The 55198-nt window shown below is 70.3% G+C and carries 55 protein-coding genes, 1 rRNA gene and 1 pseudogene (1 of these 57 cut by a window edge); 19 read left to right on the top strand and 38 right to left on the bottom strand.

The annotated features are described in order from the left end of the window. From F8566_RS42815 to F8566_RS42780, 8 genes are all read right to left on the bottom strand, one after another. A protein-coding gene (locus F8566_RS42815) for an ATP-binding SpoIIE family protein phosphatase (RefSeq protein WP_151568941.1) crosses the window boundary here: on the bottom strand, positions 1-1319 show its 5' portion. Its footprint begins 658 nt before the window's first position; only the first 1319 of its 1977 coding nucleotides appear in the window; its start codon is at positions 1317-1319; its stop codon lies off the left edge, out of view. A 261-nt stretch (positions 1320-1580) separates the two neighbouring features. Continuing rightward, on the bottom strand, positions 1581-2441 hold the full coding sequence (locus tag F8566_RS42810; RefSeq protein WP_151568940.1) for a spermidine synthase: 861 nt from the start codon (positions 2439-2441) through the stop codon (positions 1581-1583). 4 nt (positions 2442-2445) lie between these two features. Further along, a complete protein-coding gene (locus F8566_RS42805) occupies positions 2446-3195 on the bottom strand; it encodes a copper homeostasis protein CutC (protein WP_151568938.1) in 750 nt (249 codons plus the stop codon). Further along, positions 3192-4166: an asparaginase gene (locus tag F8566_RS42800; RefSeq protein WP_151568936.1), complete on the bottom strand. Its 975-nt coding sequence runs from the start codon at positions 4164-4166 to the stop codon at positions 3192-3194. The genes F8566_RS42805 and F8566_RS42800 overlap by 4 nt, the downstream gene beginning before the upstream one ends. Beyond that, complete coding sequence (locus F8566_RS42795; protein ID WP_151568934.1) at positions 4075-4953, bottom strand: amino acid ABC transporter permease; 879 nt, start codon at positions 4951-4953, stop codon at positions 4075-4077. Before F8566_RS42795 ends, F8566_RS42800 begins: the two co-directional genes overlap by 92 nt. Further along, positions 4950-5594 (bottom strand): amino acid ABC transporter permease, encoded by a 645-nt coding sequence (locus F8566_RS42790; protein ID WP_151568932.1) that lies wholly within the window; start codon positions 5592-5594, stop codon positions 4950-4952. The genes F8566_RS42795 and F8566_RS42790 overlap by 4 nt, the downstream gene beginning before the upstream one ends. A 50-nt stretch (positions 5595-5644) precedes the next feature. Next, on the bottom strand, positions 5645-6631 hold the full coding sequence (locus tag F8566_RS42785; RefSeq protein WP_151568931.1) for a glutamate ABC transporter substrate-binding protein: 987 nt from the start codon (positions 6629-6631) through the stop codon (positions 5645-5647). A 30-nt stretch (positions 6632-6661) separates the two neighbouring features. Then, on the bottom strand, positions 6662-7405 hold the full coding sequence (locus tag F8566_RS42780; protein ID WP_151568929.1) for an amino acid ABC transporter ATP-binding protein: 744 nt from the start codon (positions 7403-7405) through the stop codon (positions 6662-6664). A gap of 116 nt (positions 7406-7521) precedes the next feature. On the opposite strand from F8566_RS42780, the gene F8566_RS42775 reads away from it, so the two are divergent. Then, on the top strand, positions 7522-8694 hold the full coding sequence (locus F8566_RS42775) for an ROK family protein (protein ID WP_151568927.1): 1173 nt from the start codon (positions 7522-7524) through the stop codon (positions 8692-8694). A 3-nt stretch (positions 8695-8697) separates the two neighbouring features. Here F8566_RS42775 and F8566_RS42770 read toward each other — a convergent pair whose 3' ends face one another. The 5 genes from F8566_RS42770 to F8566_RS42750 are packed head-to-tail and all read right to left on the bottom strand — an operon-like array spanning position 8698 to position 14293. Further along, positions 8698-9723 carry an ABC transporter ATP-binding protein gene (locus F8566_RS42770; RefSeq protein ID WP_151568925.1) on the bottom strand — a complete coding sequence of 342 codons (1026 nt, stop codon included), beginning with the start codon at positions 9721-9723 and terminating at the stop codon, positions 8698-8700. Then, complete coding sequence (locus F8566_RS42765; protein WP_151568923.1) at positions 9704-10774, bottom strand: ABC transporter ATP-binding protein; 1071 nt, start codon at positions 10772-10774, stop codon at positions 9704-9706. The genes F8566_RS42770 and F8566_RS42765 overlap by 20 nt, the downstream gene beginning before the upstream one ends. A 2-nt stretch (positions 10775-10776) precedes the next feature. Next, a complete protein-coding gene (locus F8566_RS42760) occupies positions 10777-11769 on the bottom strand; it encodes an ABC transporter permease (protein WP_225994035.1) in 993 nt (330 codons plus the stop codon). Further along, positions 11762-12688 carry an ABC transporter permease gene (locus tag F8566_RS42755; RefSeq protein WP_151568921.1) on the bottom strand — a complete coding sequence of 309 codons (927 nt, stop codon included), beginning with the start codon at positions 12686-12688 and terminating at the stop codon, positions 11762-11764. The genes F8566_RS42760 and F8566_RS42755 overlap by 8 nt, the downstream gene beginning before the upstream one ends. A 6-nt stretch (positions 12689-12694) precedes the next feature. Next, complete coding sequence (locus F8566_RS42750; protein ID WP_151568919.1) at positions 12695-14293, bottom strand: peptide ABC transporter substrate-binding protein; 1599 nt, start codon at positions 14291-14293, stop codon at positions 12695-12697. Positions 14294-14462: 169 nt separating this feature from the next. On the opposite strand from F8566_RS42750, the gene F8566_RS42745 reads away from it, so the two are divergent. Further along, positions 14463-15803 carry a M20/M25/M40 family metallo-hydrolase gene (locus tag F8566_RS42745; RefSeq protein WP_225994034.1) on the top strand — a complete coding sequence of 447 codons (1341 nt, stop codon included), beginning with the start codon at positions 14463-14465 and terminating at the stop codon, positions 15801-15803. A 29-nt stretch (positions 15804-15832) separates the two neighbouring features. Here F8566_RS42745 and F8566_RS42740 read toward each other — a convergent pair whose 3' ends face one another. The 7 genes from F8566_RS42740 to F8566_RS42710 all read right to left on the bottom strand — a co-directional run bounded on the left by F8566_RS42740 (position 15833) and on the right by F8566_RS42710 (position 23293). Beyond that, positions 15833-16039: a DUF5988 family protein gene (locus F8566_RS42740; protein ID WP_151568915.1), complete on the bottom strand. Its 207-nt coding sequence runs from the start codon at positions 16037-16039 to the stop codon at positions 15833-15835. A gap of 27 nt (positions 16040-16066) precedes the next feature. Continuing rightward, the gene (locus F8566_RS42735) at positions 16067-16588 is read right to left on the bottom strand and encodes a hypothetical protein (RefSeq protein WP_151568913.1); all 522 of its coding nucleotides are present in this window, start codon (positions 16586-16588) and stop codon (positions 16067-16069) included. 68 nt (positions 16589-16656) lie between these two features. Continuing rightward, positions 16657-19197 carry an ABC transporter permease gene (locus F8566_RS42730; protein ID WP_192810150.1) on the bottom strand — a complete coding sequence of 847 codons (2541 nt, stop codon included), beginning with the start codon at positions 19195-19197 and terminating at the stop codon, positions 16657-16659. An 11-nt stretch (positions 19198-19208) separates the two neighbouring features. Continuing rightward, on the bottom strand, positions 19209-19937 hold the full coding sequence (locus F8566_RS42725; protein ID WP_225994049.1) for an ABC transporter ATP-binding protein: 729 nt from the start codon (positions 19935-19937) through the stop codon (positions 19209-19211). A 161-nt stretch (positions 19938-20098) separates the two neighbouring features. Continuing rightward, a complete protein-coding gene (locus F8566_RS42720; RefSeq protein ID WP_151568907.1) occupies positions 20099-20449 on the bottom strand; it encodes a hypothetical protein in 351 nt (116 codons plus the stop codon). Between the two features lie 4 nt (positions 20450-20453). After that, positions 20454-22322 carry a S41 family peptidase gene (locus F8566_RS42715; protein WP_151568906.1) on the bottom strand — a complete coding sequence of 623 codons (1869 nt, stop codon included), beginning with the start codon at positions 22320-22322 and terminating at the stop codon, positions 20454-20456. A 68-nt stretch (positions 22323-22390) separates the two neighbouring features. Then, positions 22391-23293: a TIGR03620 family F420-dependent LLM class oxidoreductase gene (locus F8566_RS42710; protein WP_151568904.1), complete on the bottom strand. Its 903-nt coding sequence runs from the start codon at positions 23291-23293 to the stop codon at positions 22391-22393. Positions 23294-23374: 81 nt separating this feature from the next. Here F8566_RS42710 and F8566_RS42705 point away from each other — a divergent pair, with 81 nt between their 5' ends. The 3 genes from F8566_RS42705 to F8566_RS42695 all read left to right on the top strand — a co-directional run bounded on the left by F8566_RS42705 (position 23375) and on the right by F8566_RS42695 (position 25947). Next, the gene (locus F8566_RS42705; RefSeq protein WP_151568902.1) at positions 23375-23911 is read left to right on the top strand and encodes a TetR/AcrR family transcriptional regulator; all 537 of its coding nucleotides are present in this window, start codon (positions 23375-23377) and stop codon (positions 23909-23911) included. 10 nt (positions 23912-23921) lie between these two features. After that, on the top strand, positions 23922-24794 hold the full coding sequence (locus F8566_RS42700) for a hypothetical protein (RefSeq protein ID WP_151568900.1): 873 nt from the start codon (positions 23922-23924) through the stop codon (positions 24792-24794). A 115-nt stretch (positions 24795-24909) separates the two neighbouring features. Beyond that, positions 24910-25947, top strand: a complete 1038-nt coding sequence (locus tag F8566_RS42695; RefSeq protein WP_225994033.1) for an MBL fold metallo-hydrolase — start codon at positions 24910-24912, stop codon at positions 25945-25947. Here F8566_RS42695 and F8566_RS42690 read toward each other — a convergent pair. Next, positions 25937-26566 (bottom strand): TIGR03086 family metal-binding protein, encoded by a 630-nt coding sequence (locus F8566_RS42690; protein WP_151568898.1) that lies wholly within the window; start codon positions 26564-26566, stop codon positions 25937-25939. The two genes, F8566_RS42695 and F8566_RS42690, sit on opposite strands and share 11 nt — an antisense overlap. Before the next feature lie 230 nt (positions 26567-26796). On the opposite strand from F8566_RS42690, the gene F8566_RS42685 reads away from it, so the two are divergent. Then, positions 26797-27867 (top strand): isoaspartyl peptidase/L-asparaginase family protein, encoded by a 1071-nt coding sequence (locus F8566_RS42685; protein ID WP_151568896.1) that lies wholly within the window; start codon positions 26797-26799, stop codon positions 27865-27867. Between the two features lie 44 nt (positions 27868-27911). Then, a complete protein-coding gene (locus F8566_RS42680) occupies positions 27912-28550 on the top strand; it encodes a pyridoxamine 5'-phosphate oxidase family protein (protein WP_151568894.1) in 639 nt (212 codons plus the stop codon). A 132-nt stretch (positions 28551-28682) separates the two neighbouring features. Here F8566_RS42680 and F8566_RS42675 read toward each other — a convergent pair whose 3' ends face one another. Both F8566_RS42675 and F8566_RS42670 read right to left on the bottom strand, forming a co-directional pair. After that, complete coding sequence (locus F8566_RS42675; protein ID WP_151568892.1) at positions 28683-28889, bottom strand: DUF5302 domain-containing protein; 207 nt, start codon at positions 28887-28889, stop codon at positions 28683-28685. Positions 28890-28960: 71 nt separating this feature from the next. After that, positions 28961-30475 (bottom strand): aminotransferase class I/II-fold pyridoxal phosphate-dependent enzyme, encoded by a 1515-nt coding sequence (locus F8566_RS42670; RefSeq protein ID WP_225994032.1) that lies wholly within the window; start codon positions 30473-30475, stop codon positions 28961-28963. A 212-nt stretch (positions 30476-30687) separates the two neighbouring features. Here F8566_RS42670 and F8566_RS42665 point away from each other — a divergent pair, with 212 nt between their 5' ends. Together F8566_RS42665 and F8566_RS42660 are read left to right on the top strand one after the other, a co-directional pair. Continuing rightward, positions 30688-31095 (top strand): DUF2795 domain-containing protein, encoded by a 408-nt coding sequence (locus F8566_RS42665; RefSeq protein ID WP_151568890.1) that lies wholly within the window; start codon positions 30688-30690, stop codon positions 31093-31095. A 112-nt stretch (positions 31096-31207) separates the two neighbouring features. Beyond that, positions 31208-31783, top strand: coding sequence for a hypothetical protein (locus F8566_RS42660; protein ID WP_151568888.1), 576 nt, complete (start codon positions 31208-31210; stop codon positions 31781-31783). Here the strand turns inward: F8566_RS42660 and F8566_RS42655 are convergent. The 3 genes from F8566_RS42655 to F8566_RS42645 form a co-directional block, all read right to left on the bottom strand. Beyond that, positions 31763-33277 (bottom strand): FAD-dependent monooxygenase, encoded by a 1515-nt coding sequence (locus F8566_RS42655; protein ID WP_151568886.1) that lies wholly within the window; start codon positions 33275-33277, stop codon positions 31763-31765. The genes F8566_RS42660 and F8566_RS42655 overlap by 21 nt on opposite strands. Before the next feature lie 81 nt (positions 33278-33358). After that, positions 33359-34975: a long-chain-fatty-acid--CoA ligase gene (locus F8566_RS42650; RefSeq protein ID WP_151568884.1), complete on the bottom strand. Its 1617-nt coding sequence runs from the start codon at positions 34973-34975 to the stop codon at positions 33359-33361. A 103-nt stretch (positions 34976-35078) separates the two neighbouring features. Beyond that, positions 35079-36014, bottom strand: a complete 936-nt coding sequence (locus tag F8566_RS42645) for an aldo/keto reductase (RefSeq protein ID WP_151568882.1) — start codon at positions 36012-36014, stop codon at positions 35079-35081. An 82-nt stretch (positions 36015-36096) separates the two neighbouring features. On the opposite strand from F8566_RS42645, the gene F8566_RS42640 reads away from it, so the two are divergent. After that, entirely contained in the window at positions 36097-37269 is a 1173-nt protein-coding gene (locus F8566_RS42640; protein ID WP_151568880.1) for a pyridoxal phosphate-dependent aminotransferase, read from the top strand. Between the two features lie 40 nt (positions 37270-37309). Here F8566_RS42640 and F8566_RS42635 read toward each other — a convergent pair whose 3' ends face one another. Next, on the bottom strand, positions 37310-38173 hold the full coding sequence (locus F8566_RS42635; RefSeq protein ID WP_151568878.1) for an SDR family oxidoreductase: 864 nt from the start codon (positions 38171-38173) through the stop codon (positions 37310-37312). A 100-nt stretch (positions 38174-38273) separates the two neighbouring features. Between F8566_RS42635 and F8566_RS42630 the strand changes: the two genes are divergently transcribed. Together F8566_RS42630 and F8566_RS42625 are read left to right on the top strand one after the other, a co-directional pair. After that, positions 38274-38972 (top strand): crotonase/enoyl-CoA hydratase family protein, encoded by a 699-nt coding sequence (locus tag F8566_RS42630; protein ID WP_151568876.1) that lies wholly within the window; start codon positions 38274-38276, stop codon positions 38970-38972. A 10-nt stretch (positions 38973-38982) separates the two neighbouring features. Beyond that, a complete protein-coding gene (locus F8566_RS42625; protein WP_151568874.1) occupies positions 38983-39594 on the top strand; it encodes a TetR/AcrR family transcriptional regulator in 612 nt (203 codons plus the stop codon). Here F8566_RS42625 and F8566_RS42620 read toward each other — a convergent pair. After that, positions 39586-40218, bottom strand: coding sequence for a TetR/AcrR family transcriptional regulator (locus tag F8566_RS42620; RefSeq protein ID WP_225994031.1), 633 nt, complete (start codon positions 40216-40218; stop codon positions 39586-39588). The two genes, F8566_RS42625 and F8566_RS42620, sit on opposite strands and share 9 nt — an antisense overlap. 68 nt (positions 40219-40286) lie before the next feature. Between F8566_RS42620 and F8566_RS42615 the strand changes: the two are divergent. Continuing rightward, a pseudogene (locus F8566_RS42615) lies at positions 40287-41291 on the top strand (FAD-dependent oxidoreductase); the annotation flags it as partial. A 98-nt stretch (positions 41292-41389) separates the two neighbouring features. Here the strand turns inward: F8566_RS42615 and F8566_RS51930 are convergent. Next, positions 41390-41893 (bottom strand): MerR family transcriptional regulator, encoded by a 504-nt coding sequence (locus tag F8566_RS51930; RefSeq protein WP_225994030.1) that lies wholly within the window; start codon positions 41891-41893, stop codon positions 41390-41392. A 48-nt stretch (positions 41894-41941) separates the two neighbouring features. Here F8566_RS51930 and F8566_RS42605 point away from each other — a divergent pair, with 48 nt between their 5' ends. Continuing rightward, entirely contained in the window at positions 41942-42739 is a 798-nt protein-coding gene (locus F8566_RS42605; protein ID WP_151568870.1) for an MBL fold metallo-hydrolase, read from the top strand. 22 nt (positions 42740-42761) lie between these two features. Here the strand turns inward: F8566_RS42605 and murA are convergent, their stop codons facing one another. After that, entirely contained in the window at positions 42762-44069 is a 1308-nt protein-coding gene (murA, locus tag F8566_RS42600) for a UDP-N-acetylglucosamine 1-carboxyvinyltransferase (RefSeq protein ID WP_151568868.1), read from the bottom strand. A gap of 79 nt (positions 44070-44148) precedes the next feature. Between murA and F8566_RS42595 the strand changes: the two genes are divergently transcribed. After that, a complete protein-coding gene (locus F8566_RS42595; protein ID WP_192810149.1) occupies positions 44149-44778 on the top strand; it encodes a GOLPH3/VPS74 family protein in 630 nt (209 codons plus the stop codon). 7 nt (positions 44779-44785) lie between these two features. On the opposite strand, the gene F8566_RS42590 is transcribed toward F8566_RS42595, so the two are convergent. The 3 genes from F8566_RS42590 to F8566_RS42580 form a co-directional block, all read right to left on the bottom strand. Beyond that, positions 44786-45172 (bottom strand): ATP-binding protein, encoded by a 387-nt coding sequence (locus F8566_RS42590; protein ID WP_151568864.1) that lies wholly within the window; start codon positions 45170-45172, stop codon positions 44786-44788. Between the two features lie 87 nt (positions 45173-45259). Next, complete coding sequence (locus F8566_RS42585; RefSeq protein WP_151568862.1) at positions 45260-46096, bottom strand: class I SAM-dependent methyltransferase; 837 nt, start codon at positions 46094-46096, stop codon at positions 45260-45262. A gap of 19 nt (positions 46097-46115) precedes the next feature. Then, a complete protein-coding gene (locus F8566_RS42580; RefSeq protein WP_151568860.1) occupies positions 46116-47222 on the bottom strand; it encodes a winged helix DNA-binding domain-containing protein in 1107 nt (368 codons plus the stop codon). Positions 47223-47454: 232 nt separating this feature from the next. Here F8566_RS42580 and F8566_RS42575 point away from each other — a divergent pair, with 232 nt between their 5' ends. Continuing rightward, on the top strand, positions 47455-48219 hold the full coding sequence (locus F8566_RS42575) for an endonuclease/exonuclease/phosphatase family protein (protein WP_151568858.1): 765 nt from the start codon (positions 47455-47457) through the stop codon (positions 48217-48219). Between the two features lie 39 nt (positions 48220-48258). On the opposite strand, the gene F8566_RS42570 is transcribed toward F8566_RS42575, so the two are convergent. The 3 genes from F8566_RS42570 to F8566_RS42560 form a co-directional block, all read right to left on the bottom strand. After that, complete coding sequence (locus F8566_RS42570; RefSeq protein ID WP_192810148.1) at positions 48259-49368, bottom strand: serine hydrolase domain-containing protein; 1110 nt, start codon at positions 49366-49368, stop codon at positions 48259-48261. 103 nt (positions 49369-49471) lie between these two features. Beyond that, entirely contained in the window at positions 49472-50641 is a 1170-nt protein-coding gene (locus tag F8566_RS42565) for an NADH:flavin oxidoreductase (RefSeq protein WP_151568854.1), read from the bottom strand. Next, positions 50638-51264, bottom strand: coding sequence for a TetR/AcrR family transcriptional regulator (locus F8566_RS42560; protein WP_151568852.1), 627 nt, complete (start codon positions 51262-51264; stop codon positions 50638-50640). The genes F8566_RS42565 and F8566_RS42560 overlap by 4 nt, the downstream gene beginning before the upstream one ends. Positions 51265-51373: 109 nt before the next feature. Between F8566_RS42560 and F8566_RS42555 the strand changes: the two genes are divergently transcribed. After that, the gene (locus tag F8566_RS42555) at positions 51374-52525 is read left to right on the top strand and encodes a serine hydrolase domain-containing protein (RefSeq protein ID WP_151568850.1); all 1152 of its coding nucleotides are present in this window, start codon (positions 51374-51376) and stop codon (positions 52523-52525) included. Positions 52526-52534: 9 nt separating this feature from the next. Beyond that, positions 52535-53047, top strand: a complete 513-nt coding sequence (locus F8566_RS42550; protein ID WP_151568848.1) for a hemerythrin domain-containing protein — start codon at positions 52535-52537, stop codon at positions 53045-53047. 22 nt (positions 53048-53069) lie between these two features. Here the strand turns inward: F8566_RS42550 and F8566_RS42545 are convergent, their stop codons facing one another. Next, a complete protein-coding gene (locus F8566_RS42545; protein ID WP_151568846.1) occupies positions 53070-53921 on the bottom strand; it encodes an AraC family transcriptional regulator in 852 nt (283 codons plus the stop codon). Positions 53922-54023: 102 nt separating this feature from the next. Between F8566_RS42545 and F8566_RS42540 the strand changes: the two genes are divergently transcribed. Then, positions 54024-55034, top strand: coding sequence for a saccharopine dehydrogenase family protein (locus tag F8566_RS42540; RefSeq protein WP_151568844.1), 1011 nt, complete (start codon positions 54024-54026; stop codon positions 55032-55034). A 39-nt stretch (positions 55035-55073) separates the two neighbouring features. Here F8566_RS42540 and rrf read toward each other — a convergent pair. Next, positions 55074-55190 (bottom strand): 5S ribosomal RNA (gene rrf, locus F8566_RS42535). Positions 55191-55198: the final 8 nt, after the last annotated feature.

Raw genomic sequence — 55198 nt, 5'->3', positions numbered from 1 at the left:
AGGTACGTGGCCTCGCCGCCGGGCAGCACCATGAGCGGCGGCAGGTGCCCGGCACTGGCGGCCTCGCAGCGCCCGCTGACGGCGTCGTACACCACGTAGGCGCAGGTGGCGAAGTGCGGCTCGCGCTCGCCGAGCGTCCGCATCAGCAGGTCGAGGCGCTCCAATGCCTCGGCGGGCGGCAGGTCGAGCCCGGCCAGCGTATGGATCGCGGTGCGCAGCCGGCCCATGGTCACCGCCGCGCGCACGCCGTGCCCGGCCACGTCGCCGACGACCAGGACCACCCGCCCGCCCGGCAGCGCGATCGACTCGTACCAGTCGCCGCCGACCTCGATGAGCCGGCCGCCGGGCAGGTAACGGTGGTGCACCTCGACCGTCGCCGGCGCCGACAGGTCGGTCGGCAGCAGGCTGCGCTGCAGCGTGAGCGCGGTCGCGCGCTCCCGTCCGTACCGGCGCGCGCTCTCGATGAAACGTGCGGCGCGCGAGGCGAACTCCATGCCGATGTCGATGTCGTACGCGTCGAACGGGCGGTGCGCGACGCTGCGCGTGCAGACGAAGAAACCGAGCGTCGCGCCGTCGGCGATGATCGGCAGGAGCAGCATCGACGCGCCCTTGAGCAGCTCGGCGACCGGCGGGCGGCGCCACGCCTCGGCGATGCGGGCCGCGCCCTCGTCGGCGAGCCGGGCGAGGACCGGGCGCCCGCCGTCCATGCACTGCACGTACGGGGTGCCGGGCGGGTAGGTCAGCACCTCGCCGGTCGGGAACGCCGCGTCCCACGCCTGGTCGCCGTCGTCGAAGGAGACCGCCATGCGCCGCAGCACGTGCGATCCGTCCTGCGGCTGCTCGGGCGACTCGTCGGCGGCCACCAGGCTCTCCAGCAGGAGCAGCCCGCCCGCGTTGCAGAAGTGCGGGACGAGGATGTCCATGAGCCCGCGGGCCAGCTGGTCGAGGTCGAGCGTCGCGCCGATGCGCGGCAGCGAGTCCTCGAGCAGCGCGCGGCGGATGACCGCCGGGTCGAGGAACCGGTCGGGCAGCGGCACCGGGACGCGGATGACGGCCAGCGCCGACAGGTCGGGGTCGCCGCCGCTCATCGGATGCACGGTGATGACGGCGTCGTGGGTCGTGCCCTCCCCCGTCTCGATCGCGAGCATGGCCGAGGTCTCGCGCCCGGCGGCCACCGCCGCCAGGAGACGCTCCAGTGCGCCGTCAGCCCCTCCGACGATCATGTCGCCGAACGGAGCGCCGCACAGATCATCAGGATTTCTGGCAAGAACTGCCGCGGCGTTGCGGTCGAACTGGAGTATTTTCCCCGACGAATCCATGCCGACAATCAGAATTCGGGTGGAGGACTCCATCGCTCGATTATGGGGCATTTGCCGTCGCGATGCGGCAGATACGGGCATGAACAAGGTCGCCATCGTCAGGCCAGTCCCATGGGGGCATTCCGCAGGGCCGAATCGAAGAGCTGCTCGCCGAGCGCGCCCGAGAACGGTGCGCGGAGGTCCACTGGTCGCACAGAGTTTCGGGAATCCGGGAGAACACCGGCGATATCCAGGTGGAATTCGATTCTGCCGGCCCAGGAGTCAGGGGCGGCCGAAGACCTGGGGTGGCGGGACGGGAGTTTCGATCGCGTCGCCGTCGTGCATGGGGGCGGCGCCCGCGATGAAGGCGGTGAGGTCGCCGCCCTCGATGAGGCGGGCCTGGACGAGGCCGCCGGCGGCCCGGCGGGTGAGCTGCGCGGTGGGCAGGGGCGTCCGGGAGGCGGCGATGATGAGGTTGCCGAAGCGGCGGCCGCGCAGGACGCCGGGCTCGGCCAGCACGAGGGTGTGGGGGAAGACCGAGCGGACGGTGGCGGCCATGCGTCGCGCGAACGGCAGGCGGAAGCCGTCCGCGACGTTGATCAGGTAGACGCCGCCGGGGCGCAGCACGCGGGCCACGTCGTAGGCGAACTCCTGGGTGGCGAGCTCGACCGGCATCGAGGCCTCGGCGAACGCGTCGAGGACCGCGAGGTCGTCGGCGGCGTCGGCCAGGGCGGCGATGCCGGCCCGGCCGTCCACGATGCGGATCTTGAGCCCGGGCACGTTCTTGACGGGCAGCTGCTCGCGGACGAGCTGGACCAGCCGGCCGTCGGGTTCGAGGACGACCTGGCGGGAGCCGGGCCGGGTCGCGGCGATGTAGCGGGGCAGGGTGCAGGCCGCACCGCCGATGTGCACGGCGTCGACGGGCTCGTGGTCGAGGCCCAGGCAGTCGATCACGTCGCCCATGAGGCGCATGTACTCGAAGTCGAGGTAGGTGGGGTCGGCCAGGTCCACGTAGGACTGGGGCACCCCGCCCACGCACAGCACCCAGCCGCCGTCGCGGTCGGCGTCGCGCAGGAGCTCGGCTTCGCCGTTGACGATCGGGTAGCGATCCGCCTGCGGCTCCCGCTGCCCCTTACGCCCCATGGGTTCAGTTTAGTCGGCTGGCCGCGATCACCGAGGTGATCCCCGCGCCGGTGGTGACGAGGCGCTGGTACTCGGGGCGGCGCAGCTCGCCGCCCATGAACGGGTGCGGGTTGCGGTGGACGGCGGGGCTGTCGGCCTCGGTGAGGGCGGCGAAGTGGATCTCTTTGACTCCGGTCTCGTTGACGATGCGCGCCACGTTGCGTTCGGTCACGCCGCCGCCCGGCATGACGACGATGCGGTCGCCCGCGCGGCGGACGAGCTCGGCGATGAGCGGGGCCCCTTCGAGCACGCTCACTTCCTGACCGGAGGTGAGGACCCGGTCGACGCCGAGGTCGATCAGGGTCTCGAGTGCCGTGAAGGGATCGGCCGCCATGTCGAAGGCGCGGTGGAACGTGACGGGGAGGCCCCCGGCGGCCTTGAGGAGACGGGTGGTGACCGCGCGGTCGACCTCACCCTCGGGGGTCAGCGCGCCGATCACCACGCCATGGGCACCCGCCTCGCGGGCGAGGGCCACGTCGTGCTCCATCGCGTCCACCTCGTGGGCGTCGAAGATGAAGTCACCGCCGCGCGGACGGATGATGACGTGCACGCGGATCGACGAGACCGCCGCGACGGCGGCGCGGACCGTGCCGAGGCTCGGGGTGATGCCGCCGTCGAACAGCGCGGCGCACAGCTCCACCCGGTCGGCGCCCGCCTGTTCGGCGGCGATCGCGCCCTCGACGCTGTCGATGCAGATCTCGTAGGTGAGGCTCACTTACTTCCCTTCTGTCGTACGGATTCGGTTGTACGGATCTCGCCCACGACACGGCCGCCACCGAGGATGGGCACGGCGGCCAGCTCGGCGGCGGCCGGGGTGACGGCCGCGCCGAGAGCGGCGAGGGCGTGGACGGCGATGGCGGTGGTGGCGCGGGGACTGCCATCGATGACCTTGACGGCGACGGCGTGGCCTTCGGCGGTGGCGGCGATGAGGACGCCCTCCGCGCCGCCCTTGACGACGGAGCCGGGCAGGGCCTTCATGAGCTCTGTGTTGAGGTGGCCGGTGCCGCCGACGTACTCGGGGTACTCGCGCATCGCGTCGGCCACCGCGCGGTAGGGGCCGTTCTTGGCGAGGACGAGGGACTGCGCGGCGCGCGCCAGCCCCGTCAGGGTGAGACCGAAGAGCGGGGCGCCGCAGCCGTCCACGGCGACGGGCGCGGGCCGTTCTCCCGCGGCGTCGGCCATCGTGGTGCGGACACCCTGCTGGAGCGGATGGTTCGGGTCGAGGTAGGTCTCCACCGGCCAGTCGTTGACGACGCACGCAGCGAGCATCGCGGCGTGCTTGCCTGAGCAGTTCATGCGTTCGCGCGACTCGTCGGGCTCGCCGTCGCGAATGAGCGCCGCGCGCGTACGCTCGTCCTCGGGCGGGGTCGCGGGGCACTGCAGCGCGTCGAAACCGAGCCCCGCGTCGGCGAGGATCGCGGCAACGGTCTTCACATGGAAGTCCTCACCGGTGTGACTGCCCGCCGCGATCGCGAGCCGGTCGCCGGTGAGCGGCGCGTCCGCCGTCAGGCACGCGAGCGCCTGGAACGGCTTGGTCGTGGAACGCGGGAGCACGGTTCCATGCACGTCGCCGCGCGCATGGGCGAGGCTGCCGTCAGGCGCCAGCCCCGACACGCTCCCGTAGTGCACGCTCTCCACGAAGCCGTTGCGCACGACCTCGGCCAGCACCTCGTACTCGACCGGCATTGCGTTCCTCCACAGTGCGGGCGACCTTCGACAGCGTCGCGTTGATCACCAGGTAGACCAGCGCGATGACCAGGTAGGTCTGGATGAGCAAGTGGTTGTAGTTGGCGAGCACCTTGCCGCTGTAGAGCAGCTCGGCATAGCTGACGACGAAGCCGAGCGAGGTGTCCTTGACCAGTCCGACGGACTGGCTGATCAGCGACGGCAGCACCCGCCGCGCCGCCTGCGGCAGCACGATCATCCGCATGGCCCGGCCGCGGGTGAGGCCGACCGCGAGACCCGCCTCCAGCTGCCCGCGCTCGACCGACTGGATGCCCGCCCGGAAGATCTCGGCGAACGCGGCGGCGTTGGACACCGACAGCGGCACGACGAGCTTCCAGAACAGCGGCATGTCGAGCCCGTACTTCGGCAGCGCGAACAGCACCACGTACACCAGCAGCAGCGCCGGGATGGTCCGTACGACCTCGACGTACGCGGCGGACGGCAGACGCACCCACCGGCTGGGCGACAGGCGGCCGAGCGCGAGCACGATGCCCGCCGCCATCGACAGCGCGATCGCCACGACCGCCGCGAACGCGGTCGACTTCAGCCCGTCCAGCAGGTACCGCCACATCGGCCAAGTGCCGTACGGGCGCCAGCGGTCGGCCGCGAGCTGCCCGTTGTCGGCGAACTGCCGCAGGGCCAGCCCGAGCAGCGCGAGCCCGGCCAGGACCGTCAGCACGGTCGCGACCCGGATCCGGCGGCGGGCGCGCGGGCCGGGTTCGTCGAACAACACCCTCGCGGCGCTCATCGCAGGATCGCCAGCTTCCGTTCGAGGGCGCCGGTGGTCAGCCCGGCGCACGCGGACAACGCCATGTACAGCAGGCCCGCCGTCACGAAGATCCAGATGGGCTGCGCCTCGGCCAGGTTGACCCGGTTGGCCGCGGCGGTCAGCTCGACGACGCCGACCGCCGCCGCCAGCGCGGTGTTCATGATCGTCATGATCGCGATGTTGCCGAGCGGCTGGACCACCGTGCGCAGCGCCTGCGGCAGGATCACCATGCGGAGCGACTGGGTGAAGGTCAGGCCGAGCGCGCGGGCCGCCTCACCCTGCCCCACCGGCACGGCGTTGATGCCCGACCGCACCGCCTCCGCCATGTACGCGCCCTGGTAGAGCGAGATCACGATCACGGCGGTGGTGAACAGGCCAGCCATCACCCCGATCTCGGGCAGGCCGAAGACGGCCAGCACGAGCCACACCAAGAGCGGGATGTTCTGCAGGGTCTCCACGTAGGCGGTGCCCGCGGCGCGCAGCGCGGCCACCGGGCTGACGCGCATCGCGGCCACGATGACACCGGCCACGAGCGCGCCCGCCAGCGAGAGCAGGGTGAGCTCCACGGTGATCAGCAGCCCGTCGCCGAACTCGCCGAGATGCCGGGTGATGACGTCCATCCAGTTCCCTACCAGCCTTTACAAGCCTGTACCTGTCGCCTGCCGGGCCCTTACTCGGAGCCGGGCGCCGAGCCGATGGCGGGCGGCTGGGGCGCCTCGCCCTGCACGACCGTGCCGATCGAGTTCTTCCAGACCTTGGCCCACAGGCCGGACGCCTCGATGTTCTTCAGCCACTCGTTGACGAACTGCTTCATCTGCGCGTCGCCGTGCTTGAGGCCGATGCCGTACGGGTCGCTGGTGAACGGCTTGCCCTGGATCTGGATGGTCGGGTCCTGCTTGGCGGTGGCGAGCAGCACCGCCTCGTCCTGCACGTAGGCCTGGCCCCGCCCCTGCTTGAGCGCCTGCACGCACTCGGGGTCACTGCCGAACGTGACGATCTTGGCGTCCGGCGCGGCCTTCTTGATGGCCGGGATCGCCGGGGTGTTGGCACCCGCGATGACGGTCTTGCCCTTCAGGTCCTCGGGCTTGAGGATGCCGGTCTCGCCCTTCTTGGTGGCGATGACCAGGCCGGAACTGTAGTACGGCCCGGCGAAGGCGACCTGCTTCGCACGCTCGGGGGTGATGCTGTAGGTCTGGAAGACGACGTCGACGGTCCCGTTCGACAGCAGCGCCTCGCGCGTCTCGGACGCCGAGTTGACGATCTTCACCTCGGGCTTGCCGATGATGTACTTGGCCAGCAGCCGGCCGAAGTCGGCGTCCAGTCCCTCGACCTTCTTGGTCGCCGGGTTCTGCTGGGACAGCAGCGGCGCGTCGAGCGAGCCGCCGACAATGAGCCGGCCGCGCTTCTTGATCTTGTCCATCGTGGAGCCGGCCGGGATGTTCGTGGCGACCGGCGCCGAGGCCGTGAGGTCCTCCTTGTCACCGCCGGTGGCGGCGCCGGGCACGGCTGAGGAGGTCGAGTCGTCGCTGGAGCAGGCCGCGAGGCCCGCCAGCGACAGCGCGGCGGCCGCGGCCACCCCGGCATGCCGCAGAGCGGCTCCTCGAAGAGCAGGACGCCGCGGAGCGGGACGCCGCAGACCCGGGAGGGTTCGCACCATGATCAACAACCTTTCTGGAACAGCCCTGAATCAGTGGCTGAGAACCTTGGCCAGGAAGTCCCGGGCCCGGTCGGTGGCGGGTGAGTCGAAGAACGCCTCGGGCGTGCCGGTCTCGACGACCTCGCCGTCGGCCATGAACACGACCCGGTCGGCGACCTTGCGGGCGAAGCCCATCTCGTGGGTGACCACGACCATCGTCATGCCGTCGCGGGCCAGTGAGGTCATGACGTCCAGCACCTCGCCGACCATCTCGGGGTCGAGCGCCGAGGTGGGCTCGTCGAAGAGCATCGCCTTCGGGCGCATGGCCAGTGCCCGGGCGATCGCCGCGCGCTGCTGCTGTCCCCCCGACAGCTGGGCGGGGAGCTTGGCGGCCTGCTCGCCGATGCCGACGCGGTCGAGGAGCTCGTGCGCGGTGCGTTCCGCCTCGGCACGGCCCACGCCGCGCACCTTCATCGGCGCGAGCGTCAGGTTGTCCAGCACGGTCTTGTGCTGGAAGAGGTTGAACGACTGGAAGACCATGCCGACGTCGGCCCGCAGCCGGGCGAGCTCGCGCCCTTCGGCCGGAAGTGGCCGCCCGTCGATGCGGATCTCTCCCGACGTCGGGTTCTCCAGCCGGTTGAGGCAGCGGCAGAGCGTCGACTTGCCGGACCCGGACGGGCCGATCACGACCACGACCTCGCCCTTGGCCACGTCGAGGTCGACGTCACGGAGGGCGTGCACGGAGGTAGGGCGCGAATCGCCGAACCGCTTGTTCAGACCGCGAACCTCAATCATTTGGTCTCCAGCGCCCTAACTTTCTTCGATATCGAAGGTAGTGAGGAAGATAGAGCCCAAAATCGGACCAAGTCAATACATTGCTGGGCAAAGTAAGTTCGTGCTATTCATCTGGGATGCGCATCAGAGACGACGGACCGGCGGCGCTCGTCCGGCTCGTGGCCACCGGCCAGGCCGAGTCGCGAGCGGACCTCGCCCGGCTCTCCGGGTTGGCCCCGTCCAGCGTCTCGCTCAGGGTCGAGGAGCTCATCGACGCGCAGCTGTTCGCCGAGGAGGGCGCGGGCGCGTCACGCGGCGGGCGGCGGCCCCGGCGGCTGCGGCTCGCCCGCGAGGCAGGCGTGTTCTTCGTCGCCGACCTCGGCGCCCATCACGCCCGCCTGGCCATCGTCGACCTCGCGGGCACCCCGCTGGCGTTGTCGGAACTGGCCTGCGAGATCGCCGTCGGCCCCGAGAGCACCCTCGACTCGGTCATCGGGCACCTGCGCGTCCTGGCCCGCGACCTGCAGGACGAGCTGGGCCTGGCCGACCTGCCGGTGCGCGGCATCGGTGTGGGGCTTCCCGGTCCGGTCGATCCGGCGACCGGCCAGGTGGTCTCGCCGTCACGCATGCCCGGCTGGAACGACTTCCCCGCGCGCGACTACGTGACCGAACGCTCGGGCCTGCCCGCACTCGTCGAGAACGACGCCAACCTCATGGCGGTCGGCGAGCACCGGCACTCCTGGCCCGGGCTCGACAACCTCATGGTGCTCAAGCTCGGCAGCGGCATCGGCTGCGGAGTCATCGCCGAGGGGCGCCTTCACCGGGGCCGGGGCGCCGCGGGCGACATCAGCCACGTGCGCATCCTGTCCGAGGCGACCGTCGACTGCTCGTGCGGACACCCCGACTGCCTGGAGGCGCACGCCAGCGGCGCGGCGCTCGCCGCCGCGCTCGCCGGGCAGGGCATCACCGTCGACCACCCGGCCGACATCGTCGACCTGGTCACCAACGGGGTCCCGCAGGCCACCAGCGCCGTCCGCAACGCCGGGCGGCTCATCGGCGACGTGCTCACCGCCCTCGTCAACTTCTTCAACCCCGACGCGCTGGTCATCGGCGGCAGCATGTCCAACGCCGAGCCGCTCATCTCGACCATCCGCGGCGTCATCTACGAACGCTGCCTGCCGCTGGCCACCCGCAACCTGGAGATCGTCACGTCCCGGACCGGCCGCGACGCCAGCATCCTCGGCGCCGGCCACCTGCTCCTGGACTCGCCCCTGTCGAACGAGTGGATCGAGGCCGCCGTCAAGCAGTGATTCTCATGTGGTGACGGTGTCTTCCACCTCCGCGGCGAAGTGGCAGGCACTCGGATGCGCTGATCCGTCCCGTTCGGTCAGGGCGGGCTCCTCCTCGGCGCACACGTCCTGGGCCTTCCAGCAGCGCGTCCGGAAGCGGCAGCCGGACGGCGGGTCGATCGGTGACGGCGGCTCGCCCTCCAGCGTGATCTGGTCTCGCCAGCCCCGCGAGTCCGGGTCCGGCACGGGCACGGCCGACAGCAGAGCCTGGGTGTACGGATGGGTCGGGTGCTCGTAGATCTGCTCCTCGTCGCCGATCTCGACGACCTTGCCGAGGTACATCACGGCCACGCGGTCGGAGATGTGCCGGACGGCGGCGAGGTCGTGGGCGATGAAGACGTATGCCAGGCCGAACTCGTTCTGCAGATCGGAGAGCAGGTTCATGACCTGGGCCTGAACGGAGACGTCAAGGGCCGACACGGGCTCGTCGCACACGATGACGTCGGGCCGCAGCGCCAGGGCACGGGCGATGCCGACGCGCTGGCGCTGGCCCCCGGAGAACTGGTGCGGGTAGCGGTTGACGTGGTCGGGATCGAGACCGACGACTTCGAGGAGTTCCTTGACCCGGCCGCGCCGTTCACCCTTGGGCGCCACCTCGGGGTGGATGTCGAACGGCTCGCCCACGATGTCGCCGACCGTCATGCGCGGGTTGAGCGAGGAGTACGGGTCCTGGAGCACCATCTGGATGCGGCGGCGCAACGCGCGCAGGTCGCGGCGTGACAGCGCGAAGATGTCGCGGCCCTCGAAGCGGACACTGCCCGCTGTCGGCTTCTCCGCCGCCAGCAGGAGCCGGGCCAGGGTGGACTTGCCACAGCCCGACTCCCCCACGACGCCCAGCGTCTCGCCGCGGCGCAGTTCCAGGTCCACGCCGTCCACGGCCTTCACCCGGCCGACCTCGCGCTTGAACAGCACGCCCTGGGTGACCGGGTAGTGCTTCACCAGGCGCTCGACCTCAAGGATCGGCCGCTCCTCAGCCGTCTGAGTCGGCATTGGCGTCGGATCCGGCACCGTACACCTCCTCGGCGAAATGGCAGGCGGCCCGGTGCCCGGCCGTGCCGACCTGGATGAGCGGCGGCCGCTCCTCCGAGCAGATCGCCTCCGCCCGGGGGCAGCGCGGCTGGAACGGGCAGCCGGGCGGCAGGGCGGCCGGATTGGGCGGCGCGCCCTTGATGGGCACGAGCGGCCCGGACCTCCGGTCGAGCCTCGGCACGGAGGCGAGCAGGCCGACCGTGTACGGGTGCGCAGGCCGGGCGTACAGCTCCCGCGCCGGGGCCTGTTCGGCGACCGTGCCCGCGTACATGACGACGATCCGGTCCGCGACGCCCGCCACCACGCCGAGGTCGTGCGTGATGAGCACCAGCCCCATCCGCAGCTCGTCCTGCAGGTCGGCGAGCAGCCGCATGATCTGCGCCTGCACGGTCACGTCGAGCGCGGTGGTCGGCTCGTCGGCGATGAGCACGTCGGGCTCCAGCGCCAGCGCCATGGCGATCATGATGCGCTGGCGCATGCCGCCGGAGAACTGGTGCGGGTAGTCGCCCAGGCGCTGCCGGGCGGACGGGATGCGCACCCGCTCCATCAGCTCGACCGCCTTGGCCTTGGCGTCCTTGCGCCGCATCCCGCGGTGCACCTCGTACATCTCGCAGATCTGGTCGCCGACCGTGAAGACCGGGTTCAGCGCGCTCAGCGCGTCCTGGAAGATCATGGAGATGCGGTCACCGCGATAGGTCCGGCGGCGGCGTTCGGGCAGGCCGAGCAACTCCTCGCCGCGCAGCCGCACGGCGCCCCGGGTGATCTCGGCGGGCGGGGTGTCGAGGATGCCCATCACGGCCTGCGCGGCCACGCTCTTGCCCGACCCCGACTCGCCGAGGATCGCGACCGTCTCCCCCTCCGCGAGCGTGTAGGAGAGCCCGTTGACCGCGTGCACGTTCCGGCCCCGCACTTTGAACCGGACGTGGAGGTCCTCCACTTCCAGCAGCGGCGCCCCGTCCTCCGCCTTGTTCTTTGCCTTGTTCTTCGTCAACTCGTCCTTCGTCGGCTCCATGGTCACCGCAGTTTCGGGTCGAGGGCGTCGCGGACGGCGTCGCCGAGCATCAGGAAGCTCAGCACGGTCGCCGACAGGAACAGCGCCGGGAACACCAGCAGATGCGGATGGTCGACGAAGTAGGACTGCGCCTGGTTGAGCTGCAGGCCCCACGACACCTCCGGGTACTGCAGGCCGACGCCGAGGAAGTCCAGCGTCGCCTCCCCCGCGATCACGTTGCCCACGTTCAGCGTCGCCACCACGATCACCGGGGCGATCGCGTTCGGCAGGATGTGCTTGCGCATGATGCGCAGGTCAGACGCTCCCAGCAGGCGCGCCGCCTGCACGTAGTCGGCGTCCTTCACCGCGATGACCTGGCCCCGCATGATCCGGATCATGGTCGTCCAGCCGAGCAGCACCAGGACGAGCGTCATCGCCCCGATGCCGTGGTCGGGGAAGGCGACCAGGATGACCGTCGCGCCCAGCACGAACGGCAGCCCGAAGAAGATGTCGGTGATCCGCGCGATGAGCCCGTCCCACACGCCGCCGTAGTAGCCCCCGATCATCCCGAAGACCACCGCGATGAGCAGGGCGAACAGGGTGACCGAGACCCCGATCAGCAGCGTCGGCCAGGCGCCGTGCACGACGTGCGCGTAGTAGTCGCAGCCCGCCAGGTCGGTGCCGAACCGGTGGCCGCCGGCAGGCCCCTGCTTGGACAGGTTGGGATCGCAGTTCTCGTTCTCGCCGATGTCGGTGAACAGTCCCGGCGCCAGCGCCAGCACCGTGACCGCCAGGAGGATCGCCGCTGAGATCCAGAAGATCCAGCGACGCCGTAGGTCACGCCAAGCGTCACCCCAGAGCGAAGCCGACTGGCCGGAGACGAGCCCGCCCGCCTCCGCGACCGCCGCCGTCGTCGCCGCCCCAGCCGCCGTCGCCGGTTCGGCCGTCGCGCTCAGCTCGGCCGTCGCTCTCAGTTCGGCCTCCGCGTTCCGTTCGGCCTTCGTCGGTTCAGTCACGGCGGATCCTCGGGTCGAGCACGCCGTACAGCAGGTCGACGGCGAGGTTGACCACCAGGAAGACGAGCACCAGGAGCGTGGAAGCCCCCACCACCACCGGGCCCTCCTTGAGCTGGATCGACTGGAACACCTGCTGGCCGATGCCCGGCAGGTTGAAGATGCCCTCGGTGACCACGGCGCCGCCCATCAGCGTGCCGAAGTCCACGCCGAGATAGGTGATCACCGGGATCAGCGAGTTGCGCAGTGTGTGCCTGCCCACGACGCGCACCTTGGTCAGGCCTTTGGCGTAGGCGGTGCGGACGTAGTCGGCGCGCAGGTTCTCCGCGATGCTCGTCCTGGTCAGCCGCGCCACGTACGACAGGCCCAGCGAGCCGAGCACCATGCCGGGCAAGAGGTAGCTCAAGGGCCAGCCGTCCTCGGTGCCCGCGGTCGGGAAGAGCCCGAGATTCAGCCCGAGGACGATCTGCGCGGTGTAGCCGAGGACGAACACCGGCACCGCGATGACGAGCGTCGTGCCGCCGAGGACGAGGGTGTCGGCGAGGCTGCCGCGCCGCAGCCCCGCCCACACCCCGAGCCCGATCCCGATGACCAGTTCGAACAGCCAGGCCGTCAACGCGAGCTGCGCCGTCACCGTCCAGCGCCCGCTGAGCACGTCGGACACGGCCTGGCCGTCGAACGTCTCCCCCAGGTCGCCCTGGAGGAGTCCGCCGAGGTACTTCACGTACTGCACCAGCAGCGGGTCGTTCAGGTTGTAGTGCTCGCGCAGGGCGTTGACCACCGCCGGGGGCAGCGGCTTCTCCCCCGCCAGCGCCTGGATCGGATCGCCCGGCAGCGCGAACACCATGGCGTAGATCAGGAACGTGGTGCCCAGGAAGACCGGGATCGCCTGGAGCAGCCGCCGTGCGATGAAACGCCACATACCCGCTTACTTCACCGTCACTTCGTGGGCCAGCAGACCGTTGGCGTACGGCGTGATGGTGATGTTGTCGATCTTGTCGGACTTGCCGCCGAAGCTCTTCCAGATCCACAGCGGCACGAGCGGCGCCTCGCGGATCGCGACGTCCTCGGCCTGGTTGTAGAACTTGATCGCCTCGTCGTCGGTGGACGCCCCGTTGCCCTTGGCGATGAGGCCGTCGAACTCCTTGCTCGTCCAGGCCATGCGGTTCTTGGTGGAGTGCCACTGCGGCTCGAGGTAGTTCTGGGCGCTCGGGTAGTCGGCCTCCCAGTTCTGCCGGTAGGGGCCCTTCTCCTTCCTGTCGCTGAGCATCGACAGGTAGTCCGAGACCGGGATCTTGCGGAACTGGATGTCGGTGATGCCGAGGTTCTGCTTGAGCGAGTTGGCGACGATCTGCATCCACTGCTCGTAGCTCGGCTGGGCGTTGGAGAAGTACAGCTCCAGCGTGCCCTTGAACCCGCCGGCCTTGTCGTACAGTTCCTTGGCCTTGGTCGGGTTGTAGGTGCACAGTTCACCGCAGGCGCCCGGCCGGTGGCCCTTGATCATCGGCGGCAGCAGCGAGTCGGCGACGGTGTACTCGCCGTTGTAGACGGCCTTGTTGATGCCGTTGCGGTCGATGGCCATCGAGATGGCCTTGCGAAGGTCGGCGTTGGCGAAGCGCTTGTCGAACAGCGGGAAGCCGAGGTAGTCGAACGTGCCCGTCTCACGCGGCAGCACGTTCTTGCCGAGCAGCCGTTTGGCCTCGGGCACCTTCGCCGCCGGGATCGACTGCATGAGGTCGATGCGCTTGGCCCGCAGGTCGGTGTAGGTGGTGTCCTGGCTCGCGTAGCTGCGCCAGGTGAAACCCTTGTTCTTGGGCTTGCGCGTACCGGTGTAGCCGGGGAACACCTTGAGCTTGATCTGCTTGTTGCGCTCCCAGGCGCCGTCCATCATGTACGGCCCGTTGCCGATCGGCTTGTTGTCGAAGCCCTTGATGTCGTTGTACGCGGCCTTGGGGAGCGGTGCGTAGGCCGGGTGCGTGAGGAGAAGCTTGAACTGGCTGAACGGGGCGTCCAGCGTCACCTCGATCGTGGACTCGTCGACGGCCTTCAGGCCCGACAGCTTGTCGGTCTTGGGCTTGGCCTTCTCGTCCTCGGGGTTGAGGTCGGCGTACCCCTTGATCTGGGAGAAGTAGTCGTTGCCCTCGAAGGCGTTGGGGCCGTAGGCGGCGTAGTTCCAGGCGTCCACGAAGCTCGCGGCGGTGACGGGCTCGTCGTTGTGGAACTTCTGGCCCGGCCGGATCTTGATCGTCCAGACCTTCTGGTCCTTGGACTCGACCGACGAGGCGGCCGCGTTGACGGGGTTCCCGGTCTTGTCGAGGTCGACGAGGTTCTCGAAGAGCTCGCTGGTGACGTCCCACGAGTAACTGCTGGTGGTGTTGCCGGGGATCAGGTGGTCCGGCTCGGGGTGGCCGGCGACGAACGTGCCGTCGCTCGCCTTGTCTCCGCCGCCGCAGCCGGCCGCCGCGGCGCCCACTGACAACGCCAGCGCGACGGCCCCGGCACTTCTGCTCAGGCCTCGTCCGAACATGATCCTCCTTGCACTCTCCTGGTTGCAGGCAGCGTGTACCCAGCGCGCTCGTTTCGGTACAGCACTCGGAGATTTGTCATCTGATCGAGATCATCTTCTAGAACGGATCTTCATTCGCTATGGTCAACGGCCAGGCAAAACGCAAGGACCCTTCGAAAGGCGGCCCGGGGTGACCGAACCGCAGGTAGTGCACGGACGGCGGACGGCGGCCGGCGAGGTCGCGGTCATCTGTTCCGATCTCCTCCGCATCGACACCACCAACGAGGGTGAGGGCCGCGGCCGCGGCGAACGTCCCGCGGCCGAGCACGTCGCGGCGCTGCTCGCCGACGTGGGAATCGAGCCGTCCGTCGTCGAGTCCGCGCCCGGCCGCACCAGCGTGCTCGCCCGCATCCCGGGCACCGACCCGGCCGCGCCCGCGTTCCTCATCCACGGGCATCTGGACGTCGTCCCCGCAGACCCGGCCGAGTGGAGGGTCCACCCGTTCTCCGGCGAGGTCCGTGACGGCTGCGTGTGGGGCCGCGGCGCCGTCGACATGAAGGGCACGCTGGCCATGACCCTCGCGGTCGTCCGCCAGCGCATGCGCGAAGGCCGCCGGACGCGCGGCGACCTCGTCCTGGCCTTCCTCGCCGACGAGGAGTGCACCGGCGACTACGGCTCGCGCCACGTCGTCTCCCATCATCGCGAGATCTTCACCGGCTGCACCGAGGCCGTCAGCGAGTCCGGTGGCTTCAGTGTCACAGTGGCTCCCGGGGCGACCGGCGGCAAGCGCGTGTACCCCATCGCCACCGGCGAGCGCGGCACCACCTGGATGCGGCTCACGGTCCAGGGCAAGGCCGGGCACGGCTCCAAGCCCAACTCCGACAACGCGGTCGCCGAGCTGTGCCACGCCGTCTCCCGGCTCGCCTCCCACGAGTGGCCGGTCCGTCTCACCGCGGGCGTCCGCGCCCTGCTCGACGGTCTCGCGGACGCGCTCGGCACCACCATCGACCACGACCGGCTCGACGATGAGGCACGCCGGCTCGGCCGCGTCGGCACCCTCTTCGAGGGAACGATCCGCAACTCCGCCAACCCGACCCGCCTCGACGCCGGATACAAGGTCAACGTCATCCCGGGCACGGCGACCGCCCAGGTGGACGGCCGCTACCTGCCAGGCACGCGCGACGAGTTCCTGGCCACGATCGACCGGCTCCTCGGGCCGAAGGTGACGCGCGAGTTCATCAACTACGAGGAGGCACCCGCCGCCGACCCGGCCGGCCCGACGTTCGCCGCCCTGGCCGGGTCGCTCAAGGCCGAGGACCCGCAGGCGCACCCCGTCCCGTACGTGATGTCCGGCGGCACCGACGCCAAGTCGTTCCACCGCATCGGCATCAAGAGCTTCGGCTTCGCACCGCTGCTCCTCACGCCCGACCTCGACTACTTCGGCATGTTCCACGGCGTGGACGAACGGGTCCCGGTCGAGGGCCTGCGCTTCGGCACCCGCGTCCTCGACCGTTTCCTCGACACCCGCTGATCACACAGGACCGGCCGTCCGGCGACGGCTCACTCGGCTACGGCCGTGCGTTCGGTCCACTCGAAGACCGGGAGCCTTCCCTCCGCGGTGTCGTGATGGCGCGGCGTCACCTTGAAGTGCTCATAGCCGCCTCGGAACGGGAGCTTCACCTCCACACCGGGGGGAGTGATCCTGACGATCCGCTCCGGCAGGTCCGCCGGGCCGCCTTCCAGGAAAGCCTTCAACGGTGTGTTCATGCCCGGATGGTCACACATGCCGAGGGTTCAGCCAATCTCCGCCAGGGAGGTATCCGTGACACCCGTGAGCCCGAGCCGGTTGAGGAGTTCCTCGAACACGGCGTCGGCGCTGGGAGCGACGGGCGCCTGGAGTACCTCCAGCAGCGCCTCCGGCGGCACCGGACGGGACGCGGCCTCGGCCCACTTCGCGGCTCCCGCAGCGGCCTCCTCAGCGCTGAACACGGGTGATTCGAGGGCAGGGCATGCGGCCGCGTGGCCGGTGCCGAGGACGGACTGCCAGTAGCCGTACGGCCGGCTGAACCCCTCGACGGCCGCGCAGCCGCCCTCGGTGAACGAGGCGAGCAGGGCGGCCGTGTGCGTCTCGGCGGCGACCTCGACGAGCAACGAGACGGAGTCACCGAGCCCCGCGCCGGAATCCAGCGAGCAGACCTGCCAGTTGTCGTCCCGCGTCCGGTTCCCCACCACCGATCTGCGGTAGGGCCTCAGAGCGTAGAGCTCGGGCAGCGGGCGATCGTCCCTGGCAACGAGAAGGTGTCTCCGGTAGCTCATCAAGTCCCCTTTGACGGTGCTCTCTTTTGAACAGCGCCGCAGAGGGGTTTATTTGTCACACTGCACTGTCATTCAGTCGTAACAGCCCGAAGTACATCGATCCGGGCGGCACGCCGACCAGGCAGGATCGCGGACACGATGCCCACCACGCCCGCGGCCACCACCAGGGCGAGCAGGGTGCCGATGGGGAGGGCGAACTCGGTGATGCCTTCCTCGTCCAGCGCGCTGACCAGCGTCCAGCCGAAGAAGACGCCGACGGCCAGGCCCAGCACCGCGCCGAGCACCGAGATGATGACCGCCTCCCACCGGATCATGGCGCGCAGCTGGCCGCGGGTCATGCCCACGGCGCGCAGCAGGCCCAGCTCGCGCACCCGTTCCAGGACCGACAACGCCAGCGTGTTGATGATGCCGATGAACGCGATGACGACGGCGAGCGCCAGCAGCACATAGAAGAGGATCAGAACCTGGTTGATCTGGTTCTCCTGTTCCTGCTTGAACTCGGCCTGGTCACGCACCTGGACGCTCGGGTGCTGCGCGAGCACCCGGTCGATGGCGGCACGCGACTCAGGCGGCGCGACGCCCGCCTTGGCCTTGACGAAACCGAACACGTCCAGTTGGTCCTGGTAGTGCCGCTGGTAGTCGCGCAGGGCGAGCATGTATTCGCCGTTGATCTGGTTGTCCTCGTAGATCGCACGTAGCGGTATCCGGTCGGTGCCGCCCACCGGGAACTGCATGGTGACCGTGTCGCCGACCTTCCAGCCCTTGCTCTCGGCCACGTCCTTTCGCACTGCCAAGCCACCCTGAGCCAGGTCCCCGAGGTCGCCCGAGATGGTGTCGGTGCGAACCGTCCGGCCGTAGGAGACCGGATCGATCCCGGTCAGCCCCTTGCTCTGGCCGTCAATCTTGAACGAGCCGCTCCTCAGGCCGGTGGCCGCCTCGATCTGCGGCTGCGCGGACAGCTGCTTGACGACCTCGGGGCTGAACCCGGTGAAACCGCCGGACGGTCCGGTGAGGATGTAGTCGGCGGCCACCGCCTGATCGAGGATCTTGGCGCTGGACGCCTTGAGCGACTCGGCGAAGATGGTCACCAGGCTCACCAGCGCCAGGCCGATCATCAGTGCCGCCGCCGTCGAGGCGGTCCGGCGCGGGATGCGCATCGCGTTCTCCCGCGCGAGCTTGCCCGGCTGCCCCGCCCAGTGCGCGAAGGGCCAACCCAGGACACGCGACAGCGGCCGGGCCACCAACGGACTGAGCACCGCGACACCGAGGAAGACGACGATCGCGCCCGTGGCAACGGTGACAAGCCGATTGCCCGCCTCGTCGGCAAAGAGCCCCACCATCAACGCGGCGACACCCAGAGCGGTCATCACCACGCCGACGGTGATGCGCACCCAGCCCACCCGGGCCGGAGCGGCCATGCTGGCCTCCTGCACCGCGGCGACCGGCGGCACCCGCGTCGCGCGCAATGCAGGCGCCAGCGAAGCGAGCAGCGTGACGCCGACACCCACGATCAGCCCGACCACAAGGGTCCGTGGCTTGATCTCCAAAGAAGTAGTGGGCAGATCAGCACCAAGCGCCTCGAAGAGTCCCTGCAAACCGATCGCGATGAGAATGCCCGCGCCAAGACCGATCAGCGACGCGACGAACCCCACGATCGCCGCCTCGGCCAGCACCGACCGCATGAGCTGCCGCCGCGACGCCCCCATGCAGCGCAGCAACGCCAGCTCCCGGGTGCGCTGCGCCAGAATGATCGAGAACGTGTTGACGATGATGAACGAGCCGACGAACAGCGCCACGAAGGCGAACGACAGCAGCGCGATGTTGATGACGTTGGTGAACTGCCCGACGGCCTTGGCGTTCTCCTCGGCGTACTGCTCGCCGGTGAGCGCCTCGTACCCTCCACCGATCTGCGCCTGAATCCGATCGCGCAACGTCTCCGGCGAAACACCCTCCGCCGCCACGACATCGATCTCGTCATAGACCCCGCGCCGGTTGAGCACCTCTTGCGCCGTCGCCAGATCGAACGCCGCCAGGGTCGCACCGGCCAGATTGTCGGCCTCCCCGAACCCCACAATCCCGCTGACGGTGAACTCCCGAGCCGGCCCCTGGAAGATGATCCTGACCCGACTACCGACCGCGAACCCTTGCTTCTCCGCAGTCCGCGCGTCCACGGCGACCTGACCGGCCCCCTTAGGCAGGCTGCCACTCCGCACGGTCGTACTCTCACCAAGCTCAGGCGTGGCGTACACCGACACACCCAACGTCGGAGCACCACCCGTGGTGACCGGCTTGCCGTTCTTGCCAACGAACTGCGCATACCCCGTAACGCTGCCCTCAGCAGCCCGCACACCCTCGACCCGCGCGATCTGGTCACGCATCGCAGCCGGCAAAGGCTGGCGCTGCTCAGCGCTCTCCTGCCCGCCGAACGCCTCCTTCCCCCTTACCGCGACGTCGAGCCCCTTGGTCGTCTCCGTAAAAAGCTCGGTGAACGTCTTGTTGATCGTGTCAGTCAGAACATAGGTCCCGGCGACAAAACCAACACCAAGCACGATGGACAGCGCAGTAAGAGCCAGCCGGAGCTTGTGCGCGAGCAGGCCCTTGATCGTCACCCGCCACATGGTCAGTCTCCGAGCCTCTTGAGGAACTCGAGCACCTTCTCAGCGGTGGGCTCCGCCATCTCATCCACGATGTGCCCGTCGCTCAGGAAAACGACCCGGTCCGCATACCCCGCCGCCGTCGGATCATGGGTGACCATCACGATCGTCTGCCCGAAGTCGTCCACCGACCGCCGCATGAATCCCAGCAGCTCACCGCTTGTCCGCGAGTCGAGGTTGCCGGTCGGCTCGTCCGCAAAGACGATCGTCGGCCGGGACAACAGCGCCCGCGCGACCGCCACCCGCTGCTGCTCTCCCCCGGACAACTCCGTAGGCCGATGCCTGAGCCGCTTCGCGAGCCCGAACTCCCCCGTCACCCGCTCGAACCAGGACCGCTCAGCCTGGTCCCCCGCGATCGCCAGCGGCAGCTCAACGTTCTCCGCAGCAGTCAGCGTCGGAATCAGGTTGAACGCCTGGAAGACGAACCCGACCTCCTTGCGCCGCAACATCGTGAGCCGCCGGTCATTAAGCCGGCTCAACTCAGTGTCGCCGATCCACACCTCACCGCTGCTGACCCGGTCGAGCCCCGCCATACAGTGCAGAAGCGTGGACTTCCCCGAACCGCTCGGCCCCATGACGGCGGTGAACTGCCCCGAGGGAAACTCGATGCTCACCTCGTCCAACGCTCGAACGGCCGTCTCGCCATGGCCGTAGACCTTGCTGATCGCCACCGCCCGCGAGGCGATCTCACGCATGGCGACCACGCCCTCGCCCTTGTCCGCACCTTCCGCGCCGCTGGTCTCCCCAGCCATCAGCCTCCGCTCCTAACCCGCCCTCCTGTGACTCTCCGTCGAATCGGTGACCGAGACAAGGCCCCATCGGTTTCCTCTTGAGGCCACACAGATCGAATGAGGGTTCAGGTGATAAGGGCGCCTGCGGAGTGGAAGGCGGTTTTGAGGTCGTGGTCGATCTCGTCGAGCTTGTTGCGGAGCTTGACCATGCCGATGGCGCCGCCGTGGAGGCCGGTCGTTCCCAGGCCTAGGTCGATCACCACGCTGCCCTCCTGGGGGTACATCATGAGGACGTACTTGTAGTGGAGGGCTAGCACGCCGAGCCACAGGGCCTTCTTGCGGCTGCCGCGCTCGACTATCGCCTTGCCGGGGCCTTCCCAGGTGAAGCGGAAACCGTCAGCCTGGAGGACTTGCTCGATCAGGGGGCGGGCCTGGTCGGGCGTGCCGCTCACGTGCAGTCTGATGTTGTCGGCCATGTGCTCAGAAGGTCGTGCGCAGCTTCAGGCCCGCTGCGGTGCGGACGAAGGTGCGGACGGCGACCAGGGCTTGGCCGTCGTAACCCTCGATCCGGACCGTGCGCGGGGTCCCGGCGTCCGGTATTGGGAGCGGTGCGGGGTTGCCGCCTAGGTCGATGGTGGTGCGGGGTCTGCCGTCCACGATGACGTCGGCCCGGTCGATGCCCAGCACGGTGAACGTCACGGTCAGGTCGTCGGACAGTTCGACGTCCAGGCGGCGGGGGACGCCCTTGCCCAGCAGCGTGGCTGCGGCGGTCATCAGGTCCGTGTCGTTGTTCGTGATGTCCTTGCGGGTCGTGATGTGGCGTTCGTCGGGGATCACGCCGTAGTCCTCCAGGGGTGTGCCCGCGTTCGGGCCGACGCGGAGGAGGCGGCGGATCACGAACGACAGGTCGGCACCGGAGGGAAGGGGGCGGAACGGGAAGTCGTCCGCCGCGGGGAGAGAGCCGAGCAGGTTGGCCGTCCGCCAGACGTTGCCGCCGCCCGCGCCGGTGTTGCCGTCGACTCCGAGGATCGGGCCGATGGAGTTGTCCTGGAACCCTGCGGCGAAGATGTCGGCCGCCGAGTAGCAGCGGGCGTCGGTCAGGAGGACGACCGGGCCGAAGTACGACTGGGGGACTTCGGCGAGCAGCTCGGGTGGGGTGAACGGGATGGCCGCCGAGTAGGCGGCGCCCGTTTCCAGGGCCTGCCCCATCGAGGGCAGCCATGCGGCCATGATGTCGTTGGCCCGGCAGATTCGCAGGTTGAGGAGGGTGGCGGCGAACTGAGCCGGCTCGGGCTCGATTGCGGTGGCCGTGAGGGCTTGTAGGCATAGCTCAGATGCGAGGATCGCGCCGCCTGGGTTGCCGCGGATGTCGACGACGAGCCCGTCCTGCGGCAGTTCGCCGAGCAGTCGGATGAACTCCCGGACGAATCCCTCGATCCCGGTGGCGGGCAGGGAGAACGACCGGATGCGCAGGTGGCCGAACACCCGGCCCTGGGCCGTCACGCGGCGGGCCTCGAAGACGGTCGCCAGCTCCGGGGAGACGGTGACGCCCTCGGGTCCGGGGTCGACCGGCTCGCCCGATTCTTCGGCGGCTAGGAACTCCGGCGCGAACAGTTGCGTGCGTGTCCGGGTGATGCGCATGCCTTCGACGTCGTAGGCGAGTGGTGTTTCCATGCCCAGCTGAGCCGGCTCGGGGACGATCGAGCTGACGTCCCAGATCAGGTTGACTGATTGCGGCTTGTTGTCTTGGTCGAGGTAGCGGACGGTCACCCAGTCCTCGTCCGGCGGCGGGCCGAAGCCGAGCGAGCGCACCGTGAACCGCTCCACCGCGCGGGCGTGCCGGGCCTCGGGGTTCGCGCCGGGGAACCGCTCGGCATGGCGCTCGACGGCCCGTTCGATGGGCACGCCGCTCCAGTGCGTGATCTCCACGCCGAACCGGAAGCTCTCGTGCGGGAGCTCCGGCTCGTTCGCGATCCGCCGTCCCACCAGGTAGCGCCGCCGCCCGTCCTCCGTGAACTCCCTGAGCAGGAACGGCAGGCGGGCGACGGCGTCGCTGAAGGGCCGCGGCAGGACATAGCGGGTGTGCAGATCGCGCAGCGAGTTGAAGATGTCGACCAGCTCGGCGTGGAACCGCCACTCCGGTTCTTGGTCTCCTGGGCGGCCCAGCCGTGCCTGCATCAGGCGCAGGCGCTGCACCGGGTTGATCCCGTACCTCGCCGCCTTGAACGGCAGCAGCGCGTAGTTCTGCTCAAGGATCAGCAATGCCTGCCGCACGATCAGCCGCCGGTCGTCCAGCGTCAGCCTGCCGATCTCGTTCGCCTTGAGAAAGTCCGGCAGCGTCTCAGTCATGGCCACCCCGTTCTTTGGCCCCCCGGAACTTCACTCTGAACCAGCGGCCACCCTTTGTCATGAGGCGATCACAACATGGCGGTGGCCAGTTCGCGCCATTGCTGCATCGGTAGCGTTGAGGGGTCGGCGGTGAGGACCTGAAGGCAGACGTGGTCGGCGCCGGCGTTCAGGTGATCCTGAACGCGCTTGCGGATCGTCTCCATGTCTCCGTACGCGACGATCGCGTCCACCAGCCGGTCACTGGCGCCGCCGACGAGGTCGGCGTCCCCGAAGCCGAGGCGCCGCATGCTCGCCTCCTGGTGCGGAGCGGCCTCGACGTAGCCCGTCACGTGGGCCCGCGCCACCTCGCGGGCGCGGCTGAGGTCGGTGTCCAGGACCACGGCCTGCTCGACTCCCAGGAAGGCGTCTGGTCCGATGGTCTGCCTGGCCTGGACGGTGTGCTCCACGGGAACGAAGTACGGGTGCGCGCCCCAGGTGCGTTCGGCGGCCAGTTCGAGCATCTTCGGGCCCAGCGCCGCCAGGACGCGGCGGGGTGCCGGGTCGGGCATGGGGCCGTGCGCGGGCACGGCGTCCATCGAGTCCAGGTAGCCGCGCATCATCGGCACCGGGCGCCCGACCGGCGGCATCGGGTAACCGTCGAAGACGCCGCTGACGGCGTCCACCCGCTGCCCGCCGAGCCCCAGCACATAGCGGCCGGGGAACGCCTCGCCCAGCGCGCGTTCCGCGGCGGCCATCGCGATCGGGTCCCGGTACGCCACGTTCGCGATGCCGGACGCGACCACGATCCGCTGTGTGGCCGACAGCAGCAACCATGCCTGGCTGACCGTGTCCCGGCCCAGACCTTCGCCGAACCAGAGGGCCCCATAGCCCAGTTCTTCGAGCTCGGCGGCGGCCTCGCGCACCCGGGTGGCGGGCTGCCCCTCGAACGCGAAGGTCCAGAGGCCGACCTGGCCGAGGTCGTTGTTCGTCATTGTGCGCTCCTTTTCCGGAGAGGTTCTCCGGTTCGCTCCCGCACTATACGGAGAACCTCTCCGTTTGGCTAGGATGGGCGCATGCAGAGAGCCGACGCTCGCCGGAACCGCGAACGACTGGTCACGGCCGCGCGGGAGACGTTCGCCGAGGAGGGGCCGGACGCGTCGCTGAACGAGATCGCCCGGCGGGCCGGGGTCGGCCCCGGCACGCTCTACCGGCATTTCCCCAACCGCGAGTCGCTGCTGACGGCCGTGCTGCGGGACCGGGTCGTGACGTTGTGCGGACGCGCGGACGAGCTGGTGGAGTCGGCGTCCCCCGACGAGGCGTTCTCCGCGTGGCTGCGCGCCTTCCTCCGCCATGCGCGCACTGACCATGGCCTGACCGGATACCTGATGATCGAGAAGCCGCCGGACCTGGGCTTCGACTGTCACCAGGCGATCCGTGACGCCGCCGCGCAGGTGCTCGAACGGGCCCAGCGGGAAGGTTCCGTACGCGCCGACCTCACCGCGGGCGACCTGCTCCAGCTGATCACCGGGATCGCCCTCGCCACCGCGGCCGACGACGCCCAGGCGGACCGGCTGCTCGCCGTCGTGCTGGACGGGTTCCACAGCGGGTAGAGATCCCATCGTGGATCTCTCCAGCGCCGCACGCGAGCTCTACGGTGTCGCCCCGCCGGAGTTCGTGGCCACGCGCAAGGACCTCGCGCAGCAGGCCAAGGAGGCGGGCGACGCCGGATTGGCCAAGGAGATCGGCGCCCTGCGCCGCCCGACCGTGTCGGCATGGGCGGTCAACCTGCTGTCCCGCCAAGCCGCGGAGGAGCTCGGGCAGTTGCTCGACGTCGGCGCCGACATGAGGGCCGCCTGGGCCTCCGGCGGTCATATCGGCGAGCTGGAGCAGCGGCGCAGCGAGCTGATCGCGCAGCTCGTCCGGACGGCCGGGCGGCTCGCGAGCGAGGCCGGGCATCCGCTGCGCGACCCGGCGGTGCGGGAGGTCGAGGACACCCTGCAGGCGGCCACGGTGGACGAGGACGTGGCGGAGGAGGTCCAGGAGGGACGGCTCGCCCAGCCACGCAGCCACAGCGGGTTCGGCACCGCCGGTTTCGGCTTCCCGGCGGTGCCCTCCCCGAAGCGCACCGATCGCACCGCTGACACCGAGCGCGCCAAGAGCGCAAAGACAGCAAAGGCGGCGAAGTCGCCCAAACCGGAGCCGGAGCAGGCCCGGGAAGCCGACGAGCTCGCCCGGAGGCGTGCTGAAAAGGCCCGGCGGCTGGCACGGGAGGCCGAGAAGGCCCTGTCGCAGCGCAAGGACGAGCTGAACCGGGCCAAACGCGAGTTGAACGAGATCACCGATGCGGTGACGGGGCTCCGGCGGGAGCTGGAGGCGGCGGTCTCCCGCCAGGAGGCGGCCCAGCGCAAGCTCGACAAGGCCGAGCGAGCCCATGAACGGGCGGCGGGCGCGGCCGAGGAGGCCCGCCGCGAGGCGGCGGCAGCCCAGATTTAGGACCCCCGTTACAAATCGGAACAAAATATGCAGTAGGTTCTGCCCGAACGACATTCTAATTACGTGCTGACAGTGACGTTTCTGATGCAGACGTTCTGATACTGAGGGGGCCACGGTGGCGGAACCGCTCATGGAGCAACCGGCGGACTGGACCGAACCAGGCGCCCATCCCGTCGCCCCCGGTGTGCACCGCGTCCCGCTCGCCCTGCCCATCCCGTCGCTGCACGCCGTGAACGTGTACGTGATCGAGGACCCGGACGGCCTCGTCGTCGTGGACTCGGGCTGGGCCATGCCCGACAGCCGTACCGCCCTCAAGGGCGCCCTGCGCCTGCTCGGCCACCGGCTGGAGGACGTCGCACAGTTCCTGGTCACCCACGCGCACTGGGATCACTACTCCCAGGCGCTGGCACTGCGGGAGTCGTTCGGCACGCGGGTGCGGATCGGCCGGGGCGAGCAGCCCTCCCTCGAGGCGTTCGACGTCGCCAACGGACTCCACCCGCGCCAGGTCGAGCTGCTGCGCCGCTGCGGCGCGCCCGGCGTGGCGGACCGGGTCGCCGCGTTCGGCGTCAACGCGGAGGAACGCACGATGCCGCACACTATGCCGGACGCCTGGCTCGACGACGGCGAACGCGTCACGCTGGCCCGGCGCGGCCTGGACGTCTTCGCGACGCCCGGGCACACGCGCGGCCACATCGTCCTCCGCGACGCCGGCGCCGGGCTGCTGTTCGCCGGAGACCACGTGCTCCCGCACATCACGCCGTCGATCGGGCTGGAGACCGAGCCCGAACCGAAGCCGCTGCGCAGCTACCTGGAGTCGTTGCGGATCGTCCGCGACATGCCCGACACCCTGTTGCTGCCCGCGCACGGCCCGGTCACCCCCAGCGTGCACATCCGGGTCGACGAGCTGATCAGGCACCACGAGGCCCGGCTGGACGCCGCCGCCGGGCAGGTGCGCTCCGGCCGCTCCACCGCGTTCGAGGTGGCACGTTCCATGCCCTGGACGCGGCGGCAGAAGAAGCTCGACGATCTCGATGTCTTCAGCCAGATGCTGGCCGTGCTCGAAATCGACGCCCACCTCGACGTTCTCGTCGACCAGGGCCTGCTGGAGGCGACCGAGACCGGCGGGGTGCGCCGCTACGCGCTCAAGGGCTGAACCCCCCGTCCCCGGCGAGCCCCGTCCAGCCCGGATCGCGCCCCAGGAAGCCGACGAGCCGGTCGCTCGGCGAGGCGCCCGGCGGCACGGCGACCGGCGGTGCGAACAGCCCGTGCCGGACGTCGTCACCGACGACCATCGGGGCGACCCGCAACAGGTCCCGGGCGAGCTCCGGCGGGATCGGGCGGTCCTTGCCGCACGCGCGGGAGACGTCCCAGCCGTGCACCGCGATCTCCATCGCTCCGGTGCCCGCCATCGCGCCCGCCCGCATCGAGCAGCCCGCGACGGTGACCAGGTGGCCCGGGCCGCCGTCGCCGGTCCACGCGGCGAGCAGCCGGCGGGCACGTTCCTGGAACGCGGCGACCAGATCGGTACCGGGCTGGTCCGGCTCCTCTTCGGGGTACAACGTCACGGTGCCGCGGTCGATGCCCTCGCACAGCGCGTCGAGCGAATCGTTGACGTGCAGGAACAACATGCGCAGGTTCCAGCCGCGGCAGGGTGTCGGGCGGTCGAGTGCCGCGGTCGTCACGTCCTCCACGGCCTCCAAGGCGAAGCCGATCGCACCTTCCAGCAAACCTGCGCTGTAGCTCTGCAGCGCCGCTGCCTCAGCCGCGTTCATCGGCCGCGCCGCACGGTCGTCTTCATCGGGGGCCTCCCTTCATCTATAGAGACCCGCGACCGACCGGAAACTCATCGGAGACAGGCCTTCAGGGCCGGGCGCCCTCACTGAACGACCATGGGAGAGCCTCCCCCGGTGTCGTGGCTTTGGCAGGAATTGCGGGTGTTATCGGAGTTCAGCCAGGGGACGACCATGGTCATCTCCCCCGCCTCATGCACTCGGAGGTCCGAATGCCGACTCCCAAGCGCTCCTTCCTGATCTCCGCCGGCCTCGCCGCTCTGGTCGTCGGGTTGTCCGGCTCCCAGTTCGCCGCCGGCGCCGCCACCACTAGCGACGCCCCCGTACAAGCACCGCCGTCCTCCACCGTCCGGAACGTCGTCCTCGCCGTGCACGGCGGAGCGGGCTCGATTCCGCGCGGCAGCATCACCCCCGAGCAGGAGAAGGCCTACCGCGACGGCCTCACCAAGGCCCTGCAGACCGGCTACGCCCTGGTCAAGGACGGCAAGCCGGTCCTCGACGCCGTCGAGAAGGCGGTCAACGTCCTGGAGGACGACCCGAACTTCAACGCCGGCAAGGGCGCTGTGTTCAACACCGACGCCGAGCACGAGCTCGACGCGTCCATCATGAACGGCAAGGACCTCAAGTCGGGCGCGGTGGCCGGGGTGCACCACACCAAGAATCCGATCACCCTCGCCCGGATGGTGATGGAGAAGTCGCCCCATGTCTTCATGGCAGGCAAGGGCGCCGACGACTTCGCCCTCCGCAACGGCGTCCCGTACACCACGCAGGACTACTTCTGGACGCAGCGCCGCTGGGACTCGCTCATGGCGGCCAAGAACCCCGCCCGGACCCAGAGCAAGGACCGCGAGGTCGGCGGTACGGTCGGCGCGATCGCCGTGGACGGCTCCCGCAACGTCGCCGCCGCGACCTCGACCGGCGGCCTGACCAACAAGCAGGTCGGCCGGGTGGGCGACTCCCCCGTCATCGGCGCCGGCACGTACGCCAACAACCGCACGGTCGCGATCTCCTGCACCGGCACCGGCGAGGTCTTCATCCGGGGTGTCGCCGCGTACGACATCTCCGCGCTCATGGAGTACGCCCGCATGCCGGTGCAGAAGGCCGCCGCCACGGTCATCACCCAGAAGATCCCCGCGCTCGGCGCGACCGGCGGCGCCATCGCCCTCGACCCTCGGGGCAACCTCGCCGCGCCGCACAGCACCAAGGGGATCATCAACGGCTACGTCACCCGGGACGGGAAGATCGTGACCCGTCTGTACGATGACGAGACCCCGGCAAGCTGACGACCCCGCACGAGGACGACCCCACCCGTACGAGAGGGACGGCGATGACGAACGCGACGGAGTTCACCGAGGTCACGTCCGAAGCGGAACTGCGTGAGCTGCTCGGAGAGGTGATGCCCCGGGCGGCCAACAAGGAGCGAACGCGGCTGCACGACCGCGACCGGGAATGGCTCGCCGCGTCGCCGTTCTGCCTGATCGCCACCTCCGACCGCGAGGGGCGTTGCGATGTCTCGCCCAAGGGCGACCCTGCGGGCTTCACGCACGTCATCGACGACACGACCATCGCGATCCCCGACCGCCCGGGCAACCGGCGTGCGGACGGATTCCGCAACATCCTGGTCAACCCGCATGCCGGGCTGATCTTCCTCATTCCCGGCCGGCGCGAGACGCTGCGCGTCAACGGCCGGGCCCGCCTGGTCCGGGAGGCGCCCTTCTTCGACGAGATGATCGTCAAGGGGCACCGGCCGCAGCTGGCCCTGGTCGTGGAGATCGAGGAGATCTTCTTCCACTGCGCCAAGGCGTTCATGCGGTCGGGGCTCTGGAAGCCGGAGACCTGGGTCTCCGACGGCCTGCCCTCCCACGCCCGCCTGGTCAAGGAAGTCCAGAAGACGACGGAGAGCCTCGATGAACTCGAGGCCTACTACTCCGAGGGCAGCTACAACAAGAAGCTGTACGCGGGCTGAAACAGCGCCCGGCGCGGGCGCGGCATCTCCCCACCGACAGTGCGGCCCCTGTCAGCGACAGGGGCCGCGGTGTCACACAAATCACACCGGCGGCCGGACATCGGCCGCCCCATCTCCGCTCTCTGGAGTCGTTCAGCCGCTCTTGCGACGGAATTGGCGCTGATGGTCGGCGCGGCCGTGAACGCCCCGCACCTTCGATCCGCTCTTGCCCCCGCCGTTGGCGTGCTGGTCCGCCGCGCCGCGCTTGCGCTCCAGGGCCTCCCGGAACTTGCGCTTCACGTCATCCTCGGTGCCCTCGGTGCCCTCGGTGTTCTCGCGATCCTCTGCCGAGTCGGCCATTGCGGACCTCCAGCTCTCATGCCAAGAAGAAAATCTTTGTCAGCACTCTCTACCCTCGCATGTTCGGGGCCTCACCGCCCAACCGGGACCTGCCCGGCTTCCTGTCGGACGCGCTCCCAGGCCGTCCGTACATGCCGGTCCACGGTGGCGGGCCCGCCGACCGCCAGCCGCAGCAGGACCCGCCCGCGAGCCTTGGTATGGGTCAGGTAAAGGTCCCCGGAGGCGTTGAGCCGTTCCATGAGCGACAGCGTCGCGGCGTCGGCCTCCTCGTCCGGCAGCCCCTCCCAGCGAGGCCGGAAGCACACCAGGCCGAACGTCGGGTCCTCGAACAGCTCGAAGTCCGGGTCGTCGCGGATCCAGCCGGCCAGATCACGCGCGAGCCCGACACCGGTACGGATGTGCTCGCGCAGCCCCTCCGCCCCGTACCACCGGATGACCGACCACAACTTCAGCGCCCGGAACCGGCGGCCCAGCGAGATCTGCCAGTCCCGGTAGTCGATCACTTCGCCCGAGGTCGTGGCGGTGTTGCGCAGGTACTCCGGCAGGATCGACAGGGCACCGATCAACGGCTGCCGGTCGGCCACCCAGAGGGCCGTGCAGTCGAAGTTGGTGAGCAGCCACTTGTGGGGATTGGTCGCGTACGAGTCGGCGTACTCCTCCATGCCCGCGTTGATCCACCTGAACTCAGGGCAGACCGCCGCCGCACCCGCGTACGCGGCGTCCACATGCAGCCAGACACCATGGTCCCGGCACACCGCGCCGATCTCGGGTACGGGATCGATCGCCGTCGTGGACGTCGTGCCGACCGTCGCGCACACCAGCACCGGCACAGCGCCCGCCGCCGTGTCCTCGGTGAGCAGCGCGTCCAGGTGCGCCGGGTCCATCGCCAGGGTCACCGGGTCGACGTCCACCACCCGCACGTTCGCAGCCCCGATCCCGGTGATCCGGGCCGCCTTCTCCAGCGACGAATGCGTCTGTGAGCTGACGTAGAGCGTGTAGCGCCGGGCGATCCCCGCCCGTGCCGCCGCACCGCCGCCCGCGCGTTCCAGCGCGGCCAGGATCGCCACGAGGCAGGCGCTGGACGCCGAGTCCTGGATCACTCCGCCGCCCACGGCTCCGCCACCGTCCCGCCCGCCACCGTCCCGGCCGCCACCGTCCCGGCCGCCACCGTCGCTCCGGAACCGGGCGGGCAGGTCCAGGAGCTCCGCCAGCCAGTCCAGTACGCGGGTCTCCAGTTCGGTGCACGCCGGGCTGGTCGCCCACAACATTCCCTGGATCCCGATCCCGGCCGAGAGGAGATCACCCAGGATCGCCGGGCCGCTCACGTTCGACGGGAAGTAGGCGAAGAAGCCCGGATGCTGCCAGTGCGTGATCCCCGGCATGATCACCCGGTCGAGATCGGCCAGCAGGGCGTCGAAGCCCTCACCCCGTTCGGGCGGATGATCGGGCAGGCCCGCGGCCACCTCGCCCGGCCGCACCTGGGACAGGACCGGATATGACTCGATCTTCTCGTGGTAGTCGGCGATCCAGTCGATGACCTGCTTGCCGTACCTGCGGAATTCGTCCGGCGTCATATGTCCGCTCATCCCGCCATCCTCGCCGACTCGTTCGGGACCGCACCAGAAGGCCGCCCGTTTAGGCGGCGCCGGTTGGGAACGATCCCCTCACATGGGGGAACAGCGAGGCGACAGACCTCGGTGGCCGTCGGGGGACCACCGGATGCCGCGTGGTGTGCCGGTCCCGAAACCGACCCCGGGACCGGCACATCCTCCCCATGTCTGCGTGAAGGGAGAACGCCATGACCGACAAGACCAACAAGCACGGCCCGAGGCTGGATGACCAGATGGAGCACGAGACGGAGGGACTGGTGCGCGGCGGTCATCCCACGCACGCGGAGGAGTTCAAGGAGACCGAGCCGGTGTCCACCGACGCCGGCCGTGACCCGACCGCCGGGACGACTCCCGGGGAAGAGGGCGCTCCTCCCGGGATGACGGCGGATGACGTGGAAGAACGTGCCGAGTACGCGCGCATGATCGTCGGTGTCCGCTATCCGGCGTCGGGCAGGGAGATCGCCGAGCACGCCGCCGCCCAGGGCGCACCCGACGGCGCGGTCGCCGCGCTGCGAAACCTGCCGAACCGGCAATACGAGAACCTTGCCGACGTGACCGGTGAGCTAGGCATCGGCCAGGAGAACCGCCGCTTCTGATCCACGGCGGGACAACGCCTGTCACGGTAACGCCTGTCACTGACAACGCCTGTCACGGACCGGGGCCGGGTGCGACGCTGGAAGGAGCACCCCCCGGCCCGTGGAGGCGATCATGGCGGAACCACCCCTCGACAAGATCAAGAAGATGGTCGCCGGCGATCCGGCCAACGAGGCCATCAAGTCGGGGACGCTGCTGGTCACCCGCGGGCTGGGCACGATCGCCGTCGCGCTCATCGGCACGTTCTTCCTGCTGGACCAGCTCGGCGACCGCGGGCCCTGGCACGGGCTGTCGGGCGCGCAGAAGCTGGCGTTCGTGCTCGGCGCCGGGTTCATCTGGTCGGTCGTCGCGGCGAGCGACGCCCTGGCGCGCGGCATCGCCGCCGGGCGCCCGGACGGGCTCGTCGCGCTGCCTCCAGGCCTGGTCGCCACCGTGCTCGACGGGGTGGACAGTCCCGGCTGGCGGGTGGTCGGCGTCAGGCCCGGTGCCGGGAAGGACGGCGGGGTGCCCGAGTTCCTCGTCGCCAAGGGCACCGACGTGCGCTGGCTTCCCGCCGAGCGGCTCGCGTTCCAGCAGGAGACCGGCCAGGTGACCGTTGCCGTCGCCGCGCCCGCCTCACCCCAGCAGCCAGTCCATTCCCAGCAGCCAGTCTTGCCTCAGCAGCCCGATTCAGCTCAGGAGGCTCCCTGAGCCGTGTGAGTGGTGGTGGTCGATGGGGGCCCCGCACCAGTGCGTGAGCGCGATGCGGATCGCGGCGGCGCGCCGGTCGGGGGCCGTCTCGTCGGTCGCCCAGGCGACATAGCCGTCCGGCCTGACCAGCGCCGTCGTGTGGGTGGCGCCGTTCGCGACGTCGCAGTGAACCCGATCGGTCCAGCTCCTGGTCGCCAGGTAGGTCACCGCCGGGTCGTTCGCCGCGACGACGAGGACGAAACGCCCTTCCCGGAGCGCCTCGTACAGCCGCGACGGCTTGCCGCACAGCGGGACGTCGGGCGCACGCCTGCCGATCAGGCGATGGGCCCCGGGCGGCGCCGGGTAGGAGACGGCGATGCCGGAGACCGCGCGGGCCAGGCGCCGGGCCACCGGCCGGAGCCTCGTCGCCACCCCCGCGCCGACGGTCCGCGCGAGCTGGAGGGCGGGCGGCTCGACCGTGGCGGCGCGCAGCACCGCGCCGCTGCCGCGGAGCACGAGCCGTCCCACCGGATGCCGTTCCTCGTCGTAGGTGTCCAGGAGACCGGGTTGCGCCCAGCCGTGCAGTTCGGCGGCGAGCTTCCAGCTGAGGTTGGCGGCGTCCTGCAGCCCCACGTTCATGCCCTGCCCGCCCGCCGGGGAGTGCACGTGCGCGGCGTCACCGGCGAGGAACACCCTCCCCACCCGGTACCGGGGCACCTGGCGCTCGTCGCTGTGGAACCGTGAGGTCCAGCGCTCGCCGTGGACGCCGTGGTCGGTGCCGAGGGCCCGGCGCACGACGTCGCGGAGCTCGTCCATGTCGACCGGCTCGGTGTCGGGCACCTGGTGGTGCCGGTTCCACGCGATGATCCGGTACCAGCCGTCCCCGAACGGGGCGATGAACGCGAAGGCGTCGCCGGTCGCGCCGATCGTCAGCGCCTCGCGCGGCGCCTCGGCCAGCCGCACGTCGGCCAGCATCACCGAGCGGATCGCCGAATTGCCGGGGAACGGCAGGCCCAGCGCCTGCCGGACCGTGCTCCCGACACCGTCCGTGCCCACGGCGTAGGCGGCGCGGCGCGTGCCGGTCGTGCCGTCGCCGTACCGCACGTCCACCTCGACGCCGTCGGCGTCCTGCCGCAGGCCGGTGACCTCGGCGCCGCGCACGATCTCCGCCCCCGCGGCGAGGGCCCGCTCTTCCAGCACCCGCTCCGTCTCGTACTGGGGTGTGACCAGTACGTACGGGAACCTGCTCGGCAGCCGCGAAAGATCCAGCGTGGCACGGCCGAAAACGTTGACGCGCTCGACGCGCTGCCCGGTGGCGACCAGCTCCTCGGCGACACCGCGGGCGTCGAGCAGCTCCAGGGTGCGCGCGTGCACGGCGAACGCGCGGGTGAGGTTGAGCTCCTCCGCACGGCGCTCCAGCACCGTGCAGGCGACGCCGGCGTGCGCCAGATCTCCGGCGAGGAGCAGCCCGGTCGGGCCCGCCCCCACGATCAGCACGTTCCCGGTGGCAGCCATCACGCGCCTCCGATCTCGATCAGGGTTCGTAGGCGGCCTTCCCCCTCACGACAGGCTATGCACATCTTCGCAGGGATTCGGTCAGCCCTGGATGCGCCGTTCGTGCCCCGCCCACTCCTTCTCGCGGAGCTGGAACTTCTGGATCTTCCCGGTGGAGGTCTTCGGCAGCTCGGTGACGAAGTCGATCCGGTCGGGTGCCTTGAAGCGCGCCAGCCGTCCCCACACGTGCTCGACCAGCTCGTCCGCCGTGACCGAGGCGCCCGGACGCGTGATCACGAACGCCTTGGGCCGCTCGCCCCACTTCTCGTCCGGCACCGCGACGACCGCGACCTCCAGCACGGCCGGATGCGAGTCGATCGCGCGTTCGACCTCGACGGTGGAGATGTTCTCGCCGCCGGACACGATGATGTCCTTCGACCGGTCGCGCAGCTCCACATAGCCGTCCGGGTGCCGCACTCCGAGGTCGCCGGAGTGGAACCAGCCGCCGCGGAACGCCTTGGCGGTGGCCTCCTCGTCGCGGTAGTAGCCCGCCATGACGTTGTTACCGCGCATGACGATCTCACCGAGCGTCTCCCCGTCCCACGGCACGTCGTTGTCATCGGCGTCCACGACGCGCAGCCCGTCGGTCTGCAGCATGCCGACGCCCTGCCGGGCCAGCAGGCGGGCGCGCTCGGCGGCCTCCAGCCCGGGCCAGCCCGGCTGCGGCTCGCAGACCGAGTAGGGGCCGTAGGTCTCGGTGAGGCCGTAGACGTGCACGATGCGGGCTCCGAGGGCCTCCATCTGACCGATGATCGTCGGGCTGGGCGGCGCGCCCGCCGTGGTCACGACCAGCGGCCGTTCGAGCGGGTGGGCCTGCGGGGCGTTCGCGATGGTCACCAGGACCGTGGGCGCCCCGTTCAGATGGGTGACGCCCTCGTCGTCGATCAGCTGCCAGATGCGTTCGGCGTCGACCGTCCGCAGGCAGACCTGCGTTCCGCCGATGGCCGCGAGCGCCCACGGCGTGCACCAGCCGTTGCAGTGGAACATCGGCAGAGTCCACAGATAGACGCTGTCCGGGGTGTGCCGCGAGTGTGTCACCTCTCCGAGCGCGTTGAGGTACGCGCCGCGGTGCGTGTAGGTGACGCCCTTCGGCCGCCCGGTCGTGCCGGAGGTGTAGTTGATCGAGATGATCGCGTTCTCGTCGGCGACCTCCCAGGACAGCGGCTCGTCCGAGCCCCGGGCCAGCAGGTGGGTGTAGGTGATGCCGCCCACTGCCGGATCGGGTGCGGCACCCGATGCCGGATCGGTGACGGTGACGATCTCCCGGACCGTGGTGAGGCCGCCGGCCAGGGGTGCCACGGTCGGGTGCAGGCCGGAGTCCACCACCAGGACCTTCGCGCCGCTGTGGTCGAGGATGTAGCGGACCTCCTCGGGCGCCAGCCGGGTGTTGATCGCGACGAGGACCGCCCCTGCCAGCGGCACGGCGAAGTGCGCGACCAGCATCTCCGGGACGTTCGGCGCGAGGTAGGCGACCCGGTCCCCCGGCCCGACGCCGAGGGCCTGCAGACCCCGTGCGACCCGGGTGACCTGGGCGGCGAACGTCGCGTACGTCTCGCTGCGTTCCCCGTATGAGATCGCGGTCTTGGCCGGGAAGACCTCCGCCGACCGTTTCAGGAACGACAGCGGGGTGAGCGGGGTGTAGGCCGGTCCGGTCTCCATTGGTCCTCCAGAGGTCGTTCGCGCCGACATGAACGCTAGAACAACCGGCCGGGTCGAGGGAATCAGTTCCGGTCGGCGGGAGATCGGAGGTCCGGCGCCGGGCTCAGGCCGAGGCGTCGTCGAGCAGGGCGATCTGCTCGGACGTCAGCTCCACGTCGGCCACCGCGAGGAGCGGGCCCAGCTGGCCGACCGTGCGGGCACTGGCGATCGGCGCGACAACCGTGGGCCGGGACTTGAGCCACGCCAGCGCCACGGTCGCGATCTCGGCGTTCTGCTCCCCGGCCACCTGGTCGAGGGCGGTGAGCACCTTCTGCCCGCGCTCGCTCGCCAGGTATTCGGCGGCCTTGCCGGCCCGCGCGCTGTCCACGTTCTGGCCGGGGCGGTACTTGCCGGTGAGGAATCCCGAGGCGAGCGCGTAGTAGGGCAGCGCGGCCAGGCCGTTGGCCTGCACGGTCTCGGCGAGTTCACCTTCGTAGGTGTCGCGGGAGACGAGGTTGTAGTGCGGCTGGAAGGCCACGTACTTGGCGATGCCCTCGGCCTCCGAGTGCGCCAGCGACTCGGCGAGCCGTTCGGCGGTGAAGTTCGAGGCGGCGATGTGGCGCACCTTGCCCTCGCGGACGAGCTGGTCGAGCGCGCCGAGGGTCTCGGCCACCGGCGTCTCGGGGTCGTCGAAGTGCGAGTAGTAGAGGTCGATGTGGTCGGTGCCGAGCCTGCGCAGCGACTCCTCGGCGGCGCGTTTGATCGTATCGGCCTTGAGCCCGCGGAAGCGCGGATGCGCGCCCACCTTGGTGGCGATCACGACGTCGTCGCGGTTGCGGCGCGCTCTGATCCACTCACCGATGACGGTCTCCGACTCCCCGCCGGAGTTTCCCTCCACCCACGCGGAATAGCCGTCCGCGGTGTCGACGAAGTTGCCTCCTCCCTCGGTGTAGGCGTCCAGCACGGCGAACGATCCGTCGCGGTCCGCCGTCCAGCCGAAGACGTTGCCGCCCAGAGCGAACGGCCGTACTTCCAGGTCAGTGTTACCGATGCGTCCCATACAAACCGGCAACCCGGCACCCCCGGACCACTATTCCAAGATTCCGATCTTTGACCGGAACACGGCCGGGCATGATCGATCCATGACCGTCTCCAGACTCCGCGACATCCCGGGCATCGGCGTGGACAAGGTCGGGGACGCGGCCGACGCGGCGCACGACCCCGATCTGCTGCGGCTCGAGAACCTCGACACCGACCTGCGGCCCCCGGCGGTGGCGATCGAGGCGACCCGCGCCGCCGTCGATGGCGACGACGCCAACAGCTACCTGCCGTTCCAGGGCCACCGCTCGCTCCTGGAGGCCGCCGCCGCGCACGTCGGCCGCATCGCCGGTCACGCCTACGACCCCGCCACCGAGTGCGTCAGCGTGGCGGGCGGGCTCAACGGCGTCTTCAACGTGCTGCTGGCGACGATCGAGCCGGGGCAGGAGGTCGTCCTCTGCGATCCGATCTATGCCGGGCTGGTCAACCGCGTTCGGCTCGCGGGCGGCGTCACCCGGTTCGTCCCGTGCGACGCGTCCCCCGAGGGCTGGTCGGTCGACCCGCAACGGCTGGCCGACGCCGTCGGGCCGGACACGGGCGCGGTGCTCATGATGGGCCCGGCGATGCCCACCGGCCTGGTGCTCGGGCATGAGCACTGGGAGGCGCTGGCGGCGGCGCTGGAACGCCATGACGCCTGGCTGATCTATGACGCGGCGATGGAGCGCATCCGCTTCGACGGCCACCCGCCCGGCCATCCCGTCGCCGCCGTGCCGGGCCTGGCTCAGCGCACCATCACCGTGGGCGCCGCGTCCAAGGAGCTCCGCATGATCGGGTGGCGGGTCGGGTGGGTGACCGCGCCCGCGCCGATCCTCGCCGACATCCGGCTGGTCGGCCTGACCAACGTGGTCTGCCAGGTCGGCATCGCGCAACAGGCGGTCGCCGCCGCGCTGGCCGCCCCCGACGCGGAGGCCGACGTCGCGGCGGCGACCGCCGTCTGGCGCGAGCGATGCGAAGTCATCCTCGACCAGCTCGCAGACCATCCTGTCGTGCGGCCGCACGGCGGATGGTCACTGCTCGTGGACACGCGGCCGCTGGGCCTCTCCCCGGAGGAGTTGTCCCGGCGCCTCTTCGTGCACGGCAAAGTCGCCGCAACACCGATGAACGGCTGGGGCCCGAGCGGCGATCACCACCTCCGCCTCGTCTTCGCCAACGAGCCGGTGGAACGCCTGGCCGACCTGGGCGAGCGCTTCCAGCAAGCCTTGTCGTACGGGCCCTGAGCGTCGTGCGGGCCCTGAGCCCCGGAGTCGATCACCTGGGTCAGCGGAAGTCCGCCGCATGATCGCGGGCCCACTCGGCGTAGGTGCGGGCGGGGCGCCCGAGGACCCGCTCGACGTCTGGCCACGGCTTGTCCAGCGCTGACCAGTCCTGGTCGGAGTAACCGTCCTCCCCCAGCGCCTCCTCACCGCCGTAGTCGACGAAACCGAGCATCAGGTCGGCGACCTCGGCGGCGAAGCCGCCTTGGGCCTTCATCAGCTCCCTGGCCCGTTCACGCGTGACCTCCTCGTACCGGACCTCCTCCCCCAGCGCGCCGCCGATGGCCCGCACCTGCTCGCGTACCGTGATCGTCGCCGGGCCGGTGAGGGTGTACGCGGCGCCGTGGTGGCCGTCCTCCAGGAGAGCCGTGACCGCGACGGCCGCGATGTCGCCCTCGTGGATCAGATTCTGCGGCTCGTCGGCGAACGGGTAACGCACCACCCGTCCGGCGCGGATGGAGGGCGCCCAGATCTGCAACATGTTGGCCATGAAGCCGCCGGGCCGCAGGTGCGTCCACTCCAGGCCCGACTCCTCGACCACCTGCTCCACCGGGTTGGTGTGCAAGCCGACGGTGACGGACGCGGCGGAGAGGTCCACGATGCGCGTCACCCCCGCCCGCTTCGCCATGGCGACGACCTCGCCGGCGGTCTCCTCCACCGGGAAGAGATAGAGGCGATCCACTCCCTCGAACGCGCCGGCCAGGGTGTCCGGACGGGCGAGGTCGCCCCGGACGACTTCGGCGGCCTCGGGCAGACCGGCAGAGGCGGGGTCACGGGTCAGCGCGCGGACGCTCACACCTCTCTGGAGCAGCTGGCCGACAACGTTCCGCCCGACGAATCCGGTCGCGCCGGTCACCAAGATCTTCATGGTGCCGACGCTAGAGGCCATTTAGGCCATTCCATGTCCCATATGAGCCGGCATCGATCGGAACTTGATTCCGTAACGCTGTTCCGATTAGGGTCGGCACATGGTCGTCAGATACGCGCTTGAGGGATCCGTCGCCACGATCACCATGGACGACGGCAAGGTGAACGTGATGTCGCCGCGGATGCTCGCCGAGCTCGACGCGGCCCTCGACCGGGCCCTCGCGGACCGGGCGGTGGTCCTGCTGACCGGGCGCGAGGGTCTCTTCTCCGCGGGTTTCGACCTGCCGACGCTGCGGGCGGGAGGACCCGGCGCGCTGGACATGGTCCGTGGCGGGTTCGAGCTCGCCGCCCGGATCCTGGCGTTCCCCTACCCCGTCGTCGTCGCCTGCACCGGCCACGCGATCGCCATGGGTTCGTTCCTGCTGGTCGCCGGCGACCACCGGGTGGGCGCCACCGGGTCGTACAGGATCAGCGCCAACGAGGTGGCGATCGGGATCACGGTGCCGCGCGCGGCGGTGGAGCTCCTCCGGCAGCGGCTGACGCCCGCCGCCTTCAACCGCGCCGTGACGCTGGCCGAGGCGTTCGAACCGGAGGGCGCCGTGGCGGCGGGATTCCTCGACAGGGTCGTGCCCCCGCCGGAGCTGGCCGAGGCCGCCCGCGCGGCCGCGGTGGCGATGACCGGCCTCGACATGAAGGCGCACGCGGCGAGCAAGCTGCGCGCCCGCGAGCACGCCCTGGCGGCCGTGCACCAGGCGATCGACGCCGACGCCCTCTCCTTCCGGGCCGGCGCCGCCCGATAGGGGTCCCCGCGTGCCGAGAGCCAAGCTGAGAACACCCGAGCTGCGGGACCGGGTCCTCCAGGCGGCCATGGCGATGCTCGCCGACGAGGGGGTGACGGCCTTCACCGCCCGCAAGGTGGCACAGCGCGCGGACACCTCCGTCCCCGCGGTGTACGAGCTGTTCGGCGACAAGGCCGGGCTCGTGCGCGAGATCTTCTTCGAGGGGTTCCGGCGGCTGCTGCACCGCCTGGAGAACGGCGCGTCCATCGACGACCCACGGGCCGATCTGGCGCGGGTGATCCAGGTCTTCCGCGGTTTCGTGCTCGACAACCCCGTGCTCGCCGAGGTGATGTTCGCCCGCCCGTTCGCCGAGTTCGACCCTGGGGCCGAGGATCTCCAGGCCGCCGCAGCGGTCCGGGAGTTCTTCGTCGGCGGCGTGCGTCGCTGCGTCGCGGCGGGCCAGATGGCCGGCGACCCGACCGACGCCGCCCATGTCCTTCTCGCGCTCGCCCAGGGCATGGCCGCACAGGAGACCGCGGGCTGGCTCGGCAGCTCCCAGGCGTCGATCGACCGCCGCTGGGATCTGGCGATCCACGCGGTGATCGACGGCTTCGCACCGGAGTCCGCGCGCTCCTCAGGCTGACGCGGGACCGGCCAGGCCGTGCAGGAGCAGGTCGGTCAGGGTGTCCACGATCTGGTCCTCGGTGACCTCCGGACCGTGCTCGCCGGCGGTGAGGACGGCATAGCCGAACATTGACACCATCGCCCCCATCGCGGCCGCGACCAGGACGGGATCGCCCGGCAGGGGGTCCCCGCGTTCCCGCAGATACTCCAGATGGTCGCGGAACGTCTCGGTCTCCGCGGCCAGGCTCCGCCACGCGAGCCCGGACGCGGGCCTCTCCGCGATCACCGACTGCATCTGGGCCACGACCACGGGAAGGTTGTCGCGCAGCACGTGCCAGGCGACCGCCAGGTGATCGCGCAGTTGCCCCCGGTCGGTCAGGTCGTGGTCACGCGGATGTCCGGCAACCGCTATCTCAGCGTCCGCCTGCCCACCCATGTCGGCCATCAGGGCCTGGAGCAGTTCCTCCTTGCTCTTGAAGTGGTCGTAGAACGAGCCGGTGGCCCGCCCGGCCGCGGCCGTGATGTCAGTGATCTTGGTGTTGAGGTAGCCGCGTTCCATGAACAGGCGGCGCGCGGCGTCCTTCAGCGCGGCCTGGGTCTCGGCCGCCTTCGCCTTGCGCACTCCCCCTTGACGTTCGCTCACGGCCGACATCATACTGAGGCCGAATTCACCGAATGAAGATTCAGTGAATCAAAATTCAGGAGGACGGCATGCAGGTCATCGTGGTGGGCGGCGGAGTGGCGGGGGCGACGAGCGCGCTCGCACTGCGGCGCATCGGAGCCGAGGTGACGGTGTACGAGGCGTACGCCGACCCGGCGGGCTCAGTCGGCTCGTTCGTGAGCCTGGCCACCAACGGGCTCAAGGCGCTGGCCGCGCTCGGCTGCCTGGAGGCGGTCCAGACGGCCGGGTTCGAGGTGGAGTGGCAACGGTTGTGGGCCGACTCGGGCCGCCTGCTGGGCGATACGCCGCGCGGACGGCTCCCGGACGAGCCGCTGCGGAGCATCACCCTGAAGCGCGGGCGCCTCGTCGAGACGCTGCGCGACAAGGCCATCGCGTCCGGGGCCCGGATCGTCACCGGCGAACGGCTGGTAGGCGCGACCCGGGTCGGCGCGAAGGCCCGGGCCGAGTTCGAGAGCGGGCGGACGGCGGAGGCCGACCTGCTCGTGGGGGCTGACGGGATCTGGTCGGCGACGCGCCGCATCCTCGACCCCGGAGCGCCCGAGCCGGTGTACGCGGGGCTCTTCACCGTCTCCGGCGTCGCGCGCGGCGTGGACGTGGACGGCGCCACGTTCAACCAACCGGGCACGTTCAACATGGTGTTCGGCCGGAACGGGGCGTTCATCTACATCCCCGTCCCAGGCGGCGACGTCTGGTGGACGGCGCAGGTCTCGGCCGCGGAGGAGCCCGACCTGAACGCGGTCGATCTGGAGGTTCTCAAGGGCCTCTACCGGCGCGAAAAGGTGCCGTCAGCCCTGCTGGGCGCGGTGACCACGATGCAGCGGCCAACACTCATGCACGTCCTCGCCGAAGTCCCGGTCTGGCATGACGAGCAGATCGTGCTGGTGGGCGATTCCGGCCACCCGGTGGGGGCAGGCCAAGGAGCGTCCATGGCCATCGAGGACGCGGTCGTGCTCGCCAGGTCACTGGAAGACGCGCCGGACATCCCGGCCGCCCTCGCGGCCTACGATGCGGCCCGCCGGAAGCGGATCGCCAAGATGGTCAGGTCGGCGAGCACCAACCGGGACGCCAAGACCGCGGGCCCGGTGGCGCGCCGGGTCCGCAACGTGGTGATGCCCGTGTTCGTCATGCTCTTCTACGAACGCGCCACCGCGTGGCTCTTCACGCATGAGGTAGCAGCAGGCTGGCGCTCCGCGGTCTCTTCGGGAGCGGTCTCTTCGGGAGCAGTCCCATCGGAGGCGGTCTCCTCAGGGGCGTAGACGTTGCGGACGGCGCGCTTGAAGTCGGGGCAGTCGACCAGAGGCTCGTGCGTGCAGATCGCGGCGTGCTGGAGGCTGGCGCGCATCCGGACGAGTTGGTCGATCTTGTGGTCCAGGTCGGCGGCCTTCCGGGCCATCCGTTCGCGCAGGATCGGGCCGTCCTCGGGCGTGGCCGCCAGGAACCGCCCGATCTCCGCGATCGAAAAGCCGGCGCTGCGGGCGCACGTGATCAGGCCGAGCCGTTCCAGCACGTCGGGGTGGTACGTGCGGCGCAGGCCGTTGCGTCCGCCGGACTCGATGAGGCCCTCCTTCTCGTAGTACCGCAGGGCCGACGGGGCGAGTCCGGTGCGTTCGGCGACCTCGGCGATGTCCAGCATCATGATCGTCCCCTTGACTTGAAGCGCGCTTCAAGTCGCACTCTAGCCGCCATGAACATTCACCACCTGAACTGCGGGTCCGTACGGGAGATCGAAGCCACCTACAGCGGGCCACCGCCCGCGCACGCCGTGAACCACTGCCTGCTCGTCGAGACCGGCGACGGGCTGGTCCTAGTCGAGACGGGCCTCGGGCTCGATGATGTGCGGGATCCGGACGGAACGCTCGGCGCCGAGTGGGTCGAGATGGCTCAGCCCGTCCTCCGAGAGGACGAGACTGCCGTGCGCCAGATCGAGCGGCTCGGTTTCTCGCCCTCCGACGTACGGCACGTCATCGTGACCCACCTCGACGTCGACCACTGCGGCGGCCTGCCGGACTTTCCGGACGCACACGTCCACGTGCTCGCCGCCGAGCTGGACGCGGCGCTGGCCGAGGCGCCCAGCCGCCGCTACCGGCCCGCCCACTGGGCGCACGGCCCGAACTGGGTCACCTACAGCCCCGAGCCGGGCGACGACTGGTTCGGCTTCACCTCTGTCCAGCCGAAGGGCCTGCCAGCGGAGATCCGGCTGGTCCCGCTCGGCGGGCACACCGCAGGCCACACCGGCGTCGCCGTCCAGGACGGTGACCGCTGGCTCCTGCATTGCGGCGACGCGTACTACTACCACCGCGAGCTACAGGCGAGCCCGCATCCGCACCCGCTGATGGACCTCGTGCAGACGAGCTCCGAGATCCACCACGACCTGCGGCTCGGCACGCAGGCCCGGTTGCGCGAGCTCGTGCGCGACCACGCGGACGAGGTCACGGTCTTCTCCGCCCATGACCCGTGGGAGTTCGCCCGCCTCGCGGGCTAGGCCACCTGGCTGGACGGCCCGGCTAGACCGCCCGGCTGGAGAGGTTGAGGCCGAGGGCCCGGAACTGCTCGACGGGATGGTGGTAGCCGCGCTCGATGTGGTGCACGCCGCGCAGCGTGGACGGGCCGTTGGCGACGGCGGCGGCCAGCACTGCGGAGAACCCCGCCCGGATGTCGGGCATCGTGACGTCGCCGCCGCGCAGCTTGGAGATACCGCGCACGACCGCCGAGTGCTTGGCACCGGTGTCGTGGTAGCGGCAGGCGGGGCCGCCCAGGCAGGTGTCGTACACCTCGATCTCGGCGCCCATGCTCTGCAGCGCGGGAACGTAGGCCAGCCGGTTCTCATACACCGTCTCGTGCAGCACCGACATGCCGTCGGCCTGGGTGAACAGCACCATGAGCGGCGTCTGCCAGTCCGTGGCGAACCCGGGATGGGTGTCGGTCTGCACGGCGGCGGGGTTCAGCAGGTTGGGCGCCGACGCCATGATCCAGTCGTCGGTGATCTCGAACCGGGCGCCCATCCGCGCCAGCGTGGTGATCGGCGTGACCAGCCGGTCCTGCGGGCAGCCGTGCACCCGCACCTCGCCGCCGGTGACCAGCCCCGCGACCAGATAGGAGAACGCCTCGATCCGGTCGCCGGCGAGCCGGGTCTGCGCGCCGCTGAGCTGTGCCACGCCCTCGACCACGATCCGGCGGTCCGGGCTGAACGAGATGCCCGCGCCCATCCGCTGCAGGAACAGCGCCAGCTCGATGATCTCCGGCTCGGTGGCGGCGTTGCGGATGACCGTCTTGCCCTCGGCCAGCACGGCGGCCAGCAGCACGGTCTCGGTGGCGCCGACGCTGGGGTAGGGCAGGTTGATCCGGGTGCCGCGGAGCCGCTTGGCGCGGGCGTGAATGCCGTCCTCGGCGATCTCCACCTCGGCGCCGAACGCGCGCAGCGCGTCCACGTGGAAGTCGACCGGCCGCCGGCCGATCGGGTCGCCGCCCACCAGGGGCACGAACGCCTCGCCGGCCAGGTGCAGGAGCGGGCCGAGCATCAGGATCGGGATGCGGTTGAGCCCGGTGAACGCCTTGGCCACGCTCGGGTCGGTGACGGGTCCCGGCGCGACCGTGATCTCGCCTCCGGAACGTTCGACCGTCATGCCGACGTGCTCCAGCATCGCCGCGGTGATGCCCACCTCGCCGACGTCGGGGGCGTTGCGGATGGTGCTCGGCGCCCCGCCGAGCATCGCCGCCACCATGTGCTTGCTGACCGCGTTCTTGGCGCCGCGGACGGTGACGTCCCCGCGCAGCGGTCCGGAAGGTTCGATCTGCCACAGCTTCTCAGTCACCCGTGCAGCCTATGGCCCGAACCGGTCTCCTCCGGGGCGCGTCTCACTCTTGTCGCTGACTTTACGGACAGGAGACCCCATGGAGCGTGCGCTGCCCCTCGCCGACGAGTTCCTCCTGCTGGCCCTGCGGGAGAACGACGGACGCCTGCTCGTGCAATCGTCGGTGGTCCGAGCCGGGCTGGCAGGTGCCTTCCTGTCGGAGCTGACGCTGGCCGGCCGGATCACGCTGGCCGGTGACCACATCACCGTCAGCGACCCGAGCCCGCTCGGCGACCCCGATCTCGACGCCGCGCTCGGCCGGATCGCCGGTGAGAGCAAGCCGCGCAAACCCGAGTGGTGGGTGAGCCGCCTGATCGACAACGACCTCACCAAGCTGCGGCTGGCCCGCCTGACCGAGCTCGGCATCCTGGACGCGGAGGCGTTCCGCATCCTCGGGCTCATCCCCAGCAAGCGCCACCCCGCGCGGGACGCCGGCCCCGAACTGGAGATCCGCACCCGGCTCGCCGCCGCGCTCGACGCGGGCCATGCCGACGACCGCACCACCACGCTGCTGGCGCTGGCCCACGCGTCCGGCCTGACAAGCCGTTTGTTCGGCATCAAGGGCAGGGAGCTGCGCGAACGGGTCGAGCGCGTCACCCAGCACGACTGGGCCGGCAAGGCGGTGGGCCGCGTGCTCAGCGCGGCGGCCCTGCACGCCGTCTTGATCTAGCGCTGGTCTAGCGCGGTTTGCGGGCGACCTCGGCCCACACGGTCGTGCCATGTTCGTCGCGGCGCACCCCCCAGTGCTCGGCGACGGCGGTCACGATCATCAGGCCGCGGCCGCCCTCGTCCTCGGCCTCCGCGCGGCGTTCCCGCGGGCTGCCGCTCCCTCCGTCGGTGACCTCCACCCGGACGCAGTCCTCGTCAGCGGCGACGTAGAGCCCGAGCAGCTCGCCCGATCCATGGGTGACGGCGTTCGTGCCGAGCTCGCTGACCACGAGCCGGGCGTCCTCGGCGTCCACTCCCGCGGTGTCGAGCGTGCCGTCCACGTACCGGCGCAGGAACTCGACCGTCGAGGGACGCCGGTCCGCCGTGACCGCCCCGAGCACCACCATGGCCCCCATGTGGACTGTCCTACCCTGATTACTTCACCGACATGTCCCAGTACGATCTGTAACACTTCTCGCGCCAAGTGATCACCGGGCACCGGCTCAGAAGCGGTATCTGAGGACCCGCACCGACCGTGACAGCGTGCTGCTGCGCCCGGCGATCCGCGCCCCGAGCCGGATCGCGGGCGGGAACAGGGCGACCTCGGGGACGTGCGCCAGGCTGGTCTCCTGGATGAGCCGCATCCGCGGCGCCCACGACTCCGGCTCGCGCGGGTCGGCGAACGGGGCTGACCGCATCAGGGCGGCGGTCTTCTTCATGGCGGGGAGGTACCTGGCGAGCCCTGCGACGCTCGGGTGGTCACCGTTGAACGCCAGTTCCCCCGCGCGGAAGTGCCCGGTCAGCCGGTTGACGAGGGCCTGGATCTCCCCCTGCGTCAGGAACGGGAGCAAACCGTCCGCGACGACCATGGCTGGCCGATCATCCGGGATCTGGTCCAGCCACCCCGGGTCGGTGAGGCACGTGCCGATCTGCCGCGCCTGCGGATGCTCCGGCAGGACCCGCCGCCGGGCGGCGGCGACAGCCGGGAAGTCGACGTCGAACCAGGCCACGGACGAGGGCGGGATCACGCGGAAGATGCGGGCGTCCAGCCCGGCGCCCAGGTCCACGACGACCGCGTCCGGATGGGCGGTGACGAAACCCCGTACGGCCTTGTCGAGATACCGGGTCTGGACGGCCACCCGGGTGACGAGGGCGCTGCCGATCTTCAGCCGGCTGAAGTCGAAGTCGATCTTCCGGACGGTGTCCACGGCCGTCGGATCGCCCAGGATGGGCCGCCTCGCGCGGCTGTCCAGGGCCCGCCCGGCCAGCGTCCGGTACAGCGTCGCCTGAACCGGCGTGAAAGCGGTGTGGACCTTGCATGGCCGGCGCGCAGTCTTCATACGTCGAGTGATACCCCTGTCACTCGCCGTGAACGCCCCAGTTGATCTCGTGGCCGGCCCCGGGTGCGTGGAAGTCCAGGAGCGCGGCGCCCTCTCGTTCGAGGGCTTCCCGCTGGTCTGCCGGGAGGGCGGCGAAGGGCTTGACGGTAAGGGTGGCATGGGTCCGTTTCTTGTCGAGGGCGAGGCTCCAGGTGCCCTGGATGAAGCCGTCGGAGAGGAAGACCGGGTATGGCACGTTCGTGAGCCACACCGCCTGCGCGGCCTGGTCGCTGACGATCCGGGAGCGGTCCCTGTGGCCGATGAAGACGTTGTCGAACTCGGGCAGAAAGCGGGCCGGGGCAGGGACGTCCTCGCCGGGGCGCGGGGCGTCCGGCAGGTCGAAGAGCTCCACTCCGTTCTCGTCCAGGAAGACCACGAGCTCGCCGCGGTGGCGCTCGACCACTTCGGCGAGCCGAGTGAGCCCGCTCCACGACTGGACGTCGCTTACGGAGGCCGGCCCGAACGCCGCGAAGTAGCGCATCACCAAGTCGTCGGGGGTGGCGTCCGCGGGCAGATCCGCGCCCAGCCAGTGCTGGAGCGTGGTGTGCCTGGACAGCCCGCCTTGCTGCCACAGCCCGCGCGGCGGCACCTGCACCATGGCGAGCAGGTGGCGGGCGACCATGCCGAGGGCCTGCGGCTGGCTGTCCGGCCAGTCCACCAGGAGCCTCTTGCCGATCTCGCTGAACGTCAGGGGCTCGTCCTCGACGAGGACGCGGGCACGCTCGGCCGCGGCCTCCAGGTCCACACCCGCGAGAGGCTTGCCGAAGGACGACTTGAGCACCCTCGTCAGCAGCATCTGGAACACGGGCCGCAGGGCGAGCGCGTCGCGTGCGGTGACCGTGTGGATCGTCCCGCGCAGCAGCCCGAGGCGGACGAACTCGCGGCGCTCGAAGCGCGCCGAGAAGTCCTCCGGATCGAAGTTCTCGAGCCGGGACCACAGCGCGGTGTAGTGATTGTGCGGCACCTGCGTCTGGAGCCCGACGAGATGTTCGACCGCCTGCGCCGCATCCATCGGGGCACGGCGCAGCAGCAACTGCCGGTCGAGCGTGGCCCGGTTGAGCGCGCGACGGCTGAGTACTTCACCCATGTGCCTACCGTACGTGGCGGCCGGTAGCCCATTCCGGTAATGGCGGGGAACAGCCAGTGGGTGCAGCCGACCGCAAGGAGGAAACTGCCCAGCACATACGCGGCGATAGATTCCATGGCATGAGCATGGAAGCGACCGGGGCATTGCGTAGTGAACGTTTCGCCACCGTGTTCGGCGAAGACCATGCCGCTCGGGTGAGCGTACGCCGGGATCTCTGCGGGGCTGAGGCCGGATGAGGCTGCTGACGTTCAACACGCTCTTCCGCGGATCTGCACGGTCACGTTTGCGCGGACTGGCCGACCAGCTTGAACGGGACGACTACGACATCGTCTGCCTGCAGGAGTTTCTCTACCGCCCTAACCTGCCGCTTGTGCGCCGGTGTTTCCCGCACTGCGCCGCGAGCGGGGCCTTCATGCTCAAGGGCGGCCTGGTGATGTTGTCCCGATGGCCGATCGAGCGGTTCCGGTTCACGCCGTACCCCTTGGCGGGACCGCCCCGGCCGGAGTTCCTCATGCGCAAGGGCGTGCACGTGGCGCGAGTCCGCACACCCAGCGGGGACGTGGCCGTCGTCAACACGCACCTGACCTTCAACCGGGACGGCGACTGGTCCGCGGGCAGCCGTTACAGGCCGGTGCTGGAAGGGGAACTGCATCGGCTGGGCGACATCATCGCCAAAATCCCGGAGGACTTTCCCGTGGTCGCGGTAGGCGACTTCAACGTGCATCGTGACTCGCCGCTACTGAAGGAGTTCGCAGCCAGGTCGGGAGTGCGCGACCTCCTGGAGAACGACACGCGGCCGACGTTCCGGCCGGAGCCAGGGAACGCGCCCTATCCCCCGATCGACCATGTTTTCGTACGCGGGTTCACGGGGGCCGCTGAGCTCGTGTTCCAGGATCGCGTACGGCTACCCGACGGCCGCCACGACTACCTGTCCGACCACTACGGAGTCGCCGCCGAGCTCGCGATCGCAGACCCTGGGATTCGGCGAACGCGGTGAGGCCGAGCGCGGCGGCGGCGAGCACGCGTGAGCCGGATGTCAGCTGCGGATGGCGGCGGCGAGGGCGTGCGAGAGGTCGGCGGTCACCGGGTCGGCGCCGCCGACCGAGCTGGGCGTGTCGGTCGTGTAGCCGAACGCGAGCCCGAGGTCGGGATCGGCGTAGGCGAGCGCGCCATTGGCCCCCGAGTGGCCGAACGACCCCCGCCCGGCGGTGGGGGCGGCCGGTTCGAAGAGCATGGAGTAGGTGGTCGGGAACGGCAGCACCAGGTCGGCGCCGGAGACCTGGACCTCCGCCACCGCCGCGAGGGTCTCCGGCGTGAGCAGCGGTGGGCGGCCCTCGACCTCCTGGGTGGCGACGGCGTAGAGCCTGGCCAGGCCGCGGGCGCTCCCGAAGCCGCCGATGGACGCCACCCCGGCGGCACGGAACGACCGCAGGCCGGGCAGGTTGCTGCCTTCTTCGAACTCCACGCCGATGTTCATCGCCTGGCGGAAGAAGGGCGGCAGCTCGAACGGCGCCGGGCCGTCTCCCCCGATGTCGATGGGAAGGCTCGGCACGACCCGTGGCTCCTCGCGCTCCGGCAGCCCGATGAAGAAGTCCACACCGTACGGCTCGGCGATCTCCCGCCGGAAGAACTCGCCGACCGGCTGCCCGGTCACACGCAGGAACAACTCGCTGACCAGCGTGCCGATCGTGAGCGCGTGGTAACCGTGGCCCGTCCCCGGCTCCCAGAACGGCCGCTGCGCCGCGAGTCGTTCGGCCAGCCGCGTGTGCCCGGTGAATTCGTCGAAGGTGAACCCGCCATCGACGTTCACCAGCCCCGCCTGATGGGAAGCCAGCCCGCGCACCGTGATCGTGTCCTTGCCCGCCGCGGCGAACTCCGGCCAGTAGTCGGCCACCGGCGCGTCGGGATCGACGAGCCCGCGCTGGATCAGCAGGGCGAGCGCGATGCCGGCGGCGCCCTTGGTCGCCGAGTAGACACCCTGGATGCTGTCGGCCCGGTAGGCGGGTCCGGTCCACAGATCGACGACGGGCGCGCCGTCGACGTACGCCGCGAGCGCCGCGTTCACCTGCGGCCGCGTCGCCGCGATCTCCATGAAGAGCGCACGCACCGGCTCGAACCCCGGCCGCACGATCTCTGCCCCGCCCATCCCCATGCCCGCCTTCCCTCAGCCCTCACCCAGTCGCCCTGCCAACGGACAAGCTGCGCTTGGCGCTCCCTCGTCGCCTCCGTCACGACAGTAGGACCTCGACTCAGGTCGAGGTCAACCTGAGAGGGCAGTGTGTCCCCCGGTAAATGGTCGGCATGCAGCGATTGCAGTGGATGCACGCCGAGGTGGTGGAGGTGTCCCGCCGGATACGTTCGATGAGATCGGGCTCCATGAGCAGCGCGCGGCCCATCGCCACGAACTCGAAGCCCTCGTCCATGGCGCGCGTCATCCCGGCGTGGTCGGTGACCCCGCCGAGGAGGATCAGCGGCATGCTGAGGGCCGCTCTGAACTCGCGTGCCAGCGGCAGCAGATAGAGCGGGGTGTACGGGTATTCGCGCAGGAAGAAGCGGCCGAACAGCCGGAGCCCCGAACGCAGCGGTTGCGGGAAGGCCGCCGCGAACTCCTTGACCGGTGCCCTTCCATGGAAGAGGTACATCGGGTTGAGCAGGGAGCTGCCCGCCGTGAGCTCGAGGGCGTCCAGGTGCCCGTCCGCCTCCAGCAACCGGGCGAACCGCACGCTCTCGTCCGGCCGGAGACCGCCGCGGACCCCGTCGTCCATGTTGAGCTTCGCCGTGATCGCGATGCGCGTGCCCACCTTGGCCCGCACCGCTTCGGCCACCTGCCGGCCGAGGCGCGCCCTGTTGTCCAACGTCCCGCCCCAGCCGTCGCCGCGCCGGTTGAGGCGCGGGCTCAGAAACGAACTGATCAGGTAGTTGTGCCCGAAGTGCAGCTCGACGGCGTCGAATCCGGCGTCCGCGGCGAGCACGGCGGCGTCGGCGTGCGCGGCCGTGACACGGTCGATGTCATCGGTCGTCGCGGCTTGGATGAACCGCCCGGTCAGCGGGCTCAGCCGCCGGGACGCGCTCAGCGCGGGCGCCCGGTTGGAACGGGCGTCGGCGACCGGTCCCGCGTGGCCGAGCTGAGCCGACACCGCGGCGCCCTCGGCGTGGACGGCTTCGGCGAGCCGTGTCAGGCCGGGCACCGCCTCCCGGCTCATGTGGATCTGACGCCGCTCCGTCCGCCCCTCTGGCGCCACCGCGCAGTACGCCACGGTCGTCATCGCGACGCCACCGGCCGCGATGCCGCGGTGGAACCCGATCAGCTCATCGGTGACCACCCCGCGCGGTGTCCTGCCTTCGAACGTCGCGGCCTTGACGACACGGTTGCGGAGGGTGAGAGGTCCGAGGCGGGCCGGTTCGAAGACCGAGGTCATGCGCCGTTTCCTTCCGCGCGGTGGTGGGGGGCGGCGAGTCCCGCCGCGACGAACGCGGTGACCACCTCCGGAGAAGGCGGTGCGGTCCGTTCACCCGGCTCTGCTAGGGGCGCGCCGTAGGTGAGCAGGACCAGATCCCGTGCCAGCCGCCAGCGTTCCGCCGCCACCTCGGCGGGCAGGCCGGGCCGAGCCCGGCGGATCATCGTGATCCACGGTCCGGGAGCCGACCAGGGTGACCGCCAGGGCAGCGCGGCGTCCGTCAGGACGAGCCGGGCCAGGAGCGCGAGCGCCCAGCGTTCATCCTCGTCGGCGGCGAGCCGCGCCATCGGTTCGACCAGGAACGCGGCGAGATCGCTGATGGCCGGCGGCGTGCCCGCCCCAGCGAGCTTGTCGAGGTCGGCCAGCCGGCCGTCCCAGACCGGCCGCAGGCGCCGTTCGAGCAGCGCGGTGACCAGCGCCTGCTTCGAACCGAAGTGATAGTGGACGGCGGCGGGGTTCATTCCCGCGGCCCTGTTGACCGCCCGGATCGAGAGGCTCTCGTATCCCCGGTCGCGCAGGAGGCTTTCGGCGGCGTCCAGCAGGCGGTGCCGGACCTGCTTCTGCTCCTGCTCCTCGGGCGGCATCCGCTCAGTGAAACACCGGGCCATCGGCACGTCAATCACTGATTGAAACGGCGATGGGCACTCTTGCCGAAGAGCGATGAGTTCTCGGCCGGAGGGCGGTCTCACCTGCATGAGCGATATCCAGAAGCAGGTACAGCAGGCCCTCGACCGCCTGGTGGAGTCGGGCACGGAACGCGGCCTCCAAGTTTCGGTCTACCGCCACGGCGAGCCGGTGGTCGAGGCGGTCGCGGGCGTGGCGGACGCCGCGACCGGACGTCCCGTCACCCCGGGCACCGTCTTCTACAACTTCTCGATCGGCAAGGCCGCGACGTCGGCCGTCGTGCACGTGCTCGCCGAACGCGGTGTTCTCGGCTACGACACGCCTGTCGTGGAGGTGTGGCCGGAGTTCGGCGCCCACGGCAAGGACAAGGTGACCGTACGGCACGTGCTGAACCACTCCGCGGGAGTCCCCGGCGTGCCGCTGGACACATCCGTAGAAGACATCTGCGACTGGGACAAGATGTGCACGGCCGTCGCCGACGCCGAACCGTGGTGGGAGCCGGGGACGAAGACGGGCTACCACGCCTACACCTTCGGCTACATCGCGGGGGAGATCGTGCGGCGGGTGACCGGGAAACCCATCTCGCAGGTGCTGCGGGAGGACATCACCGTGCCCCTGAGCGTGGACGGCGAACTCTACTTCGGCATGCCCGAGTCCGAGCACGGCAGGCTCGCCACGCTGGAGGACCCGGCGCCGGCCGGTGATGCCGCCGCAGGCGACGAGTGGCCGGAGATGCCCGCCGACTCGCTCATGTTCCGCGCCGGGCCGATGGAGCTCTTCCCGAACGCCGCGTTCGGCAACCGCACCGACGTTCTGGCCGCGGACATCCCGGCCGGCGGCAAGACCTCCGCCCGTGCCACCGCCCGCATGCTGGCGGCGATGATGGACGAGGTCGACGGCGTCCGCCTGATCTCGCCGGAACGCCTGCGCGAGGTGACCACGGTGTCGATCAGCGGCATCGACGAGGTCTTCGGCAACCCGGCCACGTGGGGGCTCGGATACGCCCTCGGGCTGCCGGTCGCCCCGTCGCTCGACTCGCCCACGGCGTTCGGCATGGGTGGCGTCGGCGGGAGCTTCGCCTTCGGAGACCCCTCGACCGGCGTCGCGTTCGCCGTGACCAAGAACATGGTCAGCGGCGACTTCGCCACCGCGACCGAGCTGGTCACGCTCGTCCGGAAGGCGTTGGGAGAGGTCAGTCATAGCGGGCACAGTCGGGCATAATCGGCGGCGATGACCACTCACGCCGATCCGGACGGCCGCCTCGCGGCGTTCGGCACCCAGCTGATCGAAGTTCACCTGTGGCTCCGCGAGGAGCTTGCCCGCCTCCAGGACAACGTCGACGCCTTCCTCGACGGGACGGGCGAACGCCCGCGCGAGCTGCGGGCGCATTGCCTGACGTTCTGCTCCGCGCTGGAACGCCACCACACCGGCGAGGACGCAGGGGCCTTCCCCGCCCTCGCCGAGCAGTTCCCTGAACTACGACCCGTGATCGAAAAGCTGGAACAGGACCATCAGCTGGTGGACGGGATCCTCCGCAAGATCGAGGATCTCGTCGGCGGTCTCGGTGCGCCGGCGGACCTGAGCGAGGACGAGGCGGAGAAGGTGCGCAACGAGCTCGACGGGCTCGCCGCCATCATGGAGTCGCACTTCACGTTCGAGGAACGGCGCATCGTCTCCGCCCTCAACGAATTGAAGGTTCCAGGCTGGACGGAGTCACGACCCGAGTTCCTGCGCACCACCTAACGCCTGCGCACCATCTAGCGGCTCACGCCGTCGCGGCGCCGTGCCTGTACTGACCTGGCGCGGCGCCGAACTCACGCTTGAACGCCCTGGCGAACGCGAACTCCGACGTGTAGCCGGTGCGGGCGGCGACGGCGCGGAGCGGCAGGTCCGTATCGCGCAGAAGGCGCGCCGCCATCGTCATCCGCCACCAGGTCAGATAGGTGAGCGGGGGCGATCCGACCAGATCGGTGAAACGCCGTGCGAAGGCCGCTCGCGACAGGTCCGCATGAGCGGCCAGCGACTGGACGGTCCAGAGCCGCTCGGGCGCCTCGTGGATGCCGCGCAGCGCCGCCGCGACCGCCGGGTCCCGGAACGCCGCGGCCCAGCCCGTCGCAGTGTCGCCGGGCCGGTCGTCGTACCACGCTCGCACGATGTACAGCAGAAGCAGGTCGAGCAGGGCGGGCAGCGCCGCGTCGCCGCCGAGCGGGGTCCGGCGGTCCAGCTCCTGTCCGAGCAGTTCGATCGCGCCTTGGAGCGAGGGGTGGCGGCCCACGCGCGCGGGCACGTGCACGACCTCGGGGAGCTCGGCGAACAGCGGATGGGCTCGGGCCTGATCGAGCCGGTACGCACCGCACAACATCCGCGCGACGCCGGCCTCACCGGGCACCGCGATGCCATGGCCCAGCTCGCGCGGCAGGAAGACCACGTCCCCCACCCCCAGGAGAAGTGGCTCGCCCTCCGCGGGAAGCAGGCGGCAAGAGCCCTGAAGGATCACATGGAACCCGGCTCCCTGCTGCGACTCGAAATGGGTCTCATGAGGAGACTCCAAGATCGTACGCGCGGAATGCGGACGCCCGAGCCGCATCGCGGCGATCGCGTCACTGAGCACGTCCATGAAGCGAGCGTATAGCCACACCCGCCCCCGCGAGACGAACGGATATGGGTGCTGGACTCTGAGGCATAAGGCGTCTCTCCCGGCGGCCCTAGCGTGATGTCCATGAAGATCGCTGTATATGGAGCAAGCGGATTCACCGGGGGCCTCACCGCCCACGAACTACGCCGCCGCGGCCTCGCCCCCGTGGTGGTGGGCCGTGACGAGGAGCGTCTCCGACGGGTGGCGGCCGAGGTGGACGCGGATGAGGTACGGGTCGCCGGGGTAGAGGACGTGAACGCCCTCGCCGCGGCGTTCAAGGGCTGTGACGTCGTCGTCAACTGCGCCGGGCCGTTCACCCTCTGGGGGGAGCCGGTCGTCCGCGCCGCGATCGCCGCCGGCGCTCACTACGTCGACACCGCGGGAGAGCAGCACTACGTCCACCACATCCTCACCACGTTCCGCGAGGAGAGCGGAATCACCATCGTCCCCGCCATGGCCGACGACGGCGGCCCGGGCGACCTGATCGCCCGTCTCACCGCCGAACGGCTGGCCGCCACCCCGGCGGACCTGCTCATCGCAGATCTCCGCCGCCTGGGCGCCGCCTCCCGAGGCACGGCCCGGTCGATGGCCGCGGTCGCCACCCTGGACCCGCTCGAATTCTCCGACGGCGACTGGCGCCCGGTGAAGGCGGGCGCCCCGTCGACGATCGCCGTCCCCGGCGAGCAGGGCGAGGTCACAGTGGGGAGTTTCGCGCTGCCGGGTGTGGCCATGGCACCCCGCCACATCAAGGCGGGCCGCGTGCGCAGTGCGCTCCGCGAGGAGGTGGTCGAGCTCTTCCTGTCGCTGAGCGCCGGCGTGGCCGAGAGCGTGCCGGAGATACCGGACGCGGAGCAACGGGCATCGGACCGCTGGCTGATGCTGGCCCAGGCCACTGACGAGCAGGGCCGGCAAGCGCAGGGCTGGGTCACGGGCCTGGACCCCTACCGCCTCACCGCGGTGATCGCCGTCGAAGGCGCCCGGCGCCTGGCAGAGGGGGGCGCTCCGAGCGGAGCCCGCACACCCGCAGAGGCCTTCGATCCGACCGGCTTCCTGAACTTCCTGGAACCTTTCGGAGTCACCTGGCAGGTGAAATGAGAAAGGCCCCGCCGTGAGGCGGGGCCTTTCTTAATATGTGTCCGGCGGTGTCCTACTCTCCCACACAGTCTCCCGTGCAGTACCATCGGCGCTGAAGGGCTTAACTTCCGGGTTCGGGATGGGACCGGGTGTTTCCCCTTCGCCATAACCACCGAACGACCAAC

It is taken from the genome of Actinomadura rudentiformis (assembly GCF_008923185.1).
GTDB lineage: Bacteria > Actinomycetota > Actinomycetes > Streptosporangiales > Streptosporangiaceae > Spirillospora > Spirillospora rudentiformis.
Note: the sequence above shows the minus strand (reverse complement) of the source record. Positions and strands in the feature narration are given on the sequence as shown.

Bases quoted from the DNA above. Each gene is read 5' to 3' on its own strand.
- F8566_RS42810 (WP_151568940.1), bottom strand. From the start codon at position 2,441: ATGGGGCGTAAGGGGCAGCGGGAGCCGCAGGCGGATCGCTACCCGATC.
- F8566_RS42800 (WP_151568936.1), bottom strand. From the start codon at position 4,166: ATGCCGGTCGAGTACGAGGTGCTGGCCGAGGTCGTGCGCAACGGCTTC.
- F8566_RS42795 (WP_151568934.1), bottom strand. From the start codon at position 4,953: ATGAGCGCCGCGAGGGTGTTGTTCGACGAACCCGGCCCGCGCGCCCGC.
- F8566_RS42790 (WP_151568932.1), bottom strand. From the start codon at position 5,594: ATGGACGTCATCACCCGGCATCTCGGCGAGTTCGGCGACGGGCTGCTG.
- F8566_RS42785 (WP_151568931.1), bottom strand. From the start codon at position 6,631: ATGGTGCGAACCCTCCCGGGTCTGCGGCGTCCCGCTCCGCGGCGTCCT.
- F8566_RS42780 (WP_151568929.1), bottom strand. From the start codon at position 7,405: ATGATTGAGGTTCGCGGTCTGAACAAGCGGTTCGGCGATTCGCGCCCT.
- F8566_RS42775 (WP_151568927.1), top strand. From the start codon at position 7,522: ATGCGCATCAGAGACGACGGACCGGCGGCGCTCGTCCGGCTCGTGGCC.
- F8566_RS42770 (WP_151568925.1), bottom strand. From the start codon at position 9,723: ATGCCGACTCAGACGGCTGAGGAGCGGCCGATCCTTGAGGTCGAGCGC.
- F8566_RS42765 (WP_151568923.1), bottom strand. From the start codon at position 10,774: ATGGAGCCGACGAAGGACGAGTTGACGAAGAACAAGGCAAAGAACAAG.
- F8566_RS42755 (WP_151568921.1), bottom strand. From the start codon at position 12,688: ATGTGGCGTTTCATCGCACGGCGGCTGCTCCAGGCGATCCCGGTCTTC.
- F8566_RS42750 (WP_151568919.1), bottom strand. From the start codon at position 14,293: ATGTTCGGACGAGGCCTGAGCAGAAGTGCCGGGGCCGTCGCGCTGGCG.
- F8566_RS42740 (WP_151568915.1), bottom strand. From the start codon at position 16,039: ATGAACACACCGTTGAAGGCTTTCCTGGAAGGCGGCCCGGCGGACCTG.
- F8566_RS42735 (WP_151568913.1), bottom strand. From the start codon at position 16,588: ATGAGCTACCGGAGACACCTTCTCGTTGCCAGGGACGATCGCCCGCTG.
- F8566_RS42725 (WP_225994049.1), bottom strand. From the start codon at position 19,937: ATGCGTGAGATCGCCTCGCGGGCGGTGGCGATCAGCAAGGTCTACGGC.
- F8566_RS42720 (WP_151568907.1), bottom strand. From the start codon at position 20,449: ATGGCCGACAACATCAGACTGCACGTGAGCGGCACGCCCGACCAGGCC.
- F8566_RS42715 (WP_151568906.1), bottom strand. From the start codon at position 22,322: ATGACTGAGACGCTGCCGGACTTTCTCAAGGCGAACGAGATCGGCAGG.
- F8566_RS42710 (WP_151568904.1), bottom strand. From the start codon at position 23,293: ATGACGAACAACGACCTCGGCCAGGTCGGCCTCTGGACCTTCGCGTTC.
- F8566_RS42705 (WP_151568902.1), top strand. From the start codon at position 23,375: ATGCAGAGAGCCGACGCTCGCCGGAACCGCGAACGACTGGTCACGGCC.
- F8566_RS42690 (WP_151568898.1), bottom strand. From the start codon at position 26,566: ATGAACGCGGCTGAGGCAGCGGCGCTGCAGAGCTACAGCGCAGGTTTG.
- F8566_RS42685 (WP_151568896.1), top strand. From the start codon at position 26,797: ATGCCGACTCCCAAGCGCTCCTTCCTGATCTCCGCCGGCCTCGCCGCT.
- F8566_RS42680 (WP_151568894.1), top strand. From the start codon at position 27,912: ATGACGAACGCGACGGAGTTCACCGAGGTCACGTCCGAAGCGGAACTG.
- F8566_RS42675 (WP_151568892.1), bottom strand. From the start codon at position 28,889: ATGGCCGACTCGGCAGAGGATCGCGAGAACACCGAGGGCACCGAGGGC.
- F8566_RS42670 (WP_225994032.1), bottom strand. From the start codon at position 30,475: ATGAGCGGACATATGACGCCGGACGAATTCCGCAGGTACGGCAAGCAG.
- F8566_RS42665 (WP_151568890.1), top strand. From the start codon at position 30,688: ATGACCGACAAGACCAACAAGCACGGCCCGAGGCTGGATGACCAGATG.
- F8566_RS42660 (WP_151568888.1), top strand. From the start codon at position 31,208: ATGGCGGAACCACCCCTCGACAAGATCAAGAAGATGGTCGCCGGCGAT.
- F8566_RS42655 (WP_151568886.1), bottom strand. From the start codon at position 33,277: ATGGCTGCCACCGGGAACGTGCTGATCGTGGGGGCGGGCCCGACCGGG.
- F8566_RS42650 (WP_151568884.1), bottom strand. From the start codon at position 34,975: ATGGAGACCGGACCGGCCTACACCCCGCTCACCCCGCTGTCGTTCCTG.
- F8566_RS42645 (WP_151568882.1), bottom strand. From the start codon at position 36,014: ATGGGACGCATCGGTAACACTGACCTGGAAGTACGGCCGTTCGCTCTG.
- F8566_RS42640 (WP_151568880.1), top strand. From the start codon at position 36,097: ATGACCGTCTCCAGACTCCGCGACATCCCGGGCATCGGCGTGGACAAG.
- F8566_RS42635 (WP_151568878.1), bottom strand. From the start codon at position 38,173: ATGAAGATCTTGGTGACCGGCGCGACCGGATTCGTCGGGCGGAACGTT.
- F8566_RS42630 (WP_151568876.1), top strand. From the start codon at position 38,274: ATGGTCGTCAGATACGCGCTTGAGGGATCCGTCGCCACGATCACCATG.
- F8566_RS51930 (WP_225994030.1), bottom strand. From the start codon at position 41,893: ATGATGCTGGACATCGCCGAGGTCGCCGAACGCACCGGACTCGCCCCG.
- F8566_RS42605 (WP_151568870.1), top strand. From the start codon at position 41,942: ATGAACATTCACCACCTGAACTGCGGGTCCGTACGGGAGATCGAAGCC.
- F8566_RS42595 (WP_192810149.1), top strand. From the start codon at position 44,149: ATGGAGCGTGCGCTGCCCCTCGCCGACGAGTTCCTCCTGCTGGCCCTG.
- F8566_RS42590 (WP_151568864.1), bottom strand. From the start codon at position 45,172: ATGGGGGCCATGGTGGTGCTCGGGGCGGTCACGGCGGACCGGCGTCCC.
- F8566_RS42585 (WP_151568862.1), bottom strand. From the start codon at position 46,096: ATGAAGACTGCGCGCCGGCCATGCAAGGTCCACACCGCTTTCACGCCG.
- F8566_RS42580 (WP_151568860.1), bottom strand. From the start codon at position 47,222: ATGGGTGAAGTACTCAGCCGTCGCGCGCTCAACCGGGCCACGCTCGAC.
- F8566_RS42575 (WP_151568858.1), top strand. From the start codon at position 47,455: ATGAGGCTGCTGACGTTCAACACGCTCTTCCGCGGATCTGCACGGTCA.
- F8566_RS42570 (WP_192810148.1), bottom strand. From the start codon at position 49,368: ATGGGCGGGGCAGAGATCGTGCGGCCGGGGTTCGAGCCGGTGCGTGCG.
- F8566_RS42565 (WP_151568854.1), bottom strand. From the start codon at position 50,641: ATGACCTCGGTCTTCGAACCGGCCCGCCTCGGACCTCTCACCCTCCGC.
- F8566_RS42560 (WP_151568852.1), bottom strand. From the start codon at position 51,264: ATGCCGCCCGAGGAGCAGGAGCAGAAGCAGGTCCGGCACCGCCTGCTG.
- F8566_RS42555 (WP_151568850.1), top strand. From the start codon at position 51,374: ATGAGCGATATCCAGAAGCAGGTACAGCAGGCCCTCGACCGCCTGGTG.
- F8566_RS42550 (WP_151568848.1), top strand. From the start codon at position 52,535: ATGACCACTCACGCCGATCCGGACGGCCGCCTCGCGGCGTTCGGCACC.
- F8566_RS42545 (WP_151568846.1), bottom strand. From the start codon at position 53,921: ATGGACGTGCTCAGTGACGCGATCGCCGCGATGCGGCTCGGGCGTCCG.
- F8566_RS42540 (WP_151568844.1), top strand. From the start codon at position 54,024: ATGAAGATCGCTGTATATGGAGCAAGCGGATTCACCGGGGGCCTCACC.